Consider the following 56,113-nt stretch of genomic DNA (forward strand, 5'->3'; position numbering starts at 1 on the left):
CAGAGCGTTGACGGTACCACCCATGACATCGTCATCACGATCAACGGTACCAACGACGTTCCGACCTTCACCGGTGCCGACTCCGGTTCCGTTACGGAAGACACCCCCACGGTTGAGACTGTGACGCTGTCCACTAATGGTACCTTGGTTGTTACCGACGCGGATCAGCATCAGTCTGCTATCAACACAAGTGTTGCCCCGGTTGCGAGCGAGGGTGCTCTTGGCCACATCACCATCGACAGCGCCGGCCACTGGACTTACAGCGTTGCTAACGCCGACGTGCAGTACCTCGGCAATGGTGAAACCAAAGTCGAAACCTTCACCGTACATAGTGTCGACGGCACCAGCCATGACATCGTCATCACGATCAACGGGACCAATGACATTCCGACCTTCACCGGTGCCGACTCCGGCTCCGTGACGGAAGACGCCCCGAGCGCTGAGACCGTGACGTTGTCCACTAATGGGACCTTGGTTGTCACCGATCTTGATCAGCACCAGTCCGCGATCAACACGAATGTTGCCCCGGTTGCGAGCGAGGGTGCTCTTGGCCACATCACCATTGACAGCGCCGGTCACTGGACTTACAGCGTTGCCAATGCCGATGTGCAGTACCTCGGCAATGGCGAAACCAAACTTGAAACCTTCACCGTNCCGGTTCCGTTACGGAAGACACCCCCACGGTTGAGACTGTGACGTTGTCCACTAATGGGACCCTGGTTGTTACCGACGCGGATCAGCATCAGTCTGCTATCAACACAAGTGTTGCCCCGGTTGCGAGCGAGGGTGCTCTTGGCCACATCACCATTGACAGCGCCGGTCACTGGACTTACAGCGTTGCCAATGCCGATGTGCAGTACCTCGGCAATGGCGAAACCAGACTTGAAACCTTCACGGTGCAGAGCGTTGACGGTACCACCCATGACATCGTCATCACGATCAACGGTACCAACGACGTTCCGACCTTCACCGGTGCCGACTCCGGTTCCGTTACGGAAGACACCCCCACGGTTGAGACTGTGACGCTGTCCACTAATGGNTGTTGCCCCGGTTGCGAGCGAGGGTGCTCTTGGCCACATCACCATTGACAGCGCCGGTCACTGGACTTACAGCGTTGCCAATGCCGATGTGCAGTACCTCGGCAATGGCGAAACCAAACTTGAAACCTTCACCGTGCAGAGCGTCGACGGTACCAGCCACGACATCGTTATAACGATTAACGGTGCCCCTGACTTGCCGGTTCTTGATTCGCACAGCGTCTACATGCCGGATTCTTCTTCAGAGATGACCGGCGACTATGCTAACGGGTATGCACTGCAAATCAGCGCACCTTCTGGTGGAGACAGCGGCGATGCAATAACCATTACGGTTGGCAGCTTACCTACTGCTGGCACTATTGGGTATGTCGACGGAACCGGCTTCCATGCCGTTGCTGCGAACCAGACACTAACATCCGCGCAACTGCAGTCATTGGTTTATCAGCCAGATGGCCTGGCAACGTTCGACCCGGCGACTGGATTTGGTAAGACCGGTGCCGACAATGTTCAGTTCACCTACACCGTCAATAATGGGTTTGATTCGGCAACAGGGACAATAGACCTGCACACGCTGCTTGGCACCGGTGGTTACATTGCAGAGGTACAAGTGGGCAGCGTCTCTCATCCCTTGACTTCGGGGAGCAATCAGTCCGTTCAATTTGCAGTGGATCCGATATTGGCATCGGCTACAGACTACTCTCAGGCCGCAATACAGCTCTCGACGGACTTCATGAGCATGAATACGAAGACTCTGACCTCCCAGGTTGAGAACCAAGTAAACGTTAAACTGGTCATTGACGGGCACACTTTCACGGTTGTCTCTGCCAGCGACACCACGCATGTGAATTGGCAGGCGATACCTGGCAGTGGTGGTGACGGCGACTTAAATGTGGATCATGGAGCCTATTGGACCAGCGTGAACACTAATGCACCTGCTGGCGCCAACACTATTCAACAGCACAGCATTTCGTTCAATGACATCTCAGATGGAACTACGACGCTAGCGTCGTACTTGGCTAACCATCCGCAGGCCCCAGGCTCTGTCTGGACCGTAGTGTATGACGATATTAAATCCGGAAACGAGCAGGCACGGTACATACATCTCTCGATCGTTCAGGATGTAAGCGCGCAAAACTCGGTATCTACGGTTGGTTCAAGTGGCAACGATGTAATATACGGAACCACATCCCATGGCGATAATCTCAGCGGTGGTGCCGGCGATGATGTCATCACGGGACGGCAAGGCAATGATACGCTCTCCGGCGGCGCAGGAAATAATACCTTGACTGGCGGTGCAGGTGCTGACACGTTTAAAGTCGGTGCAGGGCATGACACGATTAAAGACTACACCGTTGGTGAAGACAAAATAGTCATTGAACCAACACACACAGACGCACTCTTCGAACATACGGAGGGATCCACTACGGCGCATCTTACCATCTACAATAACGGCGCTCAGGTTGGAACGGTGACTTTTGAAAACGTCGGTAACTCAACGGATCTTTTGAATTCCCTTATTCATGACGATTCCACGATTCATAAGTAAGGTTTACTGATTGTTTAAGCCAAAGCTGCCGCGAAAGATGTTTTTCGCGGCAGCTTTTTTGTATGGAATCGAGAACATTTGTGGCTTTCTGCAACTTAAATTGTTTTTCATTCCCCTCCGCAGGATTCCCTTGACACTCCTGCCGCAAAAAACTATAGCTATAACGTCCACTTCACCCAACCCTTCTCCGCCCTGGCCGGGCTTTTCGGGGAATTATGTACTGGGAATCTTTCGGCTTCAAAGAACCACCTTTCGCCCTCACTCCTAACCCGTCCTTTCTCTTCCTGAGCGCTCCGCACCAGGAGGCTTTCGCGCACCTGCTCTTCGCCATAGAGAACCGCGCGGGCTTCATCGAGCTCTCGGGCGAGGTCGGCACGGGGAAGACGACCATCGTCAGGACTCTTTTAAACCAGCTCGACCCGGAAACGCACCGCACCGCGCTGATCTTCAACCCGATCCTCTCGCCTATCGGCTTCATGAAGGAGGTGAACGCGGAGTTCGGCCTTTCCTGCGATGGTAACGAGATCCGCGACCTGCACGCCGCGCTCAACGCCTTCCTCCTCGACGAGAATCGGGCGGGGCGGACCGTCGTATTGGTCATCGACGAGGCGCAAAACCTCTCTATCGAAGTCCTCGAGCATGTGCGGCTTATCTCCAACCTGGAGACGGAGAGCGCCAAGCTCATCCAGATCGTGCTGGTCGGGCAGCCTGAGTTGAACGCGCTTTTGGGGCGGGACGAACTGCGCCAGTTAGACCAGCGCATCACGGTGCGCTACCACCTGAAACCGATGTGCTTCGATGACACCTGCGCCTACATCAGGCACCGGATCAGGTTCGCGGCCGACGGCAGGGAACCGCTCACCTTTTCCCTAGGAGCCTTCAGACGTATTTACCGCTTTTCAGGGGGACTGCCGCGCTTGATCAACGGCGTCTGTGATCGTGCCTTGCTGCTTGCCTACACACGGGAGTGCAAGGAGGTGAGCAAGACGATGGCCTCTCTCTCGATCGCCGATTTGCGCAGGGAGAGCCCGCGCAGGCGGCGCAGCCTGCAGGTCCAGATGCTTTCGGCCGCACTGGTAGTCTGCGTTTTGGTCATCGCCGGCTTCTCCATCGCTTCTCTGCATCTTTTCGATAGGGGTGAGAACAAGGCGGTGCAACAGGTGCCCGAGCACAAAGAGACCAAGGTGACGGCAAAGGAAACTGCGCCTTTCTCTGCCGAGGCCGCCAGGCAGGCGATAGCCGCTCAGTCGACGCAGGACAACCTCTATGCCGCAATGAACGCGGTACTCGGCGCCTGGCAGGTAGCGAAAATCGAACCGGTGGCAGGTCAGCCCGACAACATCCGCACCCTGGCGCGGCAGCGCGGCCTTACCGCGACCAAACAGAACGTCAGCCTCGAAACCCTTGAGCGGCTGGACGCCCCGGCGCTCCTTCATCTCGTTCTGCCCGGAAATGTCGAACGGCTGGTGGCACTGGTCGGGCTGGACGGAGACCAGGTGCACGTCGTCCCAGCCATTGCCGAAAGATCGACCCTTTCCCGCGCGGACCTCGCCCAGTTGTGGAGCGGCGGCGCGACCTTGCTCTGGAAGGACTTTCACGGCATAGCCACCAAAGGCGCCGACAAGGCGGCCGGGAACAGGCAGCTGCAGGAGCTTTTGAAGCAGATCGGCTGTTACGCCGGGACGCCGAACGGAGCCTTCGACGAGGCCACGAAAACGGCCCTTGCCGAGTTTCAGCGCAGGGAGCAAGTGACGGCGGACGGCAAGGTGGGGGCCCAGACCCTCATCCTGCTTTACCGGCGCGCCGGTGGTTTCTTCCCTCCGGGGCTTGCCAAGGCAAGCGGGGCAAACGGCAAACAGACTACGGGGCGGATCTGACATGAGCCTTATCCTTGATGCATTGAGAAAGATGGAGCAGGAACGCAGAAGCAAGCGTGGCAACAGCCAGGACCTGCGTCCCGAGGTGCTTCGCTACCGCCTGGCCGCCCAGCCCAAGGAAAAATCCCGGTATCCGCTGGCTGTCGCGGCCGGCCTCGTGTTGCTCTGCGCCGGTCTGGGAGCGGGCTTCATGCTTAAGAGTCGCGGTGCGGCACAGGTTGCCGACCAGGCGCCCGCAGGCATTCCCGCCGCACCGCCTGCCGTGGCGGTACAGCCACCGGTCGCGGCGGTACCGGCCCCTGCTGTTCCGGCTGCGGCCGCGCTTCCTCAACCGGCTCCCGCGCCGCCTGTCGCGACTCCGGCAGCTCCCGCCCAGCCTGTGGTTGGAGCCGCCACACCCGTCCCGCCTCCGGCGGAGCTGATCAGAAAAACTTCCCGCACCGCTGCGCCCGCTTATGCCCAAGAAGCCGTGGCGCAGCCGAGGGCGCCGCGCGGGGAAAATGCGACCGCTGCCGCAGGCGGGCAGGATATCGTCATCTCCGGCATCGCGTATCAGGACGAGCGGCGCATGCGTCGTGCGGTGCTGAATGGAAGCCTGGTAGGCGAGGGGGCCGAGGTTGCCGGCGCCCGGGTGGTCGAGATCAAGGAAACCAAGGTGAGGCTGTCCAGGGGAGGGCACGTTTTTGAGATCCCCTTCTCCTCCGGGCTGCAGTCCCGCTGAGTTGCTCCCCTTGACGCTCCCAGGTCTATTCGCGTGGACCGTGGGGCTGTCTGTCAAAAAAAAATAGCACTCTAAAGAAAAATACCGGACAGAGGCTGTCTGACAGTGGATAATTGGCTCCAGCAGGAGGTGATGTCATGCTGCGGACGCATGTGTATCTGACTTCGGGGCTCTTGTCATTGGCACTGGCTGGTTGCAGTTCCGGCAACTTCATGGTGCATAAGGAAAACGTCAGCTTGTTCATCACCAGCGACAGGCCGGAGTTGAGACTCGTGCTATGCGATTCCGGTGACATGGAACGCATCGCGAGAGACTCGCACCTGCAGGAAACCCTGCAGCAGTCGCTGAAAGAAAAGATCTGTGCGGTGCATAAAAACAGGAAGGACCTGAAGGCGCTGCTTGCTTCACTGGACAAGGACCAGCTTGAGGCCTTCATGGATGCCTTCCGTAAGAACGGCTATGAGATAAACCTCGTTGCGGACGGCTGAGCCGGCGGATGATGCGTCCGTGCGGCGCTGACGCGGCGATGGGAACAAGGAGGCAGGGGATGAAGACCATCGGCATGATTGGGGGGCTCGGGCCTGAGTCCACCGTGGACTACTACCAGCGCATCATCCAGGCCTGCCGGGTCCCCGGAAGCCTCGCCGCGCCCGAAATGGTGATCTATAGCGTGAACATCGAGGAGGTGCTGGACCTGGTGGCCCGGCGCGAGTGGACCCATCTCATCTACCTGCTCGTGCAGAAAGTCAGGGCGCTGCAGAAGGCGGGGGCGGATGTCGCCATCATCACGGCCAACACGCCGCACGTGGTCTTCGACGAGGTAAAGGCGAAGACGACCCTTCCGATGATCAGCATCGTCACGGCGACCTGCGATAAGGCAAAGGAGTTGGGCGTGAAGAAGGTCGCGCTCCTGGGCACCCGCTTCACCATGCAGGAGAACTTCTTCGCTCCCCCTTTTAACGCCGCCGGTATTTCAGTGGCGGTTCCCAGCGAGGCCGAGCAGGAGTACATCCACGAGAAGCTGATGACGGAAATCGAGTTGGGCGTCATCAAGGAAGAAACGAGGAAAGGACTGATCGATATCATCGATCGCATGGTGCGCGAAGAAAAGGCGGAGGCGGTCATCCTCGGCTGCACCGAATTGCCGCTCATCGTGAAGGACGGCGACTACGACACCACCTTCCTCAACACTACGGCCATTCACGTCGAAAGCGTGGTGAGGTATTGCAGGGAAGGGAGAAAATGATGAGTCAGCCGGCGTAGTGGTAGCGGCAGGCAATCACCACGATTTCCTTTTCCTCCACTAGATACACGAGCCGGTGCTCACGGTCTATCCTGCGAGACCAGCAGCCGGCTAGTTGAAAGCGAAGCGGTTCCGGCTTTCCTGCACCCTGAAAGGGGGTGCGCCGGACCTCTTCCAGCAGGGCGAGGACCCGCTCAGTTTGGCGCTTGTCGGTCTTTAACCAGTAGCGCAGGTCATCCAGCGCGGTAGGAGTAAAAGAGACATTCATAGATCGAGGGCTTCGAGCGGTGTCCTTTTACCGGCTTTTGCTTCCGCGAGGGATTGGGTGAGACGGGCGGCATTGGCAGGGCTGGAAAGCAAGTAGTCACTTTCCAGGATAGACTCGTAGTCGTCGAGGCTCAGGATGACCACGCTTTCGCCTTTGCGGCGCGTAACCAGAATCGGTTCGTGGTTCTTGCAAGCCTCATCCATCACGTTTTTCAAGTCCTGACGTGCTTCACTGTATGTTATCGCTTGCATGGGTACCTCCAGTTTGACAACTTCTTGTACAATAACATCTGCCCGTTGCGTTGGCAACGTGGAATGAAAGAAGAGGGGGGAGTATGAAAAAATTGATGGTTTTGGCGATGGTCCTGATTGCTTCGACTTCCTTCGCCGGGGAGAAAAAGAAGGCGTCCAAAGAAACCGCCGCCTCCGTTACGCTCCAGGAAAAATGGGATGCCGATCCCTCCTTGCTGAAGCTCGATTGCAACGACAACATGTGCGTCTACGGGATCAAGGGGACGGCACAGATCATCGACGCTGACACCAACGTCCGGTCCGCTTGGGTCGCCTTTCTCTACACCAGCGAGGGGCGCAAGACGCTCTCGCCGCAGTTGAAGGGGAGCTATTACAGCAAGGAAAAGTGGAACATCAACTGCAACGACCTGAAGATGAACGTTTCATCCATCCACTATTACGATGCGAAAGGGACTCCGCTCAATTCCTACAACAACGACGAGGAATGGTCCGATATCGTCCCCGGCAGCTTCGGCGAGACGGTGGCCGCCATCGTCTGCTCCGTGGAGGACGACGGGGACGAGGACGCGACCCCCGCGCAAGAGGTCCCTGGTGAACCGGTCAAAGAAGGGACCGTCTTTTAGGGGCCATGGTTCCCGTCGAAGGGACATCGCGGCTTAGCTTGCTGCTTCGGGCACTGCGCTCCCGCAACTACCGGCTTTTCGTGGCCGGCCAGAGCGTATCGCTCGTCGGCACCTGGATGCAGCAGGTCGCCATGAGCTGGCTCGTCTACCGCCTTACCGACTCCGCCTTCCTGCTCGGCGTGGTCGGCTTCACCAGTCAGATTCCCACCTTTATTTTTTCGCCCGTCGCAGGCGTTCTCGCCGATCGCATGAACCGCAGGCGTCTGCTGATGATCACCCAGGCGCTCGCCATGGTGCAGGCAGCTCTCCTCGCCGCCGCTGTGATGCTCGGGGTGGTGCAGGTCTGGCACATCGTGGTGCTAAGCCTGGTCCTCGGCATGGTGAACGCCTTCGACATACCGATCCGCCAGTCCTTCGTGGTCGAGATGGTGACGAACCGGGAGGATCTGGGGAACGCCATCGCCCTCAACTCCTCCATGGTGAACGCCGCCCGCCTGGTCGGCCCGACCGTCGCCGGGCTCCTTGTTGCTTCGGTCGGGGAGGGGATCTGCTTTCTTTTGAACAGCGCGAGCTACCTCGCCGTGCTGCTGGCGCTCTTCGCCATGCGCATCGAGCCGCGTGAGGGCGACGGTAAGCCGCGGCGCCACGTCCTGCACGAACTCAAGGAAGGTTTCTTCTACGCCTTCGGCTTCGCCCCCATCAGGAGCATCCTGCTTTTGATTGCGCTGATGAGCCTCACCGGCATGCCCTACACCGTGCTGATTCCGGTCTTCGCGAGGGACATTCTGCACGGCGGCGCCCACACCTTCGGCTTTCTCATGACCGCTGCTGGCTGCGGCGCGCTGGCGGGGACCATCTATCTCGCCTCGCGCGACAGCGTCCTCGGCCTTGGGCGGGTCATCGTCGTTTCGGCAGTGATCTTTTCCGCCGGGGTCGCAGCCTTCGCCCTTTCCGGCAACATCTCCCTCTCGTTAGTCGCCCTCATGGTCGCAGGCTTCGGCGCCATGACCCTGGTCGCCTCGTGCAACACCATCCTGCAGACCATCCTGGAGGAGGACAAGCGGGGGCGGGTGATGAGCTTTTTCACCGTCGCCTTCATGGGGATGACGCCGTTCGGCAGCCTGGGGGCGGGGACCATGTCACGTATGGTGGGGCCTCGTGTAACGCTCGTCGTCGGTGCCGTATGCTGTCTGCTGGGAGCGCTCGTTTTCGCGAGGAATCTGCCTCGCATCAGGGCGTTGGTGCGCCCGATATACGCCCGCATGGGGATACTGAAGGAGGTGGCCAACGGCATGGAGAGCGCGGCGGAACAGCCGCCCATGCCTGAGGATAAACGATGAAGAACAAAGGACGTATTTTGAATGCTTGATTTCCTTACTGCAGGTCTCGTTCTCGGATTCTCGGCGGGTTTCTCGCCGGGGCCGCTTCTCATGCTGGTCATCTCGGAGACGCTCACCCACGGCACCCGCTCCGGCGTCCGGGTGGCGCTCTCGCCGATCATCACCGATTTCCCCATCATCCTCGCCACCGTGCTTTTGCTGATGAACCTTTCCGGCTATCACGGCGTCCTCGGCGTCGTCTCGCTGGCAGGGGGGCTGTTCGTGCTCTACACCGGGTACGAGTCGCTGCGCGCGCAGCCGGTCGCACTGGAGCTCCCCAAGGAGCCGCCTAAGTCCCTGCGCAAGGGGATCCTCACCAACTTCCTGAGTCCGCATCCCTACCTCTTCTGGATCACGGTCGGCGCTCCCATTCTGACCAGATCCCTCAATATAGGCATCACCGCTTTCCTCGCCTTCATCGGAAGCTTCTACCTCTCCCTGGTCGGCGCCAAGATCATCCTCGCCGTGGCGGTGGGGAAGTCGCGTGCCTTCATGGGGAGCCGCCTCTACCTCTGGATCATGCGTCTTCTCGGGGCTCTTTTGACCTTCTTCGCGCTGCTTCTCTTCCGGGAGGGGCTTAGGCTGCTGGGGGTGTTGTAAGGGCGGCGGGCCCGGGGGACTTGATCAGCAGATCATTGCAAGCGTCTTGCAATATATATTGACACCTCTATTAGTATGCACTAAATTGCCGCAAGCGTGTGGGAGCCGGTACTTTTTCCGCCGGACGCACCAGGGCGGCAGCCCCGTGTCACTCCCCGCACCGGCCGCTTTTCGCGGCTATTCTTCCGCGAAGGCGAGATCGTGACATGGCAAAAAAGGCTTCCGCAGCAGCAAAGACCCCTGCAGCCCCCTCCACACCGAACGCTTCAAACGCTCCCAGCCCGGGACAGTGGCTGAACAAGGCCCCGGTGCACATCATCCTCATTCTCCTGGTCGCGCTGGCGGGTTACGCGAACACCTTCGGGGTTCCCTTCGTCTTCGACGACCAGACTTCCATCATCGACAACCAGGCGATCAGGGACGTCGGGAGGTTTCTCTCCGGAGACGGGTTCGCCTACAACCCGCGGCGCTTTTTGGGGTACCTGACCCTCGCTCTCAACTACCATTTCTCGGCGCTCGAGCCGGCCGGCTATCACGCGGTCAACCTTGCCATCCACGTCGCCTGCGGCTGGGTCGTGTACGCTCTTTGCCGGGTCACGCTCGCGACCCCTTTCTTCCGCGCCAAGTCGCTGCCGCGTTCGGCCACCGCGACGATTCCGCTTTTGGCCGCGCTGCTCTTTGTGGCGCACCCGGTCCAGACCCAGGCGGTGACCTACGTGGTGCAGCGCCTGGCATCGCTTGCCACCCTTTTCTACCTTGCCGCTCTTCTTTGTTACGCGAAGGGGAGGGTGCTGCAGGAGGAAAGCGGCAACACCTTCCCGGCACGCGGCGTGGTTTTCTTTCTGCTCGCCCTGATTGCCGCACTCGCCGCATTCGCCACCAAGGAGATCGCCGCGACGCTTCCCCTGGCGCTTTTGCTCTACGATTTCTCCTTCTTCGGCAAGGGAATGAAAAAACGCTACCTGCTTGTCGCCGCGTCCGCCCTCTGCATCGCGGCAATTGCTGTGGCCGTTGCCACCGCGGAGCGCCCTATCGGGGAGCTCATCTCTGACATCTCCCGCGCCACCAGGGAGACCCAGCAAGTGTCCCGCCTGGACTACCTGCTGACCCAGTTCAGCGTGATCGTCACCTATCTGAGGCTCCTGATCCTGCCGGTCGCCCAGAACGTGGACTACGATTTCCCGATCTACAGCACCTTCCTCACTCCGCCGGTATTCCTCTCCTTTCTCGTGCTGGCGCTTCTCTTCGCCCTGGCGCTGTACCTGTACCGTTTTTCCGCGCCCGCCTGCGACGCGGCCGAAGAGAAGGGGAGGGGAGGGTACTTAAGGCTCATCGGTTTCGGCATCCTCTGGTTCTTCCTGACCCTCAGCGTGGAGTCGAGTTTCATCCCGATTTCCGACGTCATCTTCGAGCATCGGCTCTACCTTCCCTGTTTCGGTGCCTTCCTGGCCTTCGCCTCCGTTTTCGCCATGGTCTTCGAGAAAACCGCTTCCTCGACGCGCGTTGCCGTCGCCGCTTTCGTGGTGCTGGCGCTCACTGTCACGACCTGGCAGCGAAACAGCGTATGGGGGGACAGCGTCACCCTTTGGAGCGACAATGCGGCAAAATCCCCGAATAAGTGGCGCCCGCAAAACAACCTCGCTCGTGCGCTTCTCAAGGAAAACAGGGTGAACGAGGCCTTCGCCGCCGGTTCCAGCGCGGTCAGGCTCGCTCCGGAGAGTTACGAGGCGCACAACGTCCTCGCGACGGTGTACGAGAAGATGGGGGCGCTGGATGCCGCGATCGAGCAGTATCGCCTTTCCGTCGCTGCCAACCCGAACTACGTCATCGCCCTCAGCAACTTGGGCGCTGCCCTGCAGAAAAAGGGGGCGCTGGCGGAGGCGACCGCCTGTTTCAAAAAGGCCGTCGAGCTTGACGGTGCCAACATGGTCGCTCACAACAACCTGGCGGGCGCGCTCTTGCAGCAGGGGAATCTCGAGGAGGCGAGGCAGCACGTACTGGAGGCAGGACGTCTTGATCCTGCCGCCCTGGAGCCGCGCGTGAACCTCGCCGCCATCACGGAGGCGGCCGGCGACTTCGACGGGGCGATAAGGATGTACCAGGAGATCGCCGGTCAAAACCCAGGGTATGCTTTTGCACGGTACCGGCTGGCGGGCGCTTACTACCGCAAGAAGGAGATGGAAAAGGCGATCGGCTGCTATCAGGAGGTGGTGCGCCTGGACCCGGCTTACGTCCCGGCTTACCTCGATATGGGGCGCGCCTATGCGGCGCTCAGGCAGATCGACAAGGCGCTGGAGCAGTTCCAGCAGGCGCGCCGGGTCGCTCCCCAGAATCAGGAAGCGGCGCAGCTGGAAGCGAAGACCCTTCAGTTCCTGCAGGCGGTACGGCGCTAGTCGGAGAAGCGGTCGACTTCGACCTCACTTAACAGCCGCTCCAGGTAGCGGCTCTTCAACTGCTCGCTCGCCATGAGCCTTTTAACCGGGGGGAGCCTCAGGATGGCGCCCAGGAGCGCCGCCATGGTGCGGTGGCTGAGAAACGCCTGGTTGTCGAAGATGAGGTTTTGCAGTTTGCCACGCTCGATGGCCATGAGGACCAGCCGGTGCGCGGTGTTGACGGGGGTGAGGATACGTCTTTCCCGCGGCTCCAGCGAGACGGCGCCCGCAGGGCAGCTGCGCACGCATACCCCGCACCCGAGGCAGAGTTCCTTCGCCCCCCGGGGCGTTCTTTCTGCCTCCCCATCTGCCTCCATGCTGATGACCCCCACCGGACATACCGCCGCGCACCTGCCGCAGCCGGTGCAGTGCGCCGCGTCGGTGGTCTGCACGAAGTTCGTGCTGTACATGGCGTTGGGGATGGCGAGCCGACGCGTGGCGATCATCGCCTCGCAGCAGCAGGCGCAGCAGTGGCAGATGAAGTTCACCTGACGCTGCACGTTGTCCGCACACTGCACGAGGTTCAGGTCGCGGGCCTTTTGCAGAAGATCGAGCCCCTCGGCCCGGTCCACCTCCCGTGCCGCCCCGTGCCTGAGCAGCGATTGGGCCGCGAGGTTCAGCGTCATGCAGATGTCCAGCGGCGCCTGGCAGGCCCGCTCCAACTGGAGCATCTTGTGGCGGCAGTAGCAAAGTCCCACCGCGATGTGGCTTGCGCTCTTGATCACCTCGCTTGCCCGTTCGTAATCGAGCACCTGGCACGCCTTCTCATCGGGGATCGCCTCCTCGTTCACCATCACCCTGCCAAGCGAAGTCTCCCCACCGGCGAAGAGGTCGCGGATGAAGGCGTCCTCGACGTTTATGTAATTGAAGAAAAGGCCGGCAAGCCCCTTCTGGTCCAGTTCCGGGCGCACCCGCATCAGCGAAAACTCGAAGAACCCCGCCATCGGAGGAGGGAGGAGGTAGACCGTCCTGTCCTCCCGCTCGATGTCCAAAAGCAGCGATCGCGCCGCGAGCCGCTCCAGCTGCGTGCGCGCCGCCTCGGTGGAAAGGCCCAGGATCCGCCCAGCCTTCGCAGCGGTGAACGGCCGGAGCGGGAGCCGGCTCAGCAAAAGAGCCTCCTCCTCGCTGCACAGGATCGAGAAAATCCTGAGCAGGAGCTCCGAATCGGGTGCCCCCTGCGGGAACAGGTTCACCCGCCGCATCAGGCGATGGTAGCCGTCCAGTGTCACGCGCTTGGTCATGGCGCATCTCCGGTATGAAAAGAGAAAACGCCTCATTTTAACACTCTCAGAAACGTCGGCAACGCGGCCTCGGGACATCCCCCACCACAGTTTCGAAAACCCCCATTTAATTAAAGCTATTCCCTTGCCGGCCGATGAGTAGCATAAGCGCCTACGTCTGCGCTCCGGCACCGCCAGCCGGGGCGCAGGCCGCCGTGCCGCCGTCACAAGGAGCCCGCCGCCTGAGATGAAAAAACTGAGCCTCACAAACAAAATAAGCCTGACGGTGTCGCTGCTGGTGGTGCTGGTGCTCTCTATCATGACCCTGTGCGCGTCATGGTTTCTGCAGAAGCAGTACGAGTCGACCGTTTCTGAGCAGCAGTTTTCCATGGTCTCCTCCATGGCTGAGGAGATCGACGGGAAGATACGCAGCGCCGCCGTACAACTCGAGGCACTGACGCGGACGGTTCCGACGCGGCTTTTCCGCGATGCCGCAGCGGCGCAGCGGTTCTTACAGCAGCGTCCCGACACCCTCGCCCTATTCGACAGCGGTATCTTCCTCTTCGATTCCGGCGGCCGGCTCCTCGCCGTGTCACCGCTGGAGCCCGGTCTCATCGGCAGGGATTACTCCTTCCGTGACTATTTCCGCAATGCGGCGCGCACGAAGCGCACCGTCGTCTCCGAGCCGTTCATCTCGACCCAGGCGCACGGGCACCCGACCGTCGCCCTGATCGTTCCGGTGCTCGACTCCGGCGGCGCCGTCGTCGGGATGCTGGGCGGAGCCGTCGACCTTTACAAGGACAACTTCCTCGGCAAACTCGCGCACGCGCGCGTCGGCAAGAACGGCTACTTCTACCTGTTCAACCGCGACCGCTACATCATCGTGCATCCTGACCAGGGGCGGATCTTGAAGCGGGACGTCCAGGTTGGCACCAATCTGCTGCTGGACCGCGCCATCGCCGGGTTCGAGGGGGCGGCGGAGAACGTCAATTCCCGCGGCCTCGCCTCGGTGAGCTCGTTCAAGCGGCTCAAGAGCACCGGCTGGATCCTCGGCGCCAACTACCCGCTGGCGGAGGCGTACGCGCCGGCACGAAATGCGAAGTTCCTTCTTTTCCTCGGGCTTGCCAGCGCCGTTGCGGCGAGCGTCTTTGTCTCACTCATGCTGATGAGGCGACTCACGGCGCCCCTTCTCACCTTCATCCGCCACGTCGAAGGGATAACGGACCAGGAGCGCGACCTGGAGCCGGTGGCGATCCACACCGGTGACGAGATAGGGAAACTCGCGCACGCCTTCAACCGGATGATCGAGGAACTGCGTCGGCAAAAGGATGCGGCACGTGAGTTCCAGCTCGCCATCGACCAGGCGCCCGTGACCGTGCTGGTGACCGACCGCGAGGGGATCATCCGTTACGTGAACCCTCACTTCACCAAGGTGACCGGCTACCTCGCCTCGGAGGCGCTCGGGCATACCCCCAGGCTGGTCAAATCGGGGTGGCACCCCCGCGACTTCTACGCGCAGATGTGGCAGACCGTACTTTCCGGCCAGGTCTGGCGCGGGGAGATGCGCAACAAGCGCAAAAACGGCGACCTTTACTGGGAGAGCGCGTCGATCTCTCCGGTGAAGGATGCGTCGGGGGAGATAAGCAACCTCGTGGCGGTGAAGGAGGACATCACCGAGAGAAAGCGGGCCCAGGAGGCTTTGATCCGCAGCGACGAGCGCATCAGACTGTTGCTGGAGTCGACGGCGGAGGCGATCTTCGGCATCGACCTCCTTGGCAACTGCACCTTCGCCAACCGTGCCTGCGCGCGGCTTTTGGGCTACGACAGCGCGGACGAGCTCCTCGGGAAGAACATGCACCTGCTGATTCACCACAGCTGCCCCGACGGGACGCCCAACCCGGTGCAGCAGTGCCCGGTCTACCAGGTGCTGCGCGGTAACAAAGGGGTGCATGACGACAAGGAGTACTTCTGGCGTGCCGACGGTACCAGCTTCGCGGTGGAATACTGGTCCTTCCCCCAACTGCAGGACGGAGAGCCGGTGGGGGGGGTGGTGACCTTCTTCGACATCACCGAGCGGAAACGGGCCGAAGAGGAGTTGCGCCGCGCCACCGAGGCGGCCGAGAGCGCCACCCGGGCCAAGAGCGAGTTCCTGGCCAACATGAGCCACGAGATCAGGACCCCGATGAACGCCGCCCTCGGGATGCTCTACCTTTTGCAGCAGACCGAGCTCTCCGCGCAGCAGAAGGAATTCCTGGAAAAGGCGCAGAGCGCCTCTGGGGTGCTCCTCAGGGTGATCGACGACATCCTCGACTTCTCCAAGATCGAGGCCGGCAAGATGGAGCTTGAGCACATCCCGTTCCGGCTGGAACAGGTGCTGGGCGACCTGGAAAACGTGGCGTCGGCCATCCTGGGTGAAAAGGTGGTCGCCTTCAAGGTCACCGCCGCCGGCGACATCCCGGAACTGCTGGTCGGGGACCCGATCCGTCTGGGGCAGGTGCTCCTGAACCTCACCGGAAACGCGGTCAAGTTCACCGAAAAGGGGAGCGTCGAGGTGGAGGCGGCCCTCGTGGCACTGGAGGATGGGGAGGCGACGGTGCGTTTCGCCGTTTCCGATACCGGCATCGGCATGGACGAAAAGCAGCGCGAGGCGCTCTTTCTCCCGTTCAGCCAGGCGGACAGTTCCACCACGCGCAGGTACGGCGGCACCGGGCTCGGCCTCGCCATCTGCCGGGAACTGGTGCAGCTCATGGGCGGCCGGATGTGGGTCGACAGCGAGCCGGGGCGCGGCAGTACCTTCAGCTTCGTCGCCCGCTTCGGCCTTAAGGACGCGGGACAGGACCCGGTACCGCAGCCGCCCCATGCGGCCGACGGAGAGACGCGGGACCTTTCCGGGGTGCGGGTCTTGCTGGTGGAGGACAACAAGATCAACCAGGAGGTGGCGCGGCTCATCCTCGAGCGGGGCGGCGTGCAGGTCGAGGTGGCGGCTAACGGGGCCGAGGCGCTTGCCATGGTTCATGCCGCCGGTGCCTCGTACCACGCCGTCCTCATGGACGTGCACATGCCGGTCATGGATGGGCTCGAGGCCGCCCGGCGCATGAGGCTTGACCCGGCGCTCGCCACACTCCCGATCATCGCCATGACGGCGGGTGCGCTGCCGAGGGAGCGCCAGCTCTGCCGCGACGCCGGGATGAACGACCAGGTCGACAAGCCGATCAACATTCCGGCCTTTTTCGCCACCCTGTGGCGCTGGGTGGGGGCGGAGCCGCGCGTCATAGAGACGGCGGCTGCGACGCCGGATTTACTAGAGGAGGACGACATCCCCGAGCAGATGCCCGGGCTGGAACTGAAGCGGGCCATGGAGCGCATCGGGGACGGTCGGCTTTTGAAAAAGCTGCTGGTGAGTTTCCGCAAGGAGAACGCGGCGATGGTCGATGAGATCGGGGCGGCGGCCTCGGTCGCGGATCTGAAGCTCGCCCGGCGCCTCATACACACCGTGAAAGGAACCGCGGGGAACCTGGGCGCCACCAGGCTCGGGAGTGCCGCTGCCTCCCTCGAGATTGCGCTGCGCGGCGAAGACGCTTCGCTTGTGCACCAGACCCTGGAGAGCTTTGCGGAAAAGCTCACCGAGGTGCTCGATTCCATCCGGCAGCTTGAAGAGCAGTGGGGCATTCACGGAGCGGAAAGACGTAACGTGAAGATCGCCTGTGACGACCTGGAACAGGTGGCGGCGCTCTCCCGGACCCTGGACCGCCTGCTGCAGAGTCAGAACATGAGCGCGCTCGCGGTTTGGGAGGAGATGCGCCCGCTTCTTTCCGGGGAGCTTGCGCAACGGCTGGACCAAACGCTGCAGATGCTCGATTTCGGGGACGCAGGCGCGGTCCTGAGGGAAATTATGGAAGAGCTGGAGATCACGCTATGAACCTTAGAAGTCAGATGAAGAGGCACAAGATCCTGATCGTGGACGACACCGCCGCGAATATCGAGATCCTGTACAAGATCCTCAAGGAAAACTACGACATCCTCTTCGCCAAAAGCGGGGCGGACGGCATCCGGATGGTGCAGGAACAGCATCCCGACCTGGTCCTTTTGGACATCATGATGCCGGACATGGACGGCTACGAGGTCTGCTCGCTGTTGAAGCAGGACCGGGCGACGGCCCGGATCCCGGTGGTGTTCGTTACGGCGATGGGGAACGACGAGGACGAGGCGCGCGGGCTGGAACTTGGCGCCATCGATTACCTTACCAAGCCGATCCGCCCGCACATCGTCCTGGCCCGGGTGCGCAACCACCTGGAGCTGAAGCACAGGGGCGATCTTCTGGAACGGCTCACCCGCGAGCTCGAGGAGAAGAACCGGACCCTGGACGTCCTCGCGCGCAAGGACGGGCTCACCGGCGTCTCCAACCGGCGCAATTTCGACGAGGTGCTGAATTCCGAGGTGCAGCGCGCCATGCGCAACAGCCGCAACCTCTCCCTCATCCTGTGCGACATCGACCACTTCAAGAGGTTCAACGACCTCTACGGTCACATGGCGGGGGACAAGTGTCTGCAGCTCATGGGGGAACTTCTGCGGGATACCTTCAAGAGGGCGGGGGAGGTTGTGGCGCGCTACGGCGGCGAGGAATTCGCCGTCATCCTGCCGGACACGAGCGCCGAACTTGCCGGGCACATGGCGGAGCGGCTGAGGCTCGCGCTTTTATCGCAGGCGCTGCCGCACGGTCATTCCGAGCACCACGTGGTGACGCTCAGTGCCGGGGTGGCGGGGACGCTCGTCGAGCGGGCGAATACCCTGGAGTGGTTCCTGGGACGCGCCGACCAGGCGCTGTACCGCTCCAAAGCCGAGGGGCGCAACCGCGTCACCGTCGCGGCGGCCGAAGCGGACGCGTAGATGCGGCGTTCTCAGTAGTCCACCCCGGGCTGCGGTTCGATCTCCTTGCGGTAGGCGTGCTTCACCTCTACCACCTCGCTCACCGTGTCCGCCAGCTCGACCAGCAATGGGTGGGCGTCGCGGCCGGTCAGCACGAGGTGCATGAGGGGCGGCTTCGCCTCGAGGATCTCCAGCACCTGCTCGAGATCGATGAGCTTCAGTTGCAGGGCGTTGTTGATCTCATCGAGGATGACCATGTCGAAAAGGCCCGACGCCATCTTCTCCAGGGCGAGCTGGATCGCGTCCTGGGCGTTGGCGCGGTGCTCGCTCTTAGGGTACGGGTTCCCCTGGATGCCGCAGAACCCCTTGCCGGTCGCATGCAGTTCCACCCGCTCTCCCAGAAGTTTCACCCCGTCCCACTCCCCCGCGTAAAGATCCCCTTTCATGAACTGGATGATGCAGACCCTCATCCCGTGCCCGAGCGCCCGCAGCGCCATGCCGAGCGCAGCCGTGGTTTTCCCCTTGCCGTGGCCGGTGATCACCACGATCAAACCCTTCCTCTCCTTCGGTTCCAGCCGGTCTATCTTCAGCGGCGGGCTTCCCTGTTTCTTCATGACGTCGCCTCCAAACTCTTACATGAATCAATGATGTGCGGCCATCTTGCCGAGGACGCGCCAAAGCCCCGCAACACCCATGAGGGCGATGGCGAGACCGGCGGCACGGAGCATGGCGTTTTTGAGCGCTCCCGAGACGGCGCTCGAGGCGGTGCCGAAGGCAAGGAGCACGGGAACGGTACCAAGCCCCATGGCGGCCATGGTGGCGGCTCCGATCACCGGGCTGCCGGTGCCCGCCGCGGCCAGAAGCGGCGCGTAGACGAGGCCGCAGGGAAGAAAGCCGAGCACGAGGCCAAGCGGCAGCGACGCGAGTGGGGAGTTGGCGGCGAGGAGGCGCTTCAATGGTGCGGTCAGGAAACGGGCGCCGGTCCCCTCCAGGGTGGAGAGGTTGAGGACGTTCAGCCCAAGCGCCGAGGAGAGCCCCACCATGATCACCATGAGGTTCGCCCCGACCATGAACCAACGGAAGACCACTTTCATGGACATGAGGTCGAGGGATGAGCCGATCAGGCCGGCGACGGCGCCCAGGGCGGTGTAGGTGGCGATGCGCCCCGTGTTGTAGAAGAGCTGCGACCTAAGGCGCGCCGCGAAGGCGTTACTGCTGTCTTTCAGGGAGATGGCGGCGACGATGCCGCCGCACATCCCGATGCAGTGGAAGCTCCCGGCGAGTCCTGCGAGGAAGGCCAACCAGATCTGTAGCATTTCGGTCTCCTGTGCGCTGTGTCAATGGGATGGTGGGGCTACTGCCGGCTTTGCGGGTCATGCGCTGAGACGTCGTCGTGATTGCCTGCGGAAGGGGGAGGCTCCTTCGAGCCGGTCCTTTCTCGATCCGGCAGAGGCGTCTCGTCGTCGAGCATCCTGTGTTTCGGGCGCTCCATGTCGTTGAACTCCCCCCGGTGCACCCCCCAGAGAAAGAAGAGCCAGCAGCCGCAACCAAGGCAGAAGGATAGCAGGATGAGCGCGATAAGCGAGCTAGTCATGCGGCACCCGCAAAAGTCTCAGCGAATTCCCCACGACGCAGACCGAGCTTAACGCCATGGCGGCCGCGGCGTAGACCGGGGTGAGCTGCCCGGTCATGGCTAGGGGTATCCCGATCACGTTGTAGAGAAAGGCCCAGGCGAGGTTCTGCCGTACCACGTTCATGGTGCGCCGGGCCATCCGGTGCGCGAGCGCCAACCGGTCCAGGTCCGCCTTCGCGAGTACTAAGTCCGAGGTCTCCATGGCGATGTCGGTCCCGCCGGCCACGGCGCACCCGACGTCCGAGGCGGAGAGGGCCGGCGCGTCGTTGATGCCGTCACCCACCATGAGGACGGTCGCTCCGGCCCCCTTCAGTTTCTCGATCTCCCGCGCCTTGTCCGCAGGCGATAGCCCGCCAAGGCCGAGCGCGACCCCAGCGCCCCGGGCCACCTTGTCGGTGCACTCCTGGCGGTCGCCGCTCAAAAGGAGGGTGTCGATCGCCTGGCGCCGGAAGTAAGAGACGAGCCCCGGCGCGTCGTCGCGTATCCGGTCCTTGAAGATGAGCGTCCCTGTGTAGTGACCCTTGCGGGCGACGCCGACCACCATGCCCCCCTCGGGGGATTCGACCCCGTCCGGGATCCCGGTGACCCCGAGACGCTCGAGAAAGGTCACGCTCCCCAGGGCCACCGTCTCACCCGCCACGCGCCCCTTGATCCCGGCTCCCGCCAGGGTGACCATTTCGGTGCCGGTCGGGTAGTCGATGTCATGCCGATCGGCGTAGGCCCGGATCGCGTGGGCAACCGGGTGCAGCGAGCCCCGCTCGACGGCCGCGGCGAGAGCTAGCACCTCCTTGGGCTTTCCCCCCGGCACCGGCTGGATGTCGACCAGCATCGGGGCACCCTGGGTGAGGGTCCCGGTCTTGTCGAAGACGGCGATGGTGATGCGGCTTAAGCGCTCGAGGATGTCACCACCCTTGAAGATGACGCCGAAGGACGCGGCGGCGCCGGTGCCGGCAAGAATCGCGGTCGGGGTGGCAAGCCCGAGGGCGCAGGGGCAGGCGATGACCAGGACGGCGAGCGCGATCATGAGGCTGGCCCCGAGGGCCCTTCCCTCCCAGTAGTGCAGGCAGAAGGTGGCGACCGCGAGGGTCAGCACGGCCGGGACGAAGTAGGCGGCGACCCGGTCCGCCACCCCTTGGATCGGGGCGCGCCGGCTCTGCGCCTCCTCGACCAGGTGCGCGATGCGCGCGATGAAGCTCTCCCCCGCCTCGCGCAGGCAGGCCACCCGTAGGGCTCCGGAGAGGTTGGTGCTCCCGGCGATCACCTCGTCACCCTTTTTCTTCACCTGGGGGAGCGGCTCGCCGGTGGCGGCGGACTCGTCGACGTCGCTTGCCCCCTCCTCGACCCTGCCGTCCACCGGGAAACGCTCCCCCGGGGCGACGAGGATCAGGTCGCCGGGGTGGAGATCAGAAGGGTCCACCGTCTCGAGCGTCTCTCCCGAGAAGCGCTGTGCCTGCCCCGAGGAGAGCTCCAGGAGCCTCGCGATCCCACCGGAGGCGCGGCGCTTGGCGCCGTTTTCCAAAAGTCTCCCGGCGAGGATGAGGGTGACGATCATGGCCGCGGTCTCGTAGTACACCTCGCCGCCGGAAAAGGTCGCATAGACGCTGTAGCCGAAAGAGGAGAGGGCGCCCAGGGCGATGAGAAGCTCCATGTTGGGGGCGCCGTTCGCGAGACCGCGCCAGGCGCCTTTCAGGAAGGGCCAGCCGCAGTAGAAAACGACCGGGGCGGTGACCAAGAGCGAGAAGAGCTGTAGGTATCCTTTCATCTGCGGCTCGATTCCCTGGAAGTAGCCGGCGTAAAGGGCGAAGGCGTAGGCCATAAGCTGCATGCTGAGGAAGCAGGCGGTCCCGAAGCGGATCAGGAGGTCCTTCTGCTCGCGCCTTGCCATCTCGCGCACCTCGCTCTCGGTGTAGGGACGCGGTGCGTAGCCGATCTGGTCGATGCGGTTGAAGATGGCGGCGGGAGAGGTGACGCCTGGGTCGAACAGCACGCGGGCACGGCCGGTGGCGTAGTTGACGCGCGCCTCGGTGACGCCGGGGAGCGCGCCGATGATCTTTTCGATGAGCCAGACGCAGGAAGCGCAGCGGATGCCGTCGACGATGATATCGATGGCGCTTGCCCCGGCCGACTTCCGGACGAAGCCGGCGAGGTAGCTGTCGCGGAAGCCCCCCTTGAAGGCCTTCGGGATGAGACCCGTTTCCTGCCACTGCCGGCGGCGGTAGTAATCGGAGAGCCCGGAGCCGCTGATCAGCAGGTAGGCGCCGTGGCAACCGTGGCAGCAGAAGGGGAGCACGGTGTCACCCTTGCGCTCCTCGACCAGCATCCCCGGTGGTATGTCGCCGCCGCAATGAAAACAGGGCACGAAGACTCCTCTCAATTGAAGAACACGACCTTCTGGCTCGCGCTCGCCTCACCCTTGGTGAAGACGAGGAGCCCCTTGAGTTCCGCCTTTCCGTTTGCGGGCCAGGGGGAGACGAAGACGCCCGGGGAAGCCTCGGTGAGCGACAGCACCACTGGGTTGCCGGCTTTTTCGGTACGGAACTGCAGCGCCCCGCCGGTTATCGGCACTCCCTTCTCGTCCTGCACCCGTACCTGCAGGTCGCGTCCGGCGAGGGAAGCCGACATGCTCCAGTTAAGGCCGGGGTTGCGCGCGCCGCTTTTGGTCCGGTCGTAGTTCAGGCCGTTTTCGTAGTACTGCGCGTCGGTCACCCCGGCTCCGCGTTGCATGGACATGAGCATGGTGCCCGCCATGCCCAGGAGAAAGACGGCGATCATGAGCATGATGGAGAGCTGCCAGCGGCAGGGGGGTAGGTTTACGGTTTTCTGCATGGATTTCCTCGTTTTTTCACTCTCCGGAGGGCGGAGGACGCTGGCATTGAGTGTGTCCCCACGAAGCACTGTGCTAGCCTCAGCGTTCCCCCCTTCGCAAAGGGGGGAGCGCGAGTTCACCTACCGTGCTTACCAGGTATGCATCCTTCTTCCGGTGTTCTCCGATGCACCTCTTCGTTTACTTAGTGGCTACCGGCAGCGGACTTGCCGCAACCAATTTACCCGCCGAGACGAGCCTCAGCTCGACGACGGTGCCCGGCGCCGGTGCGGGGTTCATCTTCAGCGCGAAGCCGATCTTCCGGTTCTCGTTTGCCGAAAGCTCCACGTCACGCACCGGGCCGACCAGCTCGACCCGGTAGCCGGGCATCGGCGCCGTCTCCAACTGGAAGGTCCCCGCCGCACCGGAGCGGTTCTCGAGGTACGCCGAGTAGAAGTTCACCAGCGAGCCGTCGGGCAGCGTCTTCACCTCGCCGCTCGCGTTTCGCTGCACCTTGAGGGTCGCCTCTTTGCGCGTCGTCACCCCGACGACCAGGAGCGCCGCGAGAAGCGTTACGACGCCGCCGACCAGAAGCGCCTTCTTGTTGATAGCCCGCGAACCGTCGGGAGCGGGCGGGCCGAAGGTGTAGTGGATGAGCCCCCCGCTGCCCCGCGGCGCCATAACGTCCCGGCAGGCGTCCAGGCAGCGGCCACAGTTGATGCACTCGATCTGCAGCCCCTTTCGGATGTCGATCCCCATCGGGCAGGCGCGCACGCAGGAGCCGCAACGGATGCAGGCTTCCTTGAGGCCGGGATCGAATTCCAGGGTAAGGGTGCCGCGCTCCATGGCCATGAGCTGGATGCGCCCGTAGGGGCAGACGGTCTTGCAGAAGGTGCGCCGCACGAAGGCGATGTCGAGGTATACGATCACCCCGGTCGCCGCGAGGGAGATCCCCGCCACGGCGCCCAGGCTTCCGGATAGAAGCCGCGCGAAGAAGTCCGGAGGCGCTATGAAATACCAGACCAGGTTCGACGCCACGAGCGCGGAGAGGACGAGGTAGCCCGCGTGGCGCAGTGCCCCATCGAGCGGGGCGGGGATCCCTCTGGTGCGTGCGTCGAGCCAGTCGGCTAGGTCTCCCAGGGTGGTCTGGGGACAAAGCCAGCCGCACCACACCCGGCCAAAGAGCATGGTGACGAACAAAAAGCCGAAGACCAGGATCAGCACTACGATGAGGAGGAGGTAGAACTCCTCGATGCGCAGCTTGGCGCCGAAAAAAAGGAGCGTCCTCGTCCCGGCGTCAAGGCGCAGCAGCGACTCCCCACCGGGGCGGATGAACGGGACGACGAGGAGAAGCAGGGTGCAAAGCCACTGCACCGTTTTGCGCCATGGCGCTATGCGTGCCGTTTTGAAGGGAGGCAGGTTCAAAGCGACAGCACGTACTGGACCAGCCCCTGGATCTTGTCGCCGGAGAGCTCGTTTTTGAAGCCGGGCATGCCGCCTGGGCGTCCGCCGGAGATAGTGGCGGTCACCTCGGCTGCCGTCTTGCCATACTTGTAGGTCTTTGCGGTCAGGTCGGGGCCGATGCCCCCCTTGCCGTCGGCGCCGTGACATGAGGCGCAACGGGCGGCGAACTCCTTCTTCCCTTCACCGATGAGGTTCGTCGTCCTGATCTCCTCGTGCGCCGGCACCGCCTTTGCCGCCGCCTCCTTTTGGGTCTGTGCGGCGAGGCGCGCCTCTTTGGCCTTCTTGATCTCGGCGTACTCGCCGTAGGAGCTCCACCCGCTTAACAGGTAGTAGGCCATGAAGATGGCGCCCCAGGTCACAAGCCCCCAGAACAGGATCCTGAACACCAGCGGCGCGTGTTTCTCCGCGCGGTACCTGATGCCGTCGTATTCCTTATTTTCATCGGACATCGCGTCCTCCTTTGCTCGCTTTTTTGTGCATCCCGGAACGGGGACTGGCTCCGTAGGTGCCTGTCCCCTGCACTTCCTAAGTTTCAGGATGGTCGTGTTTCTTCGGTTGGTCGTCGTCCATCATACGGAACTTCGGTTCCTCCCCTTTCGCCCGGTGCGCCTTGCGATAGGTGCGCGCCACGATGGCCGCGAAGACGATGAAGAGGAACAGGGTCACCCCGAGGTAGTAGATGCTGGCGCTATCCATATCACTTCCTGTGCACGGATTTGAGGTAGGTGACCAGCTTCCAGGTACGCTCCTTGCCGAGTGTGTCGCCGAAGGCGGGCATGCCACCTTCCGTAATTCCGCTGTAGATGGTAGCGAAGACCTTGGAGTCCGGCTTGTCCATGTCGCGCAGGTCTGGCCCCACCTCGCCTTTCAGTTCGAGACCGTGGCACTGGGCGCAGTGCTCGGCGTAGAGCTTTTGCCCCTCGGGGAGCACGGAGAGGTTGTCCTGGAAGGGATTCTTCAGTTCGCCCAGTACCTCCGCCTTTCCGGTCTTTCTCCAGGGGATGTCGTTCCCCACCTTCTGCATGTAGGCGACCATGGCGTCGAGTTCGGTCTTACCCTTGAGGGCATCGATATCGGCCTGCGTGTACGGGAACTTGAGCGCCTTCATCTTCTTCTCGGTGAGGCTCGTATCGAGCGGCCGGTCCAGAAAGGCGTAGGAGGGCATGTTGGAGCGCGGCACCATGGCGCGCGGGTCCTTCATGTGCTTCACGTGCCAGGCGTCCGGGTACTTCCCGCCGATCCTCGCGAGATCGGGGCCGTTTCGGCGCGATCCCCAGAGGAAGGGCTGGTCGTAGACGAACTCGCCGCTTTTCGAGTACTCGCCGTAGCGCTCGGTGTCGGAGAGCAGCGGCCGGACCGTCTGGGTATGACAGTTGTTACATCCCTCGCGGATATAGATGTCACGCCCCTCGAGCTGCAGCGGGGTGTAGGGCTTAACGGAGGCGATGGCGAGTTTCGGGTCGTTGATCCACCGGAAGGGGAGGACCATGGTGATGATGGTGCCGACCAGGATGGTAGCCGTGGCCAGGAGCAGGAAGATGATGGGCTTTTTCTCTATCATGGCGTCCCTCCTAGGCCGGTTGCACCGCGGCCTGAGCCTTGCCGACGGTGATGGTTTTGTAGATGTTGTAGAGGAAGAGCAGGAGACCGGCGAGATAGATGACGCCGCCCGCGGCCCGCATGTACCAGTAGGGGTAGAGCTCGGCCAGCGTCTCGATGAAGCTGTAGTGCAGGCTTCCGTCCGGGTTGGTGGCGTTCAGCATCGCCGCCTGCTGCACCCCGGCGATCCACATGGTGATGGAGAAGATGAGCTGTCCGGTCAGCACGAGCCAGAAGTGCATGTTCGCCATCGGTATGCTGTAGACCTCGGTGTGATAGAGCCTCGGGACCGTGTAGTAGATGGCGGCGAAAAGGACGAGCGAGACCCAGCCGAGCGTCCCCATGTGCACGTGCCCGGGTACCCAGTCGGTGAAGTGGATGAAGGCGGAGAAGGTGCGGATCGACTGCGACGGCCCCTGCAGCGTCTGCATGCCGTAGAAGGTGATGCCGAAGATCAAGAACTTGACCAGGTAGTTCTCGCGCATCTGGTGCCACTGCCCGTTCATCGAGAAGTAACCATTGAAGACGGCGGCCCAGGAGGGGGCGATCAGCATGACCGAGAAGCCCATGGCGAGCGTCTGGACCCAGTCCGGGACCGGAGCCCAGAGCAGGTGGTGCGCGCCGGTCCAGAGGTACATGAAGATGAGGCTCCAGAAGGCGACGACGCCCATCCTATGGCTGTAAATGGGGACGCCGGTCGCCTTGGGGAGGAAGTAGTAGAAGATGGCCAGAGGCGGCGTGGTGAGCACCATGGCGACCGCGTTGTGCCCGTACCACCACTGCACGTTCGCGTCGTTGGCGCCCGCGTAGGCGGAGTAGGACTTGGTGAGCGAGACCGGGATGGAGGCGTTGTTAACGAGATAGAGCACCGCTACCCCCACCAGGGTGGCGAGGATGTACCAGAGCGAGATGTACATCTGCTCCTCGCGCCGTTTCACGATGGTCATGACGATGTTCACCGCAAAGATCACCCAGAGCACCACGACGAGGCTTGCCACCGGCCATTCGAGCTCGGCGTATTCCTTGGAGCGGTTCATCCCCATGGCGAGCGTCACCGCGGCGAGCGCGATCACCACGTTGAAGAGCCACAACTGGGCCTTCGCGAGTGCCGGGCTCCAGAGGCTCGTTCGCGTCAGGCGCTGCGTGATGTAGATGAAGAAGGCCATGAAGCTGCCGATGCCCCAGCCGAAGATGCCGGCATTGGTGTGGATCGGGCGCAGTCGGCCGTAGGTGAGGTAGGGGGGGAAGTTGAGTTGCGGGAAGGCGATCTGGAATGAGATGAAGACCCCAAGCAGCACCGCCACGAGACCCCACACCATGCTCCAGATGACAAACCCTTTGACGATGTCGTCAGCGTACCCATCCTGTTGGTTCATGCCGTCCTCCTGGGGATGAATGGATCAATAAAGGCAACTATTGGACGATGGTGACATCGAGCCGTCACCCGTCGCTCTGTTGCCGGAAGCTTCTGTCATAAACGTTGGATCTGCCGTGACTTTGTCTGAAGGGTAGAGTTATTGCCGGAGGAACGTCCAATGATGCAGCAATAACAAAGTGTTAGTTTAGGTGGTAATCACGCTTTAGCAAGCATTCCGCCTGTATACGGGTTAATTTTTTACCCCTTTTAGCTGTAGAAAACGACGGGGGTGCCGAATAGGCAAAGTGAGGGTGTTCCCGCGTTGACTGGCGCGGGTTCCCCGCTACCCTATTTGATGGCGTCCAGACCGGACGGCGCAGGCCCGAGGATCATATGAATACAGGCGAACTTATTTACTATATTGCGGCAGGCGCGACCCTTCTTGTTGTCTGGATCGGGGCGACCTACTGGGCGGTCAACTTCTTCATCAGACAGGTAACCCAGCAGAGCTGCCACGATTTCAGGATGCGCATGATGGCCGAAGCGGAAAGGGCCTTGAAGATGTTCCGGGAGGGGCTTTGCGAGCAGATCGTGCAGCAGGAGAATAAGTCCGACGCGTTGGCGCGGCTCTACGCCACGCTCATCGACCAGTTGCGGCTCGGAAAGGAGTTCCTGGCCTCGCTGGCCGATGGTGAGCGGTCCCGGGCAGAGAAACAGCTGAGGACGATCAGGGGCACCGGGGAGAGTTTCGCCGACACCTTCCAGAAGCAGGGGCTCTTTTTCTCCGAGGAGTTCACCAGGACGGTGAAGGACCTCCTGACCCAGCAGAAGGCGGCACAGGAGCGTCTGGAGGAACTGCTGCGTCGGGTGCAGCGGGAGCCGCAGAACGCGCTCGCTCTAGACGACCTGAAGAAGGAATGGGGGCAGTTCGAAGACCATCTGAACCGGCTCATGGATTTTGTGCGCAACGAGTTCCGCAGACGCAACCCGGTGAGCAGCGTGATGATGAAGTGGTTGAACGAGACACCGACCTCAGGGGCGGCAGCCCCTCCCTCCAACTAATCCTTCTTGTCCAGCGGTTCGGGCTTGCAGAGATGGTCCTCCTTCTTGGCTGCCCGACCGCATTTCTTGCAGAGGTAGCGCGGTTCCGCAACGATTTTCTTCAACTCCTTCAGGTTGTCCTTTATCTCGTCCTTATCCCACTTGCACAGTGTCTTCGTGTCCTTCCCCATGGCGTTAGTTCCTCTCTCTTTGAGGCCGATTGATCTGTATAGGGAAACGTTGAGGCGCTTATAAGCAATCGTGCTTACGTGTTAAGCTGATTTAATATTGTTTTTGTGTCAGTGCGGTTGAAATGAAATTCTTTCCCGATATAGTAAATCAGTTTTCGAAATTTCCCAGTGACATCAATAGAAAAGGAGGATTCGATATGTCGATGTTTTGCCGTCAATGTGAGCAGGCCGCCAAGGGTACCGGGTGCGAGGTAGTGGGGGTCTGTGGAAAGAATCCCGAGGTTGCCGCCCTGCTCGACCTGATGATGTATGGGCTCAAGGGACTGGCCATCTATGCTGACAAGGCAAGGGAACTTGGCGCGCGCAACACCGTTGCGGACATGTACCTCGTCGAGGGGCTCTTCACCACGGTCACCAACGTCGATTTCGATCCTGTGCAGCTCGCCGGTAAACTGAGGAAGTGCTACGACCTGAAAGAGCAGGTGAAGTCGATGTACGAGACCGCCTACCGCGAGCAGAAGGGGGGCGAGGCGCCCGCCATCACCGCGGGACCGGCAGCTTGGGTGATCGCCGACAACCTCGAGGGGCTCGTGGCCCAGGGGCAGGCGCAAGGGGTGAAGACCCAGCAAAGCGACCCGGATCTCCTCTCCGCCATCGAGATCATCATCTACGGCCTGAAAGGGATGGCTGCCTACGCGAACCACGCCTGTCTCCTCGGCAAGACCGACGAGGAGGTCTACGCCTTCTTCCACAAGGCGCTTGCAGCCACCACCGATCAGACCAAGGGGCTCATGGATCTGGTCGGCATCGCCATGGAATGCGGCAAGGTGAACATCAAGGTCATGGAGATGTTGAACACCGGGCATGTCGAGCACTACGGTCACCCGGTTCCGACCAAGGTGCAGCTCGGCACCCGCAAGAACAAGGGGATCCTGGTTTCCGGCCACGACCTGCGCATGCTCGAGGAACTCCTCAAGCAGACCGAAGGGAAGGGGATCGACATCTACACCCACGGCGAGATGCTCCCGGCCCACGGCTACCCGGGCCTCAAGAAGTACGCCCACCTCTACGGCAACTTCGGCGGCGCGTGGCAGGACCAGGCTAAAGAGTTCCCGAACTTCCCCGGCGCCATCATCTTCAACACGAACTGCATCCAGCGCCCGGCGGACAACTACAAGGACCGTCTCTTCACCTGGGGCGAGGTGGGGTGGCCGGGTGCCAAGCACCTGACCGGCTACAAGTTCGACGAGGTGATCAACAAGGCGCTCGAATGTCCCGACATGCCCGACGCGCCGGGACAGGAGATCCTTACCGGCTTCGGCCATAACGCGGTGCTCGGCGTCGCGGACAAGGTGATCGAGGCGGTGAAGGCGGGGGCGGTGAAGCACTTCTTCTTGATCGGCGGCTGTGACGGCGCTAAGAGTGGGAGGAACTACTACACCGAGTTCGCCGAGAAGGTGCCGAAGGACTGCGTCATCCTGACCCTTGCCTGCGGCAAGTATCGCTTCAACAAGCTTGAGTTCGGCGACATCGGCGGGATTCCGAGGCTTCTCGACGTGGGGCAGTGCAACGACGCCTACTCCGCGGTGCAGATCGCCTCGGCGCTGGCGGGTGCCTTCAACTGCGGTCTGAACGACCTGCCGCTCTCCTTCATCCTTTCCTGGTACGAGCAGAAGGCGCACGTGATCCTGCTGTCGCTTCTGTACCTGGGGGTGAAGAACATCAAGCTGGGGCCGGCGCTTCCCGCGTACCTGTCCCCGAACGTCCTGCAGTTCCTGGTGGACAACTTCAATATCGGTCAGATCGGCAACGTCGACGCCGACCTGCAGGCGGCTCTCGCTTAGTAGCGTAATAAGAAACAGCAGTGGTAGAACAGACGAAAGCAGTAGAACAAACAAAAAGAAGTAGGTAGCTCCTTAGTCTCTGCGCCAGGTCCTCTCAGACCTGGCGCCTTTTTTTATTCGCCCAACTTTACTGGTGTGAACGAACGAAGGGGACCTTGCTGTTTGCAGGGTCCCCTTCTTTATTTCCCTCTGCTAGATGTCGGCTGCCGGAGCGACCACCGGCTCCGGCGCCGGGAGGTTGGAGGGCCTGATGGTGAAGAGGTGGTAGACGGTGATGACGACACCGGCCAGGAAGACGAGGCCGACACCGAAGGCGACCCGAAACCAGAACATCATGGTTAGGTGCGCCGTGCTGTAACCGATATCCAGGAAGCGTTCCAGGTAGGTCTGCAGGATCCCCGCGATCCCGAAGACGAGCCCCAGGATGAACATCCCGATGGTGGTGATCCAGAAGCCCCACTTGCCCAGCCGGTCGTCATACTTGTTGATCCCTTTGAGGCGCGGCATGGCGAAGTAGAAGATGGTGAGGTTCAAAAGGGCGTAGGCGCCGAAGAAGGCTAAGTGGCCGTGCGAGACGGTGACCTGGCTGCCGTGGGTGTAGTAGTTGATCGGCGGCAGCGTGTGCATGAAGCCCCAAAGACCGGCCCCGACGAGGTGATAGATGGCTAGCCCTATGATGTAATACCAGGTGAGTGGGTTCACGATCGGGTTTTTGCGCTCACGCACGTGCATCCAGGTGTCCACCACCATGAGCACGATGGGAAGGGGCTCAAGGGCGCTGAAGATGCCGCCCCACCAAATCCAGTAGTCCGGCGCCCCGATCCAGTAGTAGTGATGGCCCGTGCCGACGATACCGGTGAAGAGGAAGAGTCCGGTCTCCACGTAGAGCCACTTCTCCACCACTTTCCGATCCACCCCGGTCACCCTCATGATGATGTAGGCGACGATCGATGCCGTCACCACCTCCCAGGCCCCCTCCACCCAGAGATGAATCACCCACCACCAGTAGTAATAATCCGTGTTCAGGTTCTGGTAGAAGGGCATGCCGAAGAGGTACATGAGCGCCAGGAAGGTGACCCCGCCCAGAAGCATCCACTGCAGCGCCGTGCGGACCTCGGCTTTTATGATGGTCATGGCAACGTTTGCGATGAACATGAGCGCCGCGACCACGATGACCCAGTCCAAGGGGAGGGGGATTTCCAGGAGCGGCTTGCCTTGTGTCCATCCGAAGAGAAAGCCGACCACCGCTGTGACCGCCGCGCCGACAAAGATGATGAGCTGCAGGTAGGCGATCTTTTCACTGAAGAGATCCCTGGAACACTCGGGAGGGAGGATGTAGTAGGTTCCTCCCATGAAGCCGAGCAGCATCCAGGCGACCAGGAGGTTCGTGTGCAGCGCCCGGGCGGTGGAGAAGGGGAACACGTTCACCAGTTCCTGCGGCAGCGTGAAGGCGTAGTTGATGGAGAGCCAGAGCCCCAGGATCACCTGCAGGATGAAAAGCACCAGGGCAAGACGGAAGTACCACAGCGACACCCGCTGGCTTTGGTATTCGATCAGCATCATTTGCTCACCTCCTTGGTCGACTTAAGGCTCAGGATGAAGTCGGCGATGATCCCGGCTGTCTGCGGCGAGACGTCCTGCGGCGGCATGGCGACACCCGGCCGCACCGACTGCGGGTTGATCATGTAGTTGATCAGGGTCTGGCGATCATAGGTGATCCGGTTGGCGATGGCGGTCAGGTCACCGCCCACGTTGCGCCCCTGGTTCTCGAAGGTGTGACACCCGCCGCATGCCTGCAGGACGAGGTGCACCTTGTCGAGCTTCTGCGGCTGAGACTCGCGCAGCTTGTACGCCTCCACGAACTTCTCGTCCTGAGGCGGCCAGTGGCGGTTCTCGATTTCGCCAACCCAGCGCAGGAAGCTGACCAGTTGCTTCGTCTCTGTCTCGCTGACACCGAGATGGGGCATCTTGCGGAAGGAGTTTTTGTACATCACCTCCGGGTGCTGCACGATCGAGGCGATGTTGTTCTCACCCAAGCGGTAGAAAGCCTTGGTCATGTCCGGCGCGTAATAGCCGCCGAAGCCCAGGATGGTGTGGCAGTCGTTGCAGTTGTACTTGTGCCAGACTTTCTTGCCTGCGACGACTTGTTCGGTGAGCTTGTCGGTGTGGGTGAACTTCGGAGTCTGCTTGTGGAAATCGTAGGTTTGCCAGAGGAAGATCGCGGCGGAGGAAAGCGTCCCCAGCCAGAAGATCAGACGAGCTGTTTTCCCGGTCATACCACCCCTCCTTTGTCTGTTGGTTCTTAAGTTTATTTGAAGATTCTAATGATCGAACAGCAGAAGAATATCGTGGGGTAGGGGGATGTCAACCGTGCAGGAAAAACAACACCCCGAAAGGACTGGGGATGTCCGCTTCGGGGTGTCGTGTGACGCCGTGGCTCCCTGGCCGGGATGCCTCATGTGGGTACTGCTGGCTTCTTCTTAATCGTTTCGCCGCCTCAAGGGGCAGAGCGAAACCGCGGCCATACCCAGCCAGGAGAGCGCGAAGAAAGTCACTATGATCGTCATGGTTGCTCCTTTAATTCAATCAGTTCCGTAGCATGCAGCCTCACGGGAGATTGGGCCTCCTCAGAGCTTCGCGGCCTTCGGGAAGAGGATGTTGTTTTCCAGGTGCACGTGCTTGTGCAGGTCGTCCTCGAACTCCTTCAGCTTCTCGTAAGTGACCATGAAGGTATTGCAGACGTCGTCGGGGACGGTGTAGTTCCTGGCGAGCCGGCGTATCTCGTGCACCGCCGCGCCGACCTCGTCGTGCTCGTGCCCCAGTTCGGCGAGTACCGCCTTCAGCTTCGTAATCTCGTCGCCGGCCGGTGCCGCGCCCTGCTCGTGCAGTTCCGTCAGCCGTTTGATGGCCGGGAAAAGCTGCTCCTCTTCGCTTTTAAGGTGCTGAGCCATGTCCATGGCGACCTTCCTGAAGATCTGGGCTATCATCACCACCTCGGGATGGTTTTCCCCGTGCACCTGGGCGATCTTGTCGGCGTAAGCGGCGATGGTCGGGATGTTTTCCTTCAGGTAGCTGTGGTGCTGGTTCTTGATGTAGTCGGCGAGGAAGGGGAGATCCCATGCGTCGTAGTTCTGGCTGCGGTCCTGCGGGCGGGTTGCCACCTCTTCGAGCTCGCCGCGCAGCGCCTCGATGTCGATCCCCTTTTCCCTGCATGCCTGCGCCAGCGGGACGTTCCCGCCGCAGCAGAAGTCGATGCCGTATTTTTCAAGGACCTCGGCGGCGCGGAAGTCTTTTGCGACCACTGAGCCTACGGTTTCCGTCATTGTGGTTTCCTGAGTCTCTTTTTCCATGGTGTCGCTCCTTGGCCGCTCGTTTTTGACAAGGTCGGCCGGTTCAGACGTTGTGTGAGCCATCTGCTGTTAAGCCCATGGTAGCACCAACGGGTCAAAAACGTATGATTCAGGTCAAGAAAAGGTGCATTGATTTAATACTGAGGAAATCGGCTATGAACAAACTCCCACGAAGGGCAGCATGGGCCTGACGTTCCCCCCTTTGCGAAGGAGGAGCCTGCCCCCCGCAGCCTTGGCGAAGGAGGAGCCTGCCCCCCGCAGCCTTGGCGAAGGGGGGACAGGGGGGATTTGCCTTTGTCAATGTAAAACGAGGAATGGAGAAATCAGCAGCCCGGCCGAACCAGCAGCGCCCGAGGGCGTGATAATCAGCGCGTGGAAAGCTGTGAAGAATTCTGTACGAAGCGGCCGATGGCGCGGTCCATGGTGGAGATGTGGTCGATGAGCCAATTGGTGATGAAGCCGGTCATCGTGGTGACGAGGGGGGCGGTCAGTCCTTCAACTTTGAGGCGCTCCTTGAGCTTGTTGACCTCTTCCACAAACGCCACGTGCTTGGCGCGGTGCTTTTCGTAGTCGGGGTAGCGCACCTGCTGCATCAGCTTCTCTTCGTCCTTGAAATGGGTGACGGCGTAGGCTTCGAGGAACCAGAACATCCTCATGATCTCGTCGGTATTCTGTTGGGACTGGTAGGCGTCGGCAAAAGCGTTGAACTTGTCGAAAAGAAGCTTGTGCTGGATATCTATCTCAAGCACGCCTATGTTCAGATCGTCGTTCCATTGCATCAACATGGCTCCTCCGGTTTATCACTGAGGAAACTTTTATACCTACTCTTCTTTTTGTAATCAATATATTTGTGACTGTGCAGGCAAGAGCAGCGGGGCTGGACTCCCTGTATACCCAGGAAGCACGGGAAACTGTTGATAATTTGACACAATTTGCAGGCTCGGCTATAGTGCTCCGGTGTCCATGCCTTAGCGGGAGGTGGTTATGCCGACTGTTATGAGAAGTGGCACGTACCGGTTTCACTTCTATTCGGACGAAGGGCGAGAGCCGCCCCACATCCATGTGGAAACGCCGGACGGTGAGTGTAAGTTTTGGTTGATCCCGATACGGCTGGCAAGCAACAAGGGGATCAGCCCGCTTGTGTTGAGAGATATCGAGAGGCTGGTTTACCGTAACAAGGAATTGTTTGAGGAGAAGTTTCATGAAATCCACAAGCGCAGATAACGAAGCAGTGGAACCTGCAGCAATCAGAGCCTGGGCTGAGAGCCGTACCGTTTTTGTGGAACTCACGGATGGCAGAATCATAGGCTTTCCGGCCAACCGTTTCCCTTTATTGGCGCAAGCAACCGATGAGGAGTTGAAAGAAGTGACCATCAGGCTGAATGGTTTCGCTCTTAGATGGGAAAAACTCGACGAAGACATTACCGTGCCCGGTATAGTGGCCGGCAATTTCCCCTTACCTTACGTGATGAACTGATCGGCCCCGTTGCCCCCTTCCTCTGTCTATCCACCGTGCAAATCATTTGCAATGTTACAGCGCGTCATGCTATCTCACATTAAAACATTGGGCATTGAAATCAGTTTGGATGCCGGACCTTATCAGGTCTGGCGGAGGTAGTTGTGGCGAAAAAGGGTAGGGCGGTAAACAGACGGAAATCTTCTTCAGGCGGCGGACGCAGGCCGCTTTTTGCACTTCTGGCGGTAGCCGTTCTCATCGGCCTCACCTTCTTGTTGCTCGAGTGGTTCAAGAAACCGGCGCCGCCGGTGGCTCCCCCGCCGAAACCATCAGTTTCCGCGCCGAAACACATGCCGTTACCGGAGCGGGCGGCACCCGTGCAGCAGAAGATGTCCACCGCAGAGGCTCCCCCCGCACCTAAGCCGCACCCGGCTGCGTTGCCGAAAGCGCACGGCCCTGGGCGTCTGGCCATCATCATCGACGACATGGGGACGAACCTCCAGGAGTTGAAGACCCTGCAGTCGATCGGGCAGCCGCTCACGTATTCTGTTATTCCGAGCCTCGCCCATGCAAAGGACGTGGCCGAGGGGGCGCACGCAGCCGGTGCCCAGGTGATGGTGCACATGCCGATGGAGCCCGAGGGGTACCCGAAGCTGAAGATGGAATCGGTCGGGGTGCTGCTATCGATGGACGATGCAGAAGTCGCCGGGCGGGTGAGGGGGTATTTCCGTACCGTCCCCCATGCCGTAGGCGCCAACAACCACATGGGATCGCGCTTCACCCAGGATGCCGGCAAGATGAGGGTGGTTTTGCAGGTATTGAAGGAGAAGGGGGTATTCTTCGTCGACAGCAAGACCAGCCCCGCCTCGGTGGGGTACCGGGAGGCGAAGGCCATGGGGATGAAGTGTGCGGCGCGCCAGGTGTTTCTGGACAACGTGCAGGATGAGGCGGCGATCGGCAGGCAGCTTGCGCAGGCCGCGGCCATAGCAAGAAAAAAGGGTGCGGCGATAGCTATCTGTCATCCGCACCCTGCGACCATGCGAGCCCTGAAGCTCTATATGCCCGAACTAGCCCGAAGCGGCATCACCTTCGTCCACGCTTCGGAGCTGGCTTCTTAATTGCCGTTCAACGTTCAGCGTTCAACGTTCAAGAAAACGGTCGCCCTGATCGACTTCCCGCTACGGCCACAGTTCTCGCCGTCAGGAAAAAGACGGCAAGGTTGTCCATGCCGGCGAACGTTGAACGTAGAACGTTGAACGTGTAGTTAGAGCTGTCCCGCGATCCTCTTCTTCAGTCGCGCAACCTCGCGGTACTTCTCGTCCACAAGTATCGAAGCGGGGTTGTCGCCGCTTACCGGATGAACCATCAAAAATGCGTCGCGCAGCTCCCCGCCGTACCCGGCAAGAGTCTCCTGCATGATCCCCGAAAATCCGTCGCGCTCCGGCGCGCGCGCCATCGGGTATTTCTTCTTCAATAATTCGCCGCCGGCTAGGTCGAAGCGGTGGAAATCGATGCTCCCGGCCTCGTCCCCGACCCCCGGGTTCAGCACGAACACCGACTCCAGGGCGGTCTGGTGGATCATCTGCCTGGTCGGATCGTCGGCCGGCAGCTGCTTCTCGATCTTGAAGATGGTCGAGATCAGGAAGCCGGTGAAGCATTCGGCTTCCATGTAGCCGCTCGCTGCCCCGTCGGAACTCTCGCAGTAGTAGGAGACCTGCGAGTCCTGCCCGAGCTCCTTTCCGCAGACAAGGCACTGGCTCTTAAGCCCCGAAAGCCTGCCGAAATACTCTTCCTTCTTGCGCTTGTTCTCCTCGTGCTGCCACTTGTCGTATAGCATGGCGCGCGGCTCTTCGGTTTCGTAATACTCCTTGATGCACCACTGCCCGAGAGCCGCGAACTGGCCGTAGACGTCGGTGCCGCGCCCGTGGGTGAGGATCGGGTAGATCTTCCCCTCCGGGTTGGTGTTGAGACTCTCGACCTTCGGACTCTTCGAGATGAAGATGTCGGAGCAGCGGAAACCGCGGTTGATGGCGAAGGCCTTCAAAAGGGTCTTCTGGTCCTTGAACATACCCTCGAACTTGATGCGCTCGTCGATGAGGCAGGGGATGAGGGAGAGGCTCTTTCTGTCCAGCCCCCGCTTGTCGAAGAGCTCGAAGATGTTGCGGCAGTTGTCCATGCTGGCCATGTCCTTGATCGGAACCAGCACCCGGTCCGCCGCGTAGAGCGCGTTCTGGGTCATCACGTCGAGGTCCGGCCGGGTGTCGATGATGAGCACCCCCGGGATCTCCGACATGGCGAGCAGGCGCGCGAGCACCATCGGTCCCTTAAGCGAGCCGCGCAGGTCCGGAAGGGCGGTCGAGGAAGGGATGTAATTAACCCCGTACTGCCCGGTGTGCAACAGGTCGCGCCCACGAGTCTCCAGCAAAAGGTCGGCGACGGAGCCGTTTAACTTCTGCCCCTTTATGGAGAACATCTTGTCGATGGAGAAATGGTTGTCGAAGGAGAAGATGGAGACCGGGAGGTTTTCGTCCAGCGCCTTCAGAAAGATCGCGAGGTTGGTGGCCAGCGTGGTCTTACCCACGCCCCCTTTTTCCGAGGAAACAGTTATTACATAAGGGTAATTTTTCATGGCGCGCATACTAACATCGAGACGCGGGGACGGTCAACCGGTTTGACAGTGGCGCGCGCCGCGTGATAGAAACGGCTGCAACCTTCAGCATTGTGAGGAGTTTCAGCGTGAAGGTAGATTCAGGAGGCTAGATGCAGCTCTTCAAAGAACGGCGGGTCCTCACGGTAAGCGCGTTGACAGCGCTGGTGCGCGGCCTTTTGGAGGAGAACTTCGACCAGGTATGGGTCGAGGGGGAAATCTCCAACATCGCCTGCCCGCAGTCCGGCCACTGCTACTTCACCCTCAAGGACCCCGGCGCCCAGATCCGCTGCGTCATGTTCCGGGGCGCCTTCCGCACTTTAAAGTTCACCCCCCGCGACGGGATGCGCGTCGTCCTGCGCGGCCGGATGACCCTTTTCGAGCCGCGCGGCGAATACCAGCTCTCTGTGGACGCCATGGAACCGCAGGGGATCGGTGCGCTGCAGATGGCCTTCATCCAGCTGAAGGAGCGTCTCGCCAAGGAGGGGCTCTTCTCGGAGCTCCACAAGCGTGAGATCCCCAAGCTGCCGCGCAGGATCGGCGTGGTCACTTCCCCCACCGGCGCCGCCATCCGCGACATCCTCACCGTGCTCTCGCGCCGCTTCGCCAACGTGGAACTCCTTATCGCGCCGGTCCGCGTTCAGGGGGAGGGGGCGGCGCAGGAGATCGCTGCGGCCATCGCCGACCTGAACCGTGTCGGGAACGTCGACGTCATGATCGTCGGGCGCGGCGGCGGGTCCCTCGAGGATCTCTGGGCCTTCAACGAGGAGGTGGTGGCGCGGGCGATCCACCGCTCCGCCGTTCCGGTCATCTCGGCCGTGGGGCACGAGATCGACTTCACCATCGCCGACTTCGTCGCCGACCTGCGCGCCGCGACCCCCTCCGCCGCGGCGGAACTGGTGGTAAGAAGCAAGAACGAGCTGACCGCCGAGGTGGAAGGGCTCACGCACCGCCTCGCGGTGGCCCAGTCACGAAGGCTCGAGCGCGCCCGCGCCCAGGTCGTCGCGCTTTCCCGCGCCGTCGCTGACCCGAGCCGCATCCTTGGCCACCTCGCCCAGCGGGTCGACTCGCTGGACGCGAGGCTCGTGCGGGAAGCGGGGCTCATCCTCGACGATGCCTCCGAGCGGATCGTCTCCCTTGCCGCGCGGCTCGCCCGCCAGAGTCCGGCTCTCATCCTCGGACAGAACGCGGAGCGCCTCTCCACCTTCACGCTGCGCCTCGACCACGCCATGACCAGGCGCCTCGCCTGCGCCGCCGAGAGTGTCGGGCGCGCCACCGGGACGCTCAACGCCGTCTCGCCCCTTGCCACCCTTTCCCGTGGCTACAGCATCGCCCGGAAGCTGCCCGGGCGCGCCGTGGTCACCTCGCACCGCCAGATCGCCCCGGGCGACAGGCTCGAACTCTCCCTCGCCGCTGGCAGCGCGCTCTGCACCGTGGAGGAAACCCGCGGAGAGTGAATCCTTGACGGTTATTCAACGATCGGTATAATAGGCGATCACTTTTTCATTATATAGCGCGGCCGTCGTCTTCATTGGCGCCGCGGCAGCAAGCAGCACGAGGGATGGCATGGCCGTAGAAAAATTCGAGACAGCGCTCAAGAAGCTCGAAGACGTCGTGAAGAAGCTGGAAGGGGGAGAACTTTCCCTCGAGGACTCGCTGAAGGCCTTCGAGGAAGGGGTGAAGTATTCCGCCTTCTGCAGCAAAAAGCTGAACGAGGCCGAGCGCCGCGTCGAGCTTCTCGTAAAGCAGCGCGACGGCAGCCTGACCACCCGCCCCTTTGAGGACGAAGAGTGATGTCCCTTCTGCGCGCCTTGAGCCACCGTCTTCAAGGGCGCAGATACGGCACGTTCCGCCTCTACCCCTCCCGCGCAGGGAGTATCTCCACTCGCAAGGAAGCCTGAATGGATCTCAAGGAATACCTGAAGCAGAAATGCCAGTTGGTCGACCAGGCGCTGGAGCGCTTTCTCCCAGCCGCCTCCGAACTCCCCTCCTCGCTGCACGGCTCGATGCGCTACTCGGTCTTCGCCGGTGGCAAGCGCGTTCGCCCCGTCCTCATGCTTGCCGCATGCGAGGCGGTCGGCGGCTCACCCGACGCGGTGATGCCCGCGGCCTGCGCCATGGAGATGATCCACACCTACTCGCTGATCCACGACGACCTTCCCGCCATGGACAACGACGATTTCCGCCGGGGCAACCCGACCAACCACAAGGTCTACGGCGAGGCGACCGCCATCCTGGCGGGTGATGCCCTCCTGACCGAGGCGTTCATCCTCCTCTCCACGGAGGGGCAGGGGGGGGACCCCGCGGCGCGCCTCAGGGTGATCCAGGAGATCGCCGTCGCCGCCGGTTCGCGCGGCATGGTCGGCGGCCAGGTGGTCGACATGGAAAGTGAAGGGCGCCACGACGTCGACATGGCCACGCTCTCCTACATCCACACCCACAAAACCGGCGCCCTGATCCGCGCCTCGGTCCGCTCCGGCGCCATTATGGGGGGGGCGAGCGAGGAGCAGTTCAAGGCGCTCACCCGCTACGCCGACGCCATCGGCCTCGCCTTCCAGATCGCCGACGACATCCTGGACGTGGAAGGGACCACCGAGGAACTCGGCAAGGACGCAGGCAGCGACCAGGCCCGCGGCAAGGCGACCTATCCCGCCCTCATGGGGCTCGAGGCCTCGAAGACGCGCGCCCAGGAACTGGTGCAGATCGCGCTCGACGCCCTCGCCATCTTCGACGACCGCGCCGAGCCCTTACGGGCCATCGCCTCGTACATCGTAAAAAGGAAATCGTAAATGGCAGGTATCCTCGACGGCATCACCGAACCCAGTCAGCTGAAAGCGCTTTCCCTGCGCGAGCTGGAGACGCTCGCCGAGGAACTGCGTGCCCGCATCATCGAGACCTGCGCCGCAAACGGCGGCCATGTCGCGCCGAGTCTCGGCGTCGTCGAGCTCACCATCGCGCTGCACCGCGTCTTCGACTCCCCGAAGGACAAGATCGTCTGGGACGTGGGGCACCAGGCATACGCCCACAAGCTTCTTACCGGCAGGAAGGAACGCTTCGGCACGCTGCGCACCCTCGGCGGAATCAGCGGCTTTCCCAAACGCTGCGAGTCGCCGCACGACAGCTTCGACGTCGGCCACTCCTCGACCTCGATATCGGCAGGGGTCGGCTTCGCCGTGGCGCGCGACCTGAAAAAGGAGCGCAACAAGGTTCTCACCGTGATAGGCGACGGCGCCATGACCGGTGGCCTCGCTTTCGAGGGGCTGAACCACGCGGGCGAGCTGAACAAGGACCTGGTCGTCATCCTGAACGACAACGAGATGTCCATCTCGGAGAACGTAGGCGCCCTGTCGAACCTGCTTTCGCGCACCATCACCAGCGAGTACGTGCACCGGGCCAAGAAGGACCTGGAGGCCTTTCTCGAGGGTGTTCCCATGTTCGGGCGCTCCGTTTTGAAGATCGCCAAGCGCGCCGAGGAATCGCTGAAGACCCTGTTCACCCCCGGCATGCTTTTCGAGGCCTTCGGCTTCGAGTACATAGGCCCCATCGACGGGCACGACATCCCGAAACTCCTTGAGACGCTCGAGAACGTTAAGCGTTTCGACGACGCGGTGCTCATCCACGTGCTCACCAGGAAGGGGAAGGGGTATCTCCCGGCCGAGGCGAACCCGTCGCTTTTCCACGGCGTCGGCCCCTTCGACCAGAAGAGCGGCAAGGTGCTGAAAGGGAAGGGGGGCGCCGCCTCCTACACCGGCGTCTTTGGCGAAACGGTGAAAAGGCTTGCCCACGAAGACGACCGCATCGTCGCCATCACCGCTGCCATGCCGGACGGTACCGGGCTCACCCCCTTTGCCAGGGAGTTCCCGGACCGTTTCTTCGACGTGGGGATCGCCGAGCAACATGCCATCACCTTTGCCGCCGGCCTCGCCGCGGAAGGGTTCCGTCCGGTGGTCGCCCTCTACTCATCCTTCTTGCAGCGCGGCTACGACCAGCTCTTCCACGACGTCTGCCTGCAGGAGCTCCCGGTCACCTTTGCCATCGATCGCGCCGGTGTGGTGGGTAACGACGGCCCCACCCATCACGGCGTTTTCGACCTCTCCTATCTGCGTGCGGTCCCGGGACTCACCATCATGGCCCCGAAGGACGAGAACGAGCTGCAGCACATGCTGGTGACCGCGCTCTCGCTTCCCGGCCCCGCCGCGTTACGCTACCCGCGCGGCAACGGCCTCGGCGTTCCGATGGACCAGATTCTCGAGCCGCTCCCCATCGGCCGCGGCGAACTCCTCGAGAAGGGGAAGGACGGCGCCATCGTCGCCGTCGGCACCATGGTGCAGCCGGCCCGCGAGGCGGCGGCAGCTCTTGCCGCTGACGGAATCGAACTTTCCGTCATGAACGCCCGCTTCGTAAAGCCGCTCGATGCCGACCTCATCCTCTCGCTCGCCGAGACCGGTTTCCTGGTCACCCTCGAGGACAACGTGGTGCAGGGTGGCTTTGGCACCGCCGTTCTGGAGCTACTCGAGGAGCGCGGCGTCACCGGCGTAAAGGTGCTGCGCCTTGGCTACCCCGACCGCTTCGTCGAACAGGGTGAGCAGGCCGAGCTGAAGGCCGCCTACCGGCTGGACGCCGCCGGCATCGCGGCGAGTATCCGGGAGGCGCGGCGCCCGATTCCGGCCCGCTCCGAAGCGGCGGCTCCGGTCGGGGAACCCGTCCCGGACCAGCCGCATGCCTAAGATCCCCCCGCTCCTCGTTGCCTTCCTGCTTTATGCCGGTCCGGCCCTGGCTGCCGACCCGCTCACCTTGAGCGCCAAGGCCGACCAGATGATCGCCAGGGGGGACCTCGCCCAGGCGGTCGACGAACTGAAGGCCGCCACCTCGCTCTTTCCTTACGACGAAGGGGTGCGTCGCAAGCTCGCCTTCACCTACACTGAAATCGCCAAGCGCGACCTGCAGTCAGGGCATTTCCCCGCCGCCGCCGAACATTTCGGACAGGCGCACGAACTCCTCCCGGCAAGTGCCGAACTGGGCCTCATGCGCGGCATCGCGCTTTATCTCGGCAAGGATTACGCGGCGGCCCGCGAGGAGCTTTTGCAGGCCGGGGAGGGGAGCGAGCCGCTCATCTACCTCGGAAAGATCAGCTATGACACTGGCGACCTCCCCGGCGCACTCGAGTTCTGGCGGCGGGCGAAAGGGAAGGCACCGGACAACAAGACGCTGGAGACCCTGATCGTCAAGGCGGAGCGCGAGCTCCCCGTCGAGTCGCGCATGGACAAGGGGTACAGCTCGATGTTCGACCTCTCGTACGATGCCGAGCTGCCGCCCGGGCTCTCCGCCGAGGTGCTGGACGCGCTCGAGAGCGCCTACAACGCGGTCGGCACCGACCTCGGCGTCTTCCCTACCACGCGCATCCCGGTCCTGCTCTACACGAAGAAGGACTACAGCAGCGTGACCACCGGGCCGGACTGGTCCGGAGGGCTCTACGACGGCAAGATCCGCCTGCCGGTTGGTGGGCTCACCCGGGTGACGCCGCAACTGCGCGCCATCATCTTCCACGAGTTCACCCACGTCCTCGTCGCGGAACTTACCCACGGCAACGTTCCCACCTGGCTGAACGAAGGTCTCGCCGAAATCGAAGGGCGCAAGGAGTTCGCCCCGCCCCTGCCCCGATTCGGCGCCGTACATGGGAAGCACGTGCTGCCGCTTGCGTCCCTCTCCCGCGGCTTTGCCGGGATGGGGGGAGAGGAGGCGTGGCTTGCCTACCAGCAAAGCCATGCCATGGCGTCGTTCATGGTGCAGCGCTACGGCTGGTACGCCATGCAGCAGTTGCTCAAGTATCTGGGTGAGCGCGTCGGCATCGAGGAGGCCGTCGCCAAGGCTCTTTCCGACTACGGGTTGGATCTGGACGGCGTGATGCGTGAGTGGCGTGAGTCGCTGACAGCAACGGCTGCGGGCGACGGTGCCAACTGAGTGGTATAGTATGAACTAAGCCGCAAGTTCGGCAGTATCAGCGGCAAGACAGCAAAGCAATAAACGGGAGTTTTCTTGATTTACGGCACCGGCGTTGACATCGTTGAAATCGCCCGCTTTGAAAAGTTCTTGAGAGAGGGCAACGACGGACTGTTCCAGAGACTGTTCACCCAGCGGGAGATCGATTACTGCTCGGTGAAAAAGAACTGCGCCCAGCACTACGCCCTGCGTTTCGCGGCCAAAGAGGCCTTCCTGAAGGCTCTCGGTACCGGGCTGCGCGACGGGCTTTCCTGGAAGGATATGGAGGTGGTGAACGATCCCCTCGGTAAGCCTGAGCTGAAGCTTACGGGGAGGGCCGAGGAGCTTTACCGTCAGGCGGGGCTTGCCGGCTGCTTCCTCTCCCTTTCCCATGACGCGGGGTGTGCCGTCGCCTTCGTGGTACTGGAGCGCTAGATGAAAGTCGTGAGCGGTCAGGTCATGCAGCTTATGGATAAGAGGGCGATCGGCGAGTTCAGCATCCCGGGGCTCGACCTCATGGAGCGTGCCGGTCGCGGTTGTGCCGACGCCATCGTGGATACCTTCGGCGGCGGTACTGGGAAGCGCGCCGTGATCGTGGCGGGGAAGGGGAACAACGGCGGCGACGGTTTCGTCGTCTCACGCCTTCTGTCGGAACGCGGGTGGGACGCTCCGGTGCTGCTACTTGCCGCCCCCGCGGCGATCGCCGGGGATGCCGCGGCGAACCTTGCGCGCTTGGATTCCCGCGTGGTGAAGAGCGTACCGCAAGGAATAGCGGGGGAGCGGGAACTTTTCGAGGGGGCGACGGTGATCGTCGACGCCCTGCTCGGCACCGGGATGAAGAGCGAAGTCTCCGGCATCTACGGCGAGGCGATCGACGCGATCAACGCGGCCGGGGTTCCTGTGGTCGCCGTGGACATCCCCTCCGGCGTCGACTCTGCCACCGGGAAGGTGCTCGGGCGCGCGGTGCGCGCCGACCTCACCGTCACCTTCGCGCTGCCTAAGCTTGGCAACATCCTGAACCCCGGCGCGGAACTCTGCGGCAGGCTCGTCGTCGCCGACATCGGCATGCCGGACACCGTGGTTGTCGAGGCTGAAGGGGTCGAGTTCACCGATCTTCCGAGCGCAGCCCTCCTTTTCAGGCCGCGCCCGGCAACGGCGCACAAGGGAACCGGCGGCCACACCCTCGTCGTCGCCGGGAGCACCGGCAAGACCGGTGCCGCGGCCATGGCCGCGAACAGCGCGCTGCGCGCCGGGGCTGGACTCGTCACCCTCGCGGTCCCGGCACTTTTGCACCCGATCCTGGAGGCGAAGACCACCGAGGCGATGACCATCCCGCTCGGCCCGGGGGCAAAGGGTTACCTTCAGGCCGGGGCGCTCCCGGAAATCGCCGCTGCGGCGGCGGTCCGCGACGTCGTCGCCCTCGGTCCCGGTCTCGGGACGGCTCCTTCCACGGTTTACCTGGTTCATTCGCTTCTGGCCGCGCTCAGGCAGCCCATCGTGCTCGATGCCGATGCCCTGAACGCAGTGGCGCCCGCCCCGTCCCTTTTGCTCAAGAGAAAGGGCCTGATCACGGTGCTCACGCCGCACCCCGGCGAGATGGCACGCCTTATTAACGGCTCGGTCCCCGAGGTGGAGGAGGACCGTATCGGCTGCGCCCGTGACTTCGCAACCAGACACCGGGTGCACCTGATCCTGAAGGGGGCGCGCAGCATCATCGCCGCACCCGACGGCCGCATCGCCGTGAACGGCAGCGGCAACCCCGGCATGGCGAGCGGCGGCATGGGGGATGTCCTGACCGGCGTCGTCGCTGCCCTCATCGGCCAGGGATACGACCCTTTCACCGCCTGCCAGCTCGGCGCCTTCGTTCACGGCTTCGCCGCCGACCTCTTGCTCGAAACCCGCGGCAGCCAGGGGATGAGCGCCACCGACGTGCAGGAGGCGCTTCCCGCCGCGATGGACCGGATCGCCCGGACGCGCGGCGCTCATCACGTCTTAGATACCGACAACACATCACAGGGAGAATGACCATGCTGAAAGCAAAAGAGATCATGACCAAAGACGTGGTTACCGTAGGTCGCGACACCACAGTGAGAGATCTTGCCAAGCTCTTCGCCGAGCGCCGCATTTCCAGCGTCCCGGTGGTGGACAATGAGGGGCTTTTGATCGGCATCGTGTCCGAAAGCGACCTCATCGAGAGGGACAAACCGCTGCACATACCGACCGTCATCTCCATCTTCGACTGGGTCATCTACCTGGAGAGCGACAAGCGTTTCGAGAAGGAGCTGCAGAAGATGACCGGACAAACCGTCGCGGACATCTACTCGCAGGAGGTGCTCACCGTGGGGCCGGAGGCGCCGGTTTCCGAGGTGGCCGAACTGATGACCAACAAGAAGGTGCAGGCCGTCCCGGTGGTTGAGGGGCGTCGCGTGGTCGGTATCATCGGGCGCATCGACATGGTGCGCACCATGATAGGGTAGTCTCGATGCCTCTTATGCGGACCAAAAGCAGCGACGAGACGGTGCAGCTGGGGGAGAGGCTCGGGCGGCTGCTTGCCCCCGGCGACTTCATCGCCCTGACCGGTGAGCTCGGTGCGGGCAAAACCCAGTTCGCCAAGGGGATCGCCCGAGGTCTCGATGTCGACCCGGAGACCCCGGTAACGAGCCCGACCTACACCATCTTGAACATCTACGAGGGGAGGCTCCCCCTGTACCACTTCGACCTCTACCGTCTCGAGGGGGCACACGACGTCGACGCGCTCGGTTTCGAGGAGTATTTCTCCGGCGACGGCGCCTGCGTCGTGGAATGGGCCGAGCGCCTGGACGGGGAGGTGCCCGACGACGTCCTCACCGTGACGCTTAGCCACGAGGGGGAAGAGGAACGCAGTGTCAGCTTCGAGGGCTCAGGCCCCAGGTCACAGGCCATCGTCCGCGCTCTCTCAGCAGGGGAGCGAGATTAAGTCTGAAGACGCCTCTTCCAGTTCCGGAAGGGGCGTTTCTTTTTGTTGTAAACAGAGAAGGGGGCAAAAAGTGCTCATAAGGCTGTCTTGGCCTTGATTGTTTAAAAAAATGTTTTGACCGGGCACAGTAAACTTGCTAATAAAGTGTTTCCTATCGCCGGGAGCGAAGGTTCCGGGCGGATCAACAGCATATAGTACAAGGAGGACTGACATGGCTTTGGTGGTCCAAAAGTACGGCGGCACCTCGATGGGTTCCGTCGAACGAATTCGCAACGTCGCCAAGAGGGTGGCAAAAACCTACGACGCCGGCAACGACATGGTGGTAGTTGTCTCCGCCATGGCAGGTGAAACCAATAAACTGGTTGCGCTTGCCAACGAGGTCTGCGAATTCCCGGACACCCGTGAATACGACGTACTCGTCGCGGCGGGGGAGCAGGTCTCCATCGCCCTTCTGGCCATGTGCCTGAAAGCCATGGGGTACAAGGCGAAGTCCTACCTCGGGTTCCAGGTTCCCGTCCTCACCGATACCTCCTACAGCAAGGCCCGCATCGAGAGCATCGACGACAAGAAGATGCGCGCCGATCTGAAAGAGGGGACCATCCTGATCGTCGCCGGCTTCCAGGGCGTAGACGAGTTCGGCAACGTCACCACCTTGGGGCGCGGCGGTTCGGACACCTCCGCGGTGGCGCTCGCCGCGGCGCTGAAAGCCGACGTCTGCGAGATCTTCACCGACGTGGACGGCGTCTACACCACCGACCCGAACATCTGCAAGGACGCTAAAAAGATCGAGCGCATCTCCTACGAGGAGATGCTTGAGTTGGCGAGCCTCGGCGCGAAGGTGCTGCAGATCCGCTCCGTCGAGTTCGCCAGCAAGTACAACGTCGACGTGCACGTTCGCTCGAGCTTCAACGAAAATCTCGGAACCATGGTTACCAAGGAGGATAAAGAAATGGAAGCAGTGCTCGTCTCGGGTATCGCCTACGCCAAGGATGAAGTGAAGATCGCCGTCATGCAGGTGCCGGACAAGCCCGGGATCGCAGCGCAGATCCTTTCGCCGCTTTCCGACGCCAACATCTCCGTCGACATGATCGTCCAGAACGTGAGCGAGGCCGGTTCCACCGACTTCACCTTCACCGTGCCCCAGGCCGACTTCAAGAAGGCGCTTTCCATCACCAAGGAGACCGCCGCGGCGATCAACGCGAAAGAAGTTCTCTCCGACGAGAGCGTCACCAAGGTATCCATCGTCGGTCTCGGCATGAGGAGCCACGCCGGTGTGGCCACCACCATGTTCCAGGCGCTCGCCAAGGAAGGGATCAACATCCAGATGATATCCACCTCCGAGATCAAGATCTCCGTCGTGGTCGACGCGAAATACACCGAGCTCGCCGTCCGCGTGCTGCACGACGCCTTCGGACTGGCCGGGAAATAACACCCGTTCAACGTTCAACGTTCTGCGTTCCGGAACGTCCGGGCTTCGGCTTCGGGCGTTTTCGGTGCGGCGGGCGCGAACTTGAAGACGGCTTGGCTTTTGAATCGAACGTTGAACGTTGAACGTTGAACGTCTTTTGTTGAAGTTGGGGGTGATATGAGTCTGGTGAAACTTTACGATACGACGCTTAGGGACGGTACGCAGGCGGAAGACATCTCTTTCCTGGTCGAGGACAAGATCCGCATCGCCCACAAACTGGACGAGTGCGGCATTCACTACATCGAAGGGGGATGGCCCGGCAGCAACCCGAAGGACGTCGCCTTCTTCAAGGACATCAGGAAGGAAAAGCTCATCCAGGCGAAGATCGCCGCTTTCGGCTCCACCCGCCGTGCGAAGATCACCCCCGATAAGGACCAGAACCTGCGCACCCTGGTGGAGTCCAAGTCCGACGCCGCCACCATCTTCGGCAAGACCTGGGACTTCCACGTACACGAGGCGCTCAGGATCCCGCTCGAAGAGAACCTGGAGCTCATCTTCGACTCGCTGGAGTTCCTCAAGCAGAACATGCCGGAGGTCTTCTACGACGCCGAGCACTTCTTCGACGGTTACAAGTCCAACCCCGAGTACGCCATGAAGACGCTGCAGGCGGCCCAGCAGGCGGGTGCCGACTGCATCATCCTTTGCGACACCAACGGCGGCTCCATGCCGTACGAGATTGCGAGCATCGTGGAAGAGGTGAAGAAGGTCATCACCACGCCGCTCGGCATCCACGCTCACAACGACGGCGAGTGCGCCGTGGCCAACTCCATCATCTCTGTCCAGCAGGGTATAGTGCAAGTGCAGGGGACCATCAACGGCTTCGGCGAGCGCTGCGGCAACGCGAACCTCTGCTCCATCATCCCGGCGCTCAAGGCGAAGATGAAGCGCGACTGCATCTCGGACGCACAGATGAAGACGCTCAGGGACCTCTCCCGCTACGTCTACGAGCTGGCGAACCTTGCTCCCGACAAGCACCAGCCCTACGTCGGCAACTCCGCCTTCGCCCACAAGGGTGGCGTGCACGTCTCCGCGATCCAGCGCCATCCGGAGACCTACGAGCACATGCGCCCGGAACTGGTCGGGAACACGACCCGCGTGCTGGTCTCCGACCTCTCCGGTCGCGCCAACATCCTCGCCAAGGCAACCGAGTTCAACATCAATCTGGACAGCAAGGATCCGGTGACCCTCGAGATCCTGGAAGACATCAAGGCGATGGAGAACCGCGGCTACCAGTTCGAAGGGGCAGAGGCCTCTTTCGAGCTCCTGATGAAGCGCGCCCTCGGCACGCACCGCAAGTTCTTCTCCGTAATCGGCTTCCGCGTCATCGACGAGAAGCGGACCGAGGACGACCAGCCGATCTCCGAGGCGACCATCAAGGTCAAGGTCGGAGGGAAAATCGAGCATACCGCGTCCGAGGGGCACGGCCCGGTGAACGCCCTCGACAACGCGCTCAGAAAGGCGCTCGAGAAGTTCTACCCTAAGCTCAAGGACGTGAAGCTGCACGATTACAAGGTCCGCGTGCTCCCGGCAGGGCAGGGGACCGCTTCTTCGATCCGCGTCCTAATCGAGAGCGGCGACAAGGAAGGGCGCTGGGGTACCGTCGGTGTCTCCAGCAACGTCATCGAGGCCTCCTACCAGGCCCTCATCGACGCCATCGAGTTCAAGCTGCACAAGGACGAGGAGACGGCGGCACCCAAGAAATGATGCCGAGGAGCCAGCGACTCGCCCTATGGTGTCTCGCCCTGGCCCTCACCCTCCCGCTTTACATCAAAGGCCGCATCCCCACCCCGAAAGGTGAGGACGCGGCCTTTTCTCGTTTCACCGGGCAGACCGTGACGGTACGCCTGGCGGGAGACCTGCCGCGTCCCGGCGTCTATCGCCTCCCTAAGGGGGTAGATGCGGGCGCCGCCATTAAAATGACGCTCCCTTTCGCCGAGGTTGCGGCGAGCGTCAGAAGATCCGACAGTCACGTGCTTGCCAACGGGGATATCGTCACCTTTAGCCGGGATAAATCTGGTAAGTATCAGTTTTTATTGAACATGATGGGCGCCAAGGAGCGTATGCTCCTCGGCGTGCCGCTGGACCCGGACCTGTTGAGTGAGGCCGAATGGTCCCTCCTGCCGGGGATCGGGACGGCACTTTCCCGGCGCATCATCGAAGACCGTCAGGAAAATGGCGCTTTCGGCACCGTGGACGGGTTGCTGCGGGTGTCGGGGATCGGCCCTGGCAAGCTTGCAGCGATTAAAAGATACTTTTAATGCGCCGCAACAGGGCCTTTTTGCGAAGGTTCTTTTCGAAAAGGAGTAACTCTAGCATTACAACCTTCTCATATCTTCCTCCTTGGCATGTTAGGTGAAATATACGAACCCACATGAAGTTCTTTAATCAACTTTCTGTTGGGAGGTATGGCTTATGAAATGCCCTAAATGCAAAGGTAGGATGTTTGCCGAGAAATATTACGACTTCGTGAGATCGTTCGACGCCTGGAAGTGCACCTGCTGCGGCGAGGTGCTCGATCCGACCATCCTGGCCAACAGGGCAAGGAACTTCAACAGCCTCCTCGGCTGATACTGAAACGATAAAAGAACAGCGAAGGGGGACCGCTTAAGCGGCCCCCCTTTTTTTCTTGCTGATTTTGGGCTTGACAGCTCCTGGCCGGTCCGTTATAAAAGGGATCAAATTGGTCCTAAAGGTGTTTTTTATGATGGAACTAACCCGCAAGGGAGAATACGCAATCCGCGGCATCATCTATCTGGCCCAGCAGCCGCCGGGTCGGGTTTCGCTTATCAGTGAGATCGCCGCCGCCGCGGAAGTCCCGCAGACTTTCCTGGCCAAGATATTCCAGAGCTTCGCTAAGCTTGGTCTGGTCACCTCTTCGCGCGGTACCGGGGGGGGCTTTGTCCTGGCACGCCCCGCGTCCACCATAACCCTGCGCGAGGTGGTCGAGGCGGTCGAGGGACCTATCCTGCCTAACCGCTGCCTCTTGGGCAGTGCCTGTGACCGTGGCGGCCCCTGCCGCGTCCACGCCGTCTGGAAACAGGTGCAGACCGAGGTGGTCTCCATTTTGGACGCCGTAACCATCGATACCCTCGCACGCAGCCCTAATTGTAAAGGTTAAATTTTTTTGTAAATAATTAGGATAAAGAAGGTCCTGTTTGTCTTTTGTGAGCATTAATATCAACAACGGCTGAGCCGGCCCCACAGGCCAAAAGTTTCAATTTAATCAAAGGAGCGAAAAAATGGATGTACTAACCCTGAGCAGGCTGCAATTTGCCGTCACCAGCATGTTCCACTTCATCTTCGTCCCGCTGACCCTCGGGCTCTCGGTCTTCGTGGCCATGGTCGAGACCCGCTACGTCCTGAGCGGCAATGAGATGTACAAGAGGATGGCCAAGTTCTGGGGCAAGCTGTTCCTGATCAACTTCGCGCTGGGCGTGGTGACCGGCATCACCCTGGAGTTCCAGTTCGGCATGAACTGGGCTGAATACTCCCGGTACGTCGGGGACATCTTCGGGGCGCCCTTGGCCATCGAGGCCACCGTGGCGTTCTTCATGGAGTCGGTGTTCATCGGCGTGTGGGCCTTCGGATGGAACAAGGTCGGCAGGAGGTTTCATGCCTTCTCGATCTGGATGGTCGCGCTTGCCACGAACCTTTCCGGCCTCTGGATCCTGCTGGCCAACGGCTGGATGCAGCACCCGGTAGGGTACGTGCTCAGGAACGGCCGCGCCGAGATGGTTGATTTTCTTGCCCTCATCACCAACCCGTTCGGTCTGTTGAAGTTCGGGCACCAGATCGTCTCCGGCTACACCGTCGCAGCTTTCTTCGTCATGGGCATCTCCGCCTACCACCTGCTGAAGGCACGCAACCGCGAGTTTTTCAAGGCATCCTTCACCATGGCTGCCGGTTTTGCCCTCTTCGCCACCATCATGGTGGCGGTGGTCGGCGACTTCCATGCCGCCGACGTTGCCAAAACCCAGCCGGCCAAGTTTGCCGCCATGGAGGCGGTTTGGAACACCTGTAACAACGCTCCCATGCACCTGATCGCCTTCCCGGACGCGAAGAACGAGTGCAACCTGGTGTCCGCGCTTCCGGTCCCGGGGCTTTTGAGCTTCCTTGCCTTCCACGACTCCAACGCGGAGATCCGCGGCATCACATCTTTCCCGAAGGACGAGCGCCCGCCGGTACTGCCGGTCTTCCTGAGCTTCCGACTTATGGTCGGGCTCGGCACCTTCTTCATCGTGGTCGCTGCCGCCGCGTTCTTCCTCGCCAAGAACGGCCTCCTCGAGAAGTACCCCCTGTTCCTGAAACTGCTGGTCCTGATCATCCCGCTTCCGTACATCGCGAACCAGCTCGGCTGGATCGTATCCGAGCTTGGAAGGCAGCCCTGGATCGTGTACGGGCTGATGAAGACCTCCGACGCGGTTTCCAAATCGCTCGAGATGTCGCAGGTGGTCGGGTCGCTGGCAGGCTTCACGCTCCTTTACGGCCTGCTGGGCTTCGTGGACATCTACCTGTTGGTCAAGTTCGCCCGTAAAGGGCCTGAAGAAACTCATGTCGGCGCCACCGGCGCGTTCGGGAACTAGGGGGAAACAATGGATCTGCATATCGTATGGTTTGTACTTTGGGGTGTCCTCTGGGCCGTTTACTTCATGCTCGACGGTTTCGTGCTCGGCGCCGGGATGCTGCACCGCGTCCTCGGTAGAAACGACAGCGACCGCCGCGTAATCATCAACAGCTTCGGCCCGGTGTGGGACGGTAACGAGGTCTGGCTGATCACTGCCGGCGGTGCCACCTTCGCCGCGTTTCCGACCACCTACGCCCTCATGTTCAGCTACCTGTACACGCCGCTGCTGCTCCTTCTCTTCGCGCTCATCGTGCGCGGGGTCTCCTTCGAGTTCCGCAGCAAGGAGGAAGGGGCCGCCTGGAGGGGGTGCTGGGACTGGGCCATCGTCCTTTCCAGCTTCATCCCGGCCCTTCTCTTCGGCGTCGCCTTCGGCAACATCTTCTCCGGTCTTCCGATGGACCAGGCCGGCTACCACGGCTCGCTTTTGGCTCTTCTGAACCCTTACGGCATCGTGAGCGGGCTTCTCTTCGTGATGCTCTTCGCCGAGCATGGCGCCCTCTACGTCGCCGTGAAGAGCACCGGGGATCTGAGCCATCGTGCCGAGAACCTCGCGAAGACCCTGTGGGTACCGCTTTTGCTGGTCGCGGTCCTGTTCCTTGGCTACACGAACTTCGCCACCAAGCTCTACGACAACTACCTCAAGGCGCCGGTCTTCCTCGTCGTGCCGCTCCTTGCGGTGGGCGCGCTGGTCGGGGTGCGCATGTTCCTGGGTGCTGGGAACGCACTTAGCGCCTTCGCCGCCTCCTGCGTCACCATCCTGGGCGTGGTGGGTACCGGCGTCATCGGGCTCTTCCCCAACCTCATCCCGTCGAGCCTGGATGCGCTTTACAGCCTCACCATCTACAACAGCTCCTCCTCCGAGTACACGCTGAAGATCATGACCACGGTCGCCTTCATCTTCGTGCCGATCGTGATCCTGTACAAGATCTGGGTCTACCGGCTCTTCAGGGAGCGGGTCACCGCCGAAGCGGTCGCCGCCGATCACGAGGCCTACTAGCACGCTCCTTCATGGCCGCCCCCCACGCAAAGGGGGGCGGCTTTTCCATTTTTCGGGGGTGATCGGGGTGCACACCGTTGCCGCTAAGCGATTAAAGCGAAACCATTTCTATATTGACAAATTCCCGTCCCCTTTGCTACTTTACCCTCTTGTCGTGCCCCTAAGCGAACAGCTCCGGTGCCCATACCCCTTCCGGGGAGGCAGCTTTTCTAGCGGATGCCCCGACAGAACCCGTCCCACAACTCCCCCCCAGACAACCATGCACGAGGCGTTACGGCAGAGAGGCTGCCATATAAAGTGAACAAAGAGAGGACTTTTCATGCAGATCAACGTTGAATCGGTCAACAGCATCAAGAAGAAGCTGAACTTCGAAATTCCGGCGGATAAAGTTTCTGCTGAAGTCGACAAGGCTTATGCCGAAATAAGGAAGCATGCCGCCATCAAAGGGTTCCGCAAGGGCAAGGTCCCGATGAGCCTGATAGAGAAGCATTACGGCGAGAAGATGGCCGAGGACGTCGTGAAAAACCTCATCAGCGACACCTACTTCAAGGCGGTGAGCGAGCATGGCATTGAAGCGGTCGCCTATCCGGTGATCGAGAACGAGCCCCTCAAGAAAGGTGAACCGTTCAAGTACTCCGCTACCGTGGAAGTATTCCCGAAGGTGGAGCTCAAGGAGTATCTCGACCTCGAGGTGCAGAAAGAGAAGCTCGAACTCGATGCCGCCGTGGTCGACGCCCGTCTCAAGGAGATGCAGGAGCGCATGGCCCAGTTGGCGCCCGCCCCGGAAGGGCACGCAGCTCAGCTTGGCGACTTCGTGACCTTCGATTTCAAGGGTTCCATGGACGGCGTTCCGTTCGAAGGCGGGGCCGCTGAGGATTTCCAGCTGGAGCTCGGCTCCGGTCGTTTCATCCCGGGCTTTGAAGAGCAGATGGTCGGCCTGACCACCGGTGCAGCCACCACCATCACGGTTACCTTCCCCGAGGGGTATGGTTCCGCCGAGCTCGCCGGCAAGCCGGCTCAGTTCGAGATCGTCGTCAAGGAGATCAAGAGCAAGGAACTGCCCGAACTGAACGACGAATTCGCCAAGGAGTTCGGCGAGGAGTTCGAGACCCTGGACCTTTTGAAGGCGAAACTCGCCGAGATGAACCAGGCCCAGGAAGAGGCACGCATCGCCGGCGACCTGCGCGAGCGCGTCTTCAGGGCTCTGGTTCAGAAGAACGACCTTGAGGTCCCGGAGGCCATGGTGGATCGCCAGGTGCAGATGATGCTGGACAACACCAAGCAGCGCCTCGCCTCCCAGCGTATGTCCCTGGAGATGATGGGGATGACCGACGATAGCTACAAAGCCCAGTTCCGCGGCGTGGCCAAGGATCAGGTAAAGGGCTCCCTCATCGTCGACGCCGTCGCCGAGAAGGAAGGGATTCAGTTGACCGAGGAGGAGTTCGAGGCTCAGCTCGAGCAGATCTCGGCGCAGACCGGCCAGCCGATCGAGAAGGTGCAGCAGCTTTACAAGACTAACGAAAGGGCCAAGGACAGCCTCATGGCCCAGATGCGGGAAGACAAGGCGGTGCAGTTCATCATCGGACGCGCCAAAGTAACCGAGGTTCCCAAGGCGGAAATCGCCGAAAACAAATAGGAGATTCCATGCTGGTACCGATAGTAGTGGAGCAGACGGGAAGGGGCGAGCGGTCGTACGACATCTACTCGCGCCTTCTGAAGGACAGGATCATCTTTCTTGGGGGCGGCATCGACGATAACGTCGCCAACCTGGTGATTGCCCAGCTCCTCTTCCTTGAGGCCGAGGATCCGGACAAGGATATCCACCTGTACATCAACTCTCCCGGCGGTGTGGTCACCGCCGGGATGGCGATTTACGACACCATGCGCTACATCAAGGCGCCGGTATCCACCATCTGCATCGGGCAGGCGGCCTCCATGGGGGCGTTCCTGCTTTCCGGCGGTGAGAAGGGGAAACGCTTCTCGCTCGCCAACTCGCGCATCATGATCCACCAGCCGCTGGGCGGGTTCCAGGGGCAGGCGACGGACATCCACATCCACGCCAAGGAAATCCTGCGCATGAAGGACCAGCTGAACGAGCTTCTGGCCGAGCACACCGGTCAGAGCGTCGAGAAGGTGGCCGCCGACACCGAGCGCGACTATTTCATGTCGGGCGAAGAGGCGAAGGCCTATGGTATTATAGATGCCATCGTGACCAGAAACGTAGTCACCGGAGGTGCCAATTGAGCAGAAGAGATGACCGTTCCGATACGCTGATCTGTTCCTTTTGCGGGAAGAGCCAGGAAGAGGTGAAGAAGCTTATTGCCGGGCCGACGGTCTACATCTGCGACGAATGCATCGAGCTTTGCAACGACATCATCGCGGAGGAGTCCAAGCTTGAAGACGCAACGGGTCCCGACGTGAGGAAGCTTCCCAAACCGCAGGAGATCAAGGAGGTCCTGGACGAGTACGTCATCGGCCAGGAACGCGCCAAGAAGGTCCTTGCCGTCGCGGTGTACAACCACTACAAGCGCGTCGAGGCGCCCGTGAAAGCGGGGGACGTCGAGATGCAGAAGAGCAACATCCTGCTTCTGGGCCCCACCGGCTCGGGCAAGACCCTGCTCGCCCAGACCCTGGCCCGCAT

The 56,113-nt window shown here is 61.5% G+C and carries 56 protein-coding genes and 1 pseudogene (2 of these 57 only partly in view); 38 read left to right on the top strand and 19 right to left on the bottom strand.

Features of this window, described 5'->3' with window-relative positions:
• From E8L22_RS22030 to E8L22_RS17300, 8 genes and pseudogenes are all read left to right on the top strand, one after another.
• Positions 1-124 carry the 3' end of a VCBS domain-containing protein gene (locus tag E8L22_RS22030; protein WP_407925354.1) on the top strand. It extends 440 nt beyond the left edge of the window, so only the last 124 of its 564 coding nucleotides appear in the window; the start codon falls outside the window, past its left edge; the stop codon is at positions 122-124.
• Positions 13-696, top strand: a pseudogene (locus tag E8L22_RS17270) (VCBS domain-containing protein); the annotation flags it as partial. The gene E8L22_RS22030 and the pseudogene E8L22_RS17270, both read left to right, overlap by 112 nt.
• Positions 693-1,088, top strand: coding sequence for a VCBS domain-containing protein (locus E8L22_RS17275; RefSeq protein WP_136526385.1), 396 nt, complete (start codon positions 693-695; stop codon positions 1,086-1,088). The pseudogene E8L22_RS17270 and the gene E8L22_RS17275, both read left to right, overlap by 4 nt.
• Positions 1,036-2,583, top strand: a complete 1,548-nt coding sequence (locus E8L22_RS17280) for a VCBS domain-containing protein (RefSeq protein ID WP_136526386.1) — start codon at positions 1,036-1,038, stop codon at positions 2,581-2,583. The genes E8L22_RS17275 and E8L22_RS17280 overlap by 53 nt, the downstream gene beginning before the upstream one ends.
• Positions 2,584-2,798: 215 nt before the next feature.
• Entirely contained in the window at positions 2,799-4,460 is a 1,662-nt protein-coding gene (locus tag E8L22_RS17285; protein ID WP_136526387.1) for an AAA family ATPase, read from the top strand.
• 1 nt (position 4,461) lies between these two features.
• Positions 4,462-5,181 carry a general secretion pathway protein GspB gene (locus E8L22_RS17290; RefSeq protein ID WP_136526388.1) on the top strand — a complete coding sequence of 240 codons (720 nt, stop codon included), beginning with the start codon at positions 4,462-4,464 and terminating at the stop codon, positions 5,179-5,181.
• A 137-nt stretch (positions 5,182-5,318) separates the two neighbouring features.
• Complete coding sequence (locus E8L22_RS17295) at positions 5,319-5,669, top strand: hypothetical protein (RefSeq protein WP_136526389.1); 351 nt, start codon at positions 5,319-5,321, stop codon at positions 5,667-5,669.
• Positions 5,670-5,728: 59 nt separating this feature from the next.
• Entirely contained in the window at positions 5,729-6,427 is a 699-nt protein-coding gene (locus tag E8L22_RS17300; protein WP_136526390.1) for an aspartate/glutamate racemase family protein, read from the top strand.
• A 4-nt stretch (positions 6,428-6,431) separates the two neighbouring features.
• On the opposite strand, the gene E8L22_RS17305 is transcribed toward E8L22_RS17300, so the two are convergent.
• Together E8L22_RS17305 and E8L22_RS17310 are read right to left on the bottom strand one after the other, a co-directional pair.
• Positions 6,432-6,692: a Txe/YoeB family addiction module toxin gene (locus E8L22_RS17305; protein ID WP_136526391.1), complete on the bottom strand. Its 261-nt coding sequence runs from the start codon at positions 6,690-6,692 to the stop codon at positions 6,432-6,434.
• On the bottom strand, positions 6,689-6,943 hold the full coding sequence (locus tag E8L22_RS17310) for a type II toxin-antitoxin system Phd/YefM family antitoxin (RefSeq protein ID WP_136526392.1): 255 nt from the start codon (positions 6,941-6,943) through the stop codon (positions 6,689-6,691). Before E8L22_RS17310 ends, E8L22_RS17305 begins: the two co-directional genes overlap by 4 nt.
• Before the next feature lie 83 nt (positions 6,944-7,026).
• On the opposite strand from E8L22_RS17310, the gene E8L22_RS17315 reads away from it, so the two are divergent.
• The 4 genes from E8L22_RS17315 (at position 7,027) to E8L22_RS17330 (ending at position 11,938) form a co-directional block, all read left to right on the top strand.
• Positions 7,027-7,566 carry a surface-adhesin E family protein gene (locus E8L22_RS17315; RefSeq protein ID WP_136526393.1) on the top strand — a complete coding sequence of 180 codons (540 nt, stop codon included), beginning with the start codon at positions 7,027-7,029 and terminating at the stop codon, positions 7,564-7,566.
• Positions 7,567-7,604: 38 nt separating this feature from the next.
• On the top strand, positions 7,605-8,906 hold the full coding sequence (locus tag E8L22_RS17320) for an MFS transporter (RefSeq protein WP_246044750.1): 1,302 nt from the start codon (positions 7,605-7,607) through the stop codon (positions 8,904-8,906).
• Positions 8,907-8,927: 21 nt separating this feature from the next.
• Positions 8,928-9,545 (top strand): LysE family translocator, encoded by a 618-nt coding sequence (locus tag E8L22_RS17325; protein WP_136526395.1) that lies wholly within the window; start codon positions 8,928-8,930, stop codon positions 9,543-9,545.
• Between the two features lie 206 nt (positions 9,546-9,751).
• On the top strand, positions 9,752-11,938 hold the full coding sequence (locus E8L22_RS17330) for a tetratricopeptide repeat protein (protein WP_136526396.1): 2,187 nt from the start codon (positions 9,752-9,754) through the stop codon (positions 11,936-11,938).
• On the opposite strand, the gene E8L22_RS17335 is transcribed toward E8L22_RS17330, so the two are convergent.
• Positions 11,935-13,218 (bottom strand): 4Fe-4S dicluster domain-containing protein, encoded by a 1,284-nt coding sequence (locus tag E8L22_RS17335; protein ID WP_136526397.1) that lies wholly within the window; start codon positions 13,216-13,218, stop codon positions 11,935-11,937. The two genes, E8L22_RS17330 and E8L22_RS17335, sit on opposite strands and share 4 nt — an antisense overlap.
• Positions 13,219-13,444: 226 nt before the next feature.
• Between E8L22_RS17335 and E8L22_RS17340 the strand changes: the two genes are divergently transcribed.
• Together E8L22_RS17340 and E8L22_RS17345 are read left to right on the top strand one after the other, a co-directional pair.
• On the top strand, positions 13,445-17,116 hold the full coding sequence (locus E8L22_RS17340; RefSeq protein WP_136526398.1) for a PAS domain S-box protein: 3,672 nt from the start codon (positions 13,445-13,447) through the stop codon (positions 17,114-17,116).
• A complete protein-coding gene (locus E8L22_RS17345; protein ID WP_136526399.1) occupies positions 17,113-18,084 on the top strand; it encodes a diguanylate cyclase in 972 nt (323 codons plus the stop codon). The genes E8L22_RS17340 and E8L22_RS17345 overlap by 4 nt, the downstream gene beginning before the upstream one ends.
• Positions 18,085-18,095: 11 nt before the next feature.
• Here the strand turns inward: E8L22_RS17345 and cobO are convergent, their stop codons facing one another.
• The 10 genes from cobO to E8L22_RS17395 form a co-directional block, all read right to left on the bottom strand.
• Positions 18,096-18,677, bottom strand: a complete 582-nt coding sequence (gene cobO, locus E8L22_RS17350; RefSeq protein ID WP_136526400.1) for a cob(I)yrinic acid a,c-diamide adenosyltransferase — start codon at positions 18,675-18,677, stop codon at positions 18,096-18,098.
• 27 nt (positions 18,678-18,704) lie between these two features.
• Entirely contained in the window at positions 18,705-19,379 is a 675-nt protein-coding gene (locus E8L22_RS17355) for a sulfite exporter TauE/SafE family protein (protein ID WP_136526401.1), read from the bottom strand.
• Positions 19,380-19,417: 38 nt separating this feature from the next.
• Complete coding sequence (gene ccoS / locus E8L22_RS17360; RefSeq protein WP_136526402.1) at positions 19,418-19,657, bottom strand: cbb3-type cytochrome oxidase assembly protein CcoS; 240 nt, start codon at positions 19,655-19,657, stop codon at positions 19,418-19,420.
• Positions 19,650-22,055, bottom strand: a complete 2,406-nt coding sequence (locus E8L22_RS17365; RefSeq protein ID WP_136526403.1) for a heavy metal translocating P-type ATPase — start codon at positions 22,053-22,055, stop codon at positions 19,650-19,652. The genes ccoS and E8L22_RS17365 overlap by 8 nt, the downstream gene beginning before the upstream one ends.
• Positions 22,056-22,066: 11 nt before the next feature.
• Positions 22,067-22,522 (bottom strand): FixH family protein, encoded by a 456-nt coding sequence (locus E8L22_RS17370; protein WP_136526404.1) that lies wholly within the window; start codon positions 22,520-22,522, stop codon positions 22,067-22,069.
• Between the two features lie 178 nt (positions 22,523-22,700).
• Positions 22,701-23,924 carry a 4Fe-4S dicluster domain-containing protein gene (locus tag E8L22_RS17375; protein WP_136526405.1) on the bottom strand — a complete coding sequence of 408 codons (1,224 nt, stop codon included), beginning with the start codon at positions 23,922-23,924 and terminating at the stop codon, positions 22,701-22,703.
• Positions 23,921-24,412 carry a c-type cytochrome gene (locus E8L22_RS17380; protein ID WP_136526406.1) on the bottom strand — a complete coding sequence of 164 codons (492 nt, stop codon included), beginning with the start codon at positions 24,410-24,412 and terminating at the stop codon, positions 23,921-23,923. The genes E8L22_RS17375 and E8L22_RS17380 overlap by 4 nt, the downstream gene beginning before the upstream one ends.
• A gap of 76 nt (positions 24,413-24,488) precedes the next feature.
• Positions 24,489-24,659, bottom strand: coding sequence for a cbb3-type cytochrome c oxidase subunit 3 (locus tag E8L22_RS17385; RefSeq protein ID WP_135872329.1), 171 nt, complete (start codon positions 24,657-24,659; stop codon positions 24,489-24,491).
• Between the two features lies 1 nt (position 24,660).
• Positions 24,661-25,524 carry a cbb3-type cytochrome c oxidase subunit II gene (locus E8L22_RS17390; RefSeq protein ID WP_136526407.1) on the bottom strand — a complete coding sequence of 288 codons (864 nt, stop codon included), beginning with the start codon at positions 25,522-25,524 and terminating at the stop codon, positions 24,661-24,663.
• A gap of 10 nt (positions 25,525-25,534) precedes the next feature.
• A complete protein-coding gene (locus E8L22_RS17395; RefSeq protein ID WP_136526408.1) occupies positions 25,535-26,938 on the bottom strand; it encodes a cbb3-type cytochrome c oxidase subunit I in 1,404 nt (467 codons plus the stop codon).
• A 374-nt stretch (positions 26,939-27,312) separates the two neighbouring features.
• On the opposite strand from E8L22_RS17395, the gene E8L22_RS17400 reads away from it, so the two are divergent.
• Positions 27,313-27,981 (top strand): hypothetical protein, encoded by a 669-nt coding sequence (locus tag E8L22_RS17400; RefSeq protein ID WP_136526409.1) that lies wholly within the window; start codon positions 27,313-27,315, stop codon positions 27,979-27,981.
• Here E8L22_RS17400 and E8L22_RS21635 read toward each other — a convergent pair.
• The gene (locus tag E8L22_RS21635) at positions 27,978-28,151 is read right to left on the bottom strand and encodes a hypothetical protein (RefSeq protein ID WP_198419470.1); all 174 of its coding nucleotides are present in this window, start codon (positions 28,149-28,151) and stop codon (positions 27,978-27,980) included. The two genes, E8L22_RS17400 and E8L22_RS21635, sit on opposite strands and share 4 nt — an antisense overlap.
• A gap of 197 nt (positions 28,152-28,348) precedes the next feature.
• Between E8L22_RS21635 and hcp the strand changes: the two genes are divergently transcribed.
• A complete protein-coding gene (gene hcp, locus E8L22_RS17405; protein ID WP_136526410.1) occupies positions 28,349-29,995 on the top strand; it encodes a hydroxylamine reductase in 1,647 nt (548 codons plus the stop codon).
• A 192-nt stretch (positions 29,996-30,187) separates the two neighbouring features.
• On the opposite strand, the gene E8L22_RS17410 is transcribed toward hcp, so the two are convergent.
• From E8L22_RS17410 to E8L22_RS17425, 4 genes are all read right to left on the bottom strand, one after another.
• Positions 30,188-31,558 carry a cbb3-type cytochrome c oxidase subunit I gene (locus E8L22_RS17410; protein WP_136526411.1) on the bottom strand — a complete coding sequence of 457 codons (1,371 nt, stop codon included), beginning with the start codon at positions 31,556-31,558 and terminating at the stop codon, positions 30,188-30,190.
• Positions 31,555-32,271 carry a c-type cytochrome gene (locus E8L22_RS17415; RefSeq protein WP_136526412.1) on the bottom strand — a complete coding sequence of 239 codons (717 nt, stop codon included), beginning with the start codon at positions 32,269-32,271 and terminating at the stop codon, positions 31,555-31,557. The genes E8L22_RS17410 and E8L22_RS17415 overlap by 4 nt, the downstream gene beginning before the upstream one ends.
• A gap of 351 nt (positions 32,272-32,622) precedes the next feature.
• The gene (gene ric, locus E8L22_RS17420; protein WP_456237325.1) at positions 32,623-33,318 is read right to left on the bottom strand and encodes an iron-sulfur cluster repair di-iron protein; all 696 of its coding nucleotides are present in this window, start codon (positions 33,316-33,318) and stop codon (positions 32,623-32,625) included.
• 392 nt (positions 33,319-33,710) lie between these two features.
• Complete coding sequence (locus tag E8L22_RS17425; protein ID WP_136526414.1) at positions 33,711-34,130, bottom strand: hemerythrin family protein; 420 nt, start codon at positions 34,128-34,130, stop codon at positions 33,711-33,713.
• Positions 34,131-34,341: 211 nt separating this feature from the next.
• On the opposite strand from E8L22_RS17425, the gene E8L22_RS21980 reads away from it, so the two are divergent.
• From E8L22_RS21980 to E8L22_RS17440, 3 genes are all read left to right on the top strand, one after another.
• Positions 34,342-34,569: a DUF4160 domain-containing protein gene (locus E8L22_RS21980; RefSeq protein ID WP_407925361.1), complete on the top strand. Its 228-nt coding sequence runs from the start codon at positions 34,342-34,344 to the stop codon at positions 34,567-34,569.
• Positions 34,547-34,822: a DUF2442 domain-containing protein gene (locus E8L22_RS17435; RefSeq protein ID WP_135872311.1), complete on the top strand. Its 276-nt coding sequence runs from the start codon at positions 34,547-34,549 to the stop codon at positions 34,820-34,822. The genes E8L22_RS21980 and E8L22_RS17435 overlap by 23 nt, the downstream gene beginning before the upstream one ends.
• 143 nt (positions 34,823-34,965) lie before the next feature.
• Complete coding sequence (locus E8L22_RS17440; protein WP_136526416.1) at positions 34,966-35,919, top strand: divergent polysaccharide deacetylase family protein; 954 nt, start codon at positions 34,966-34,968, stop codon at positions 35,917-35,919.
• A gap of 146 nt (positions 35,920-36,065) precedes the next feature.
• On the opposite strand, the gene E8L22_RS17445 is transcribed toward E8L22_RS17440, so the two are convergent.
• A complete protein-coding gene (locus tag E8L22_RS17445; protein WP_136526417.1) occupies positions 36,066-37,439 on the bottom strand; it encodes a ParA family protein in 1,374 nt (457 codons plus the stop codon).
• 122 nt (positions 37,440-37,561) lie between these two features.
• Between E8L22_RS17445 and xseA the strand changes: the two genes are divergently transcribed.
• From xseA to clpX, 19 genes are all read left to right on the top strand, one after another.
• Positions 37,562-38,905 (top strand): exodeoxyribonuclease VII large subunit, encoded by a 1,344-nt coding sequence (xseA, locus tag E8L22_RS17450; protein ID WP_136526418.1) that lies wholly within the window; start codon positions 37,562-37,564, stop codon positions 38,903-38,905.
• A 109-nt stretch (positions 38,906-39,014) separates the two neighbouring features.
• Positions 39,015-39,242, top strand: coding sequence for an exodeoxyribonuclease VII small subunit (locus E8L22_RS17455; RefSeq protein WP_136526419.1), 228 nt, complete (start codon positions 39,015-39,017; stop codon positions 39,240-39,242).
• 107 nt (positions 39,243-39,349) lie between these two features.
• Positions 39,350-40,237 (top strand): polyprenyl synthetase family protein, encoded by an 888-nt coding sequence (locus tag E8L22_RS17460; protein WP_136526420.1) that lies wholly within the window; start codon positions 39,350-39,352, stop codon positions 40,235-40,237.
• The gene (gene dxs, locus E8L22_RS17465) at positions 40,238-42,175 is read left to right on the top strand and encodes a 1-deoxy-D-xylulose-5-phosphate synthase (protein WP_246044758.1); all 1,938 of its coding nucleotides are present in this window, start codon (positions 40,238-40,240) and stop codon (positions 42,173-42,175) included.
• Positions 42,168-43,409, top strand: coding sequence for a peptidase MA family metallohydrolase (locus E8L22_RS17470; protein WP_136526421.1), 1,242 nt, complete (start codon positions 42,168-42,170; stop codon positions 43,407-43,409). The genes dxs and E8L22_RS17470 overlap by 8 nt, the downstream gene beginning before the upstream one ends.
• A gap of 75 nt (positions 43,410-43,484) precedes the next feature.
• Positions 43,485-43,862, top strand: coding sequence for a holo-[acyl-carrier-protein] synthase (locus E8L22_RS17475; RefSeq protein ID WP_136526422.1), 378 nt, complete (start codon positions 43,485-43,487; stop codon positions 43,860-43,862).
• Positions 43,863-45,452 carry an NAD(P)H-hydrate dehydratase gene (locus tag E8L22_RS17480; protein WP_136526423.1) on the top strand — a complete coding sequence of 530 codons (1,590 nt, stop codon included), beginning with the start codon at positions 43,863-43,865 and terminating at the stop codon, positions 45,450-45,452.
• 2 nt (positions 45,453-45,454) lie between these two features.
• Positions 45,455-45,904: a CBS domain-containing protein gene (locus tag E8L22_RS17485; RefSeq protein ID WP_136526424.1), complete on the top strand. Its 450-nt coding sequence runs from the start codon at positions 45,455-45,457 to the stop codon at positions 45,902-45,904.
• 5 nt (positions 45,905-45,909) lie between these two features.
• Positions 45,910-46,383: a tRNA (adenosine(37)-N6)-threonylcarbamoyltransferase complex ATPase subunit type 1 TsaE gene (tsaE, locus tag E8L22_RS17490; protein ID WP_136526425.1), complete on the top strand. Its 474-nt coding sequence runs from the start codon at positions 45,910-45,912 to the stop codon at positions 46,381-46,383.
• Between the two features lie 211 nt (positions 46,384-46,594).
• A complete protein-coding gene (locus E8L22_RS17495) occupies positions 46,595-47,812 on the top strand; it encodes an aspartate kinase (RefSeq protein ID WP_136514078.1) in 1,218 nt (405 codons plus the stop codon).
• Positions 47,813-47,968: 156 nt separating this feature from the next.
• Positions 47,969-49,555: a citramalate synthase gene (gene cimA / locus E8L22_RS17500; protein WP_136526426.1), complete on the top strand. Its 1,587-nt coding sequence runs from the start codon at positions 47,969-47,971 to the stop codon at positions 49,553-49,555.
• Positions 49,552-50,109 (top strand): ComEA family DNA-binding protein, encoded by a 558-nt coding sequence (locus E8L22_RS17505; protein ID WP_136526427.1) that lies wholly within the window; start codon positions 49,552-49,554, stop codon positions 50,107-50,109. Before cimA ends, E8L22_RS17505 begins: the two co-directional genes overlap by 4 nt.
• A 154-nt stretch (positions 50,110-50,263) precedes the next feature.
• Positions 50,264-50,419, top strand: a complete 156-nt coding sequence (locus E8L22_RS21640) for a hypothetical protein (protein ID WP_012529698.1) — start codon at positions 50,264-50,266, stop codon at positions 50,417-50,419.
• Between the two features lie 133 nt (positions 50,420-50,552).
• Positions 50,553-50,969, top strand: coding sequence for an RrF2 family transcriptional regulator (locus E8L22_RS17515; RefSeq protein WP_136526428.1), 417 nt, complete (start codon positions 50,553-50,555; stop codon positions 50,967-50,969).
• Positions 50,970-51,090: 121 nt separating this feature from the next.
• A complete protein-coding gene (locus E8L22_RS17520; protein WP_136526429.1) occupies positions 51,091-52,434 on the top strand; it encodes a cytochrome ubiquinol oxidase subunit I in 1,344 nt (447 codons plus the stop codon).
• A gap of 9 nt (positions 52,435-52,443) precedes the next feature.
• Positions 52,444-53,472: a cytochrome d ubiquinol oxidase subunit II gene (cydB, locus tag E8L22_RS17525; RefSeq protein ID WP_136526430.1), complete on the top strand. Its 1,029-nt coding sequence runs from the start codon at positions 52,444-52,446 to the stop codon at positions 53,470-53,472.
• Between the two features lie 319 nt (positions 53,473-53,791).
• On the top strand, positions 53,792-55,108 hold the full coding sequence (gene tig / locus E8L22_RS17530; protein WP_136526431.1) for a trigger factor: 1,317 nt from the start codon (positions 53,792-53,794) through the stop codon (positions 55,106-55,108).
• Between the two features lie 8 nt (positions 55,109-55,116).
• Positions 55,117-55,716, top strand: a complete 600-nt coding sequence (gene clpP, locus E8L22_RS17535; protein ID WP_129127477.1) for an ATP-dependent Clp endopeptidase proteolytic subunit ClpP — start codon at positions 55,117-55,119, stop codon at positions 55,714-55,716.
• On the top strand, positions 55,713-56,113 hold the start of the coding sequence (gene clpX, locus E8L22_RS17540) for an ATP-dependent Clp protease ATP-binding subunit ClpX (RefSeq protein ID WP_129127478.1). The gene runs 853 nt beyond the window's last position; the window shows 401 of its 1,254 coding nt (coding positions 1-401); its start codon is at positions 55,713-55,715; its stop codon lies beyond the right edge, outside the window. The genes clpP and clpX overlap by 4 nt, the downstream gene beginning before the upstream one ends.

Source organism: Geomonas ferrireducens (genome assembly GCF_004917065.1).
Lineage (GTDB): Bacteria > Desulfobacterota > Desulfuromonadia > Geobacterales > Geobacteraceae > Geomonas > Geomonas ferrireducens.

Bases quoted from the DNA above. Each gene is read 5' to 3' on its own strand.
- E8L22_RS17285 (WP_136526387.1), top strand. From the start codon at position 2,799: ATGTACTGGGAATCTTTCGGCTTCAAAGAACCACCTTTCGCCCTCACT.
- E8L22_RS17290 (WP_136526388.1), top strand. From the start codon at position 4,462: ATGAGCCTTATCCTTGATGCATTGAGAAAGATGGAGCAGGAACGCAGA.
- E8L22_RS17295 (WP_136526389.1), top strand. From the start codon at position 5,319: ATGCTGCGGACGCATGTGTATCTGACTTCGGGGCTCTTGTCATTGGCA.
- E8L22_RS17300 (WP_136526390.1), top strand. From the start codon at position 5,729: ATGAAGACCATCGGCATGATTGGGGGGCTCGGGCCTGAGTCCACCGTG.
- E8L22_RS17305 (WP_136526391.1), bottom strand. From the start codon at position 6,692: ATGAATGTCTCTTTTACTCCTACCGCGCTGGATGACCTGCGCTACTGG.
- E8L22_RS17310 (WP_136526392.1), bottom strand. From the start codon at position 6,943: ATGCAAGCGATAACATACAGTGAAGCACGTCAGGACTTGAAAAACGTG.
- E8L22_RS17315 (WP_136526393.1), top strand. From the start codon at position 7,027: ATGAAAAAATTGATGGTTTTGGCGATGGTCCTGATTGCTTCGACTTCC.
- E8L22_RS17325 (WP_136526395.1), top strand. From the start codon at position 8,928: ATGCTTGATTTCCTTACTGCAGGTCTCGTTCTCGGATTCTCGGCGGGT.
- E8L22_RS17330 (WP_136526396.1), top strand. From the start codon at position 9,752: ATGGCAAAAAAGGCTTCCGCAGCAGCAAAGACCCCTGCAGCCCCCTCC.
- E8L22_RS17335 (WP_136526397.1), bottom strand. From the start codon at position 13,218: ATGACCAAGCGCGTGACACTGGACGGCTACCATCGCCTGATGCGGCGG.
- E8L22_RS17340 (WP_136526398.1), top strand. From the start codon at position 13,445: ATGAAAAAACTGAGCCTCACAAACAAAATAAGCCTGACGGTGTCGCTG.
- E8L22_RS17345 (WP_136526399.1), top strand. From the start codon at position 17,113: ATGAACCTTAGAAGTCAGATGAAGAGGCACAAGATCCTGATCGTGGAC.
- cobO (WP_136526400.1), bottom strand. From the start codon at position 18,677: ATGAAGAAACAGGGAAGCCCGCCGCTGAAGATAGACCGGCTGGAACCG.
- E8L22_RS17355 (WP_136526401.1), bottom strand. From the start codon at position 19,379: ATGCTACAGATCTGGTTGGCCTTCCTCGCAGGACTCGCCGGGAGCTTC.
- ccoS (WP_136526402.1), bottom strand. From the start codon at position 19,657: ATGACTAGCTCGCTTATCGCGCTCATCCTGCTATCCTTCTGCCTTGGT.
- E8L22_RS17370 (WP_136526404.1), bottom strand. From the start codon at position 22,522: ATGCAGAAAACCGTAAACCTACCCCCCTGCCGCTGGCAGCTCTCCATC.
- E8L22_RS17380 (WP_136526406.1), bottom strand. From the start codon at position 24,412: ATGTCCGATGAAAATAAGGAATACGACGGCATCAGGTACCGCGCGGAG.
- E8L22_RS17385 (WP_135872329.1), bottom strand. From the start codon at position 24,659: ATGGATAGCGCCAGCATCTACTACCTCGGGGTGACCCTGTTCCTCTTC.
- E8L22_RS17390 (WP_136526407.1), bottom strand. From the start codon at position 25,524: ATGATAGAGAAAAAGCCCATCATCTTCCTGCTCCTGGCCACGGCTACC.
- E8L22_RS17395 (WP_136526408.1), bottom strand. From the start codon at position 26,938: ATGAACCAACAGGATGGGTACGCTGACGACATCGTCAAAGGGTTTGTC.
- E8L22_RS17400 (WP_136526409.1), top strand. From the start codon at position 27,313: ATGAATACAGGCGAACTTATTTACTATATTGCGGCAGGCGCGACCCTT.
- E8L22_RS21635 (WP_198419470.1), bottom strand. From the start codon at position 28,151: ATGGGGAAGGACACGAAGACACTGTGCAAGTGGGATAAGGACGAGATA.
- hcp (WP_136526410.1), top strand. From the start codon at position 28,349: ATGTCGATGTTTTGCCGTCAATGTGAGCAGGCCGCCAAGGGTACCGGG.
- E8L22_RS17410 (WP_136526411.1), bottom strand. From the start codon at position 31,558: ATGATGCTGATCGAATACCAAAGCCAGCGGGTGTCGCTGTGGTACTTC.
- E8L22_RS17415 (WP_136526412.1), bottom strand. From the start codon at position 32,271: ATGACCGGGAAAACAGCTCGTCTGATCTTCTGGCTGGGGACGCTTTCC.
- ric (WP_456237325.1), bottom strand. From the start codon at position 33,318: ATGACGGAAACCGTAGGCTCAGTGGTCGCAAAAGACTTCCGCGCCGCC.
- E8L22_RS17425 (WP_136526414.1), bottom strand. From the start codon at position 34,130: ATGTTGATGCAATGGAACGACGATCTGAACATAGGCGTGCTTGAGATA.
- E8L22_RS21980 (WP_407925361.1), top strand. From the start codon at position 34,342: ATGAGAAGTGGCACGTACCGGTTTCACTTCTATTCGGACGAAGGGCGA.
- E8L22_RS17435 (WP_135872311.1), top strand. From the start codon at position 34,547: ATGAAATCCACAAGCGCAGATAACGAAGCAGTGGAACCTGCAGCAATC.
- E8L22_RS17445 (WP_136526417.1), bottom strand. From the start codon at position 37,439: ATGCGCGCCATGAAAAATTACCCTTATGTAATAACTGTTTCCTCGGAA.
- xseA (WP_136526418.1), top strand. From the start codon at position 37,562: ATGCAGCTCTTCAAAGAACGGCGGGTCCTCACGGTAAGCGCGTTGACA.
- E8L22_RS17455 (WP_136526419.1), top strand. From the start codon at position 39,015: ATGGCCGTAGAAAAATTCGAGACAGCGCTCAAGAAGCTCGAAGACGTC.
- E8L22_RS17460 (WP_136526420.1), top strand. From the start codon at position 39,350: ATGGATCTCAAGGAATACCTGAAGCAGAAATGCCAGTTGGTCGACCAG.
- dxs (WP_246044758.1), top strand. From the start codon at position 40,238: ATGGCAGGTATCCTCGACGGCATCACCGAACCCAGTCAGCTGAAAGCG.
- E8L22_RS17470 (WP_136526421.1), top strand. From the start codon at position 42,168: ATGCCTAAGATCCCCCCGCTCCTCGTTGCCTTCCTGCTTTATGCCGGT.
- E8L22_RS17480 (WP_136526423.1), top strand. From the start codon at position 43,863: ATGAAAGTCGTGAGCGGTCAGGTCATGCAGCTTATGGATAAGAGGGCG.
- E8L22_RS17485 (WP_136526424.1), top strand. From the start codon at position 45,455: ATGCTGAAAGCAAAAGAGATCATGACCAAAGACGTGGTTACCGTAGGT.
- tsaE (WP_136526425.1), top strand. From the start codon at position 45,910: ATGCCTCTTATGCGGACCAAAAGCAGCGACGAGACGGTGCAGCTGGGG.
- E8L22_RS17495 (WP_136514078.1), top strand. From the start codon at position 46,595: ATGGCTTTGGTGGTCCAAAAGTACGGCGGCACCTCGATGGGTTCCGTC.
- cimA (WP_136526426.1), top strand. From the start codon at position 47,969: ATGAGTCTGGTGAAACTTTACGATACGACGCTTAGGGACGGTACGCAG.
- E8L22_RS17505 (WP_136526427.1), top strand. From the start codon at position 49,552: ATGATGCCGAGGAGCCAGCGACTCGCCCTATGGTGTCTCGCCCTGGCC.
- E8L22_RS21640 (WP_012529698.1), top strand. From the start codon at position 50,264: ATGAAATGCCCTAAATGCAAAGGTAGGATGTTTGCCGAGAAATATTAC.
- E8L22_RS17515 (WP_136526428.1), top strand. From the start codon at position 50,553: ATGATGGAACTAACCCGCAAGGGAGAATACGCAATCCGCGGCATCATC.
- E8L22_RS17520 (WP_136526429.1), top strand. From the start codon at position 51,091: ATGGATGTACTAACCCTGAGCAGGCTGCAATTTGCCGTCACCAGCATG.
- cydB (WP_136526430.1), top strand. From the start codon at position 52,444: ATGGATCTGCATATCGTATGGTTTGTACTTTGGGGTGTCCTCTGGGCC.
- tig (WP_136526431.1), top strand. From the start codon at position 53,792: ATGCAGATCAACGTTGAATCGGTCAACAGCATCAAGAAGAAGCTGAAC.
- clpP (WP_129127477.1), top strand. From the start codon at position 55,117: ATGCTGGTACCGATAGTAGTGGAGCAGACGGGAAGGGGCGAGCGGTCG.